Source organism: Roseibium polysiphoniae, from assembly GCF_014842925.1.
Lineage (GTDB): Bacteria > Pseudomonadota > Alphaproteobacteria > Rhizobiales > Stappiaceae > Roseibium > Roseibium polysiphoniae.
Map to the genome: position 1 here is coordinate 627,942 of NZ_JACYXJ010000003.1, position 56,847 is coordinate 684,788.

Annotated in this window: 56 protein-coding genes (2 of these 56 running past the window's edge); 24 read left to right on the forward strand and 32 right to left on the reverse strand. The window is 56.3% G+C overall.

All coding sequences use genetic code 11. From position 1 onward, the window contains the following. The 5 genes from IG617_RS09900 to IG617_RS09920 all read left to right on the forward strand — a co-directional run. Positions 1–624, forward strand: the 3' portion of a protein-coding gene (locus tag IG617_RS09900; RefSeq protein ID WP_192109041.1) for an ABC transporter ATP-binding protein. Its footprint begins 534 nt before the window's first position; 624 of the gene's 1,158 nt are visible here — the last part of the coding sequence; its start codon lies off the left edge, out of view; its stop codon occupies positions 622–624. Continuing rightward, positions 621–1,544, forward strand: coding sequence for a carbohydrate ABC transporter permease (locus IG617_RS09905; RefSeq protein ID WP_254170488.1), 924 nt, complete (start codon positions 621–623; stop codon positions 1,542–1,544). Before IG617_RS09900 ends, IG617_RS09905 begins: the two co-directional genes overlap by 4 nt. Further along, positions 1,541–2,476, forward strand: a complete 936-nt coding sequence (locus IG617_RS09910; protein ID WP_192109042.1) for a carbohydrate ABC transporter permease — start codon at positions 1,541–1,543, stop codon at positions 2,474–2,476. Before IG617_RS09905 ends, IG617_RS09910 begins: the two co-directional genes overlap by 4 nt. A gap of 121 nt (positions 2,477–2,597) precedes the next feature. Then, positions 2,598–3,860 (forward strand): extracellular solute-binding protein, encoded by a 1,263-nt coding sequence (locus IG617_RS09915; RefSeq protein ID WP_192109043.1) that lies wholly within the window; start codon positions 2,598–2,600, stop codon positions 3,858–3,860. A gap of 75 nt (positions 3,861–3,935) precedes the next feature. Further along, positions 3,936–4,760, forward strand: coding sequence for a phosphodiesterase (locus IG617_RS09920; RefSeq protein ID WP_192109044.1), 825 nt, complete (start codon positions 3,936–3,938; stop codon positions 4,758–4,760). A gap of 45 nt (positions 4,761–4,805) precedes the next feature. On the opposite strand, the gene IG617_RS09925 is transcribed toward IG617_RS09920, so the two are convergent. From IG617_RS09925 to IG617_RS09945, 5 genes are all read right to left on the reverse strand, one after another. Then, positions 4,806–5,942: an osmoprotectant NAGGN system M42 family peptidase gene (locus IG617_RS09925; RefSeq protein WP_192109045.1), complete on the reverse strand. Its 1,137-nt coding sequence runs from the start codon at positions 5,940–5,942 to the stop codon at positions 4,806–4,808. Positions 5,943–5,968: 26 nt separating this feature from the next. Then, positions 5,969–7,786, reverse strand: coding sequence for an N-acetylglutaminylglutamine synthetase (ngg, locus tag IG617_RS09930; RefSeq protein WP_192109046.1), 1,818 nt, complete (start codon positions 7,784–7,786; stop codon positions 5,969–5,971). Positions 7,787–7,795: 9 nt separating this feature from the next. Continuing rightward, on the reverse strand, positions 7,796–9,571 hold the full coding sequence (locus IG617_RS09935; RefSeq protein ID WP_192109047.1) for an N-acetylglutaminylglutamine amidotransferase: 1,776 nt from the start codon (positions 9,569–9,571) through the stop codon (positions 7,796–7,798). 81 nt (positions 9,572–9,652) lie between these two features. Continuing rightward, positions 9,653–10,585: a PRC-barrel domain-containing protein gene (locus IG617_RS09940; protein WP_192109048.1), complete on the reverse strand. Its 933-nt coding sequence runs from the start codon at positions 10,583–10,585 to the stop codon at positions 9,653–9,655. A 208-nt stretch (positions 10,586–10,793) separates the two neighbouring features. Beyond that, a complete protein-coding gene (locus tag IG617_RS09945; RefSeq protein ID WP_192109049.1) occupies positions 10,794–10,982 on the reverse strand; it encodes a PLDc N-terminal domain-containing protein in 189 nt (62 codons plus the stop codon). A gap of 243 nt (positions 10,983–11,225) precedes the next feature. On the opposite strand from IG617_RS09945, the gene IG617_RS09950 reads away from it, so the two are divergent. Both IG617_RS09950 and IG617_RS09955 read left to right on the forward strand, forming a co-directional pair. Beyond that, a complete protein-coding gene (locus IG617_RS09950; RefSeq protein WP_192109050.1) occupies positions 11,226–11,435 on the forward strand; it encodes a hypothetical protein in 210 nt (69 codons plus the stop codon). Between the two features lie 84 nt (positions 11,436–11,519). Continuing rightward, entirely contained in the window at positions 11,520–11,687 is a 168-nt protein-coding gene (locus IG617_RS09955; protein ID WP_192109051.1) for a DUF1328 domain-containing protein, read from the forward strand. An 89-nt stretch (positions 11,688–11,776) separates the two neighbouring features. Here IG617_RS09955 and IG617_RS09960 read toward each other — a convergent pair whose 3' ends face one another. Together IG617_RS09960 and IG617_RS09965 are read right to left on the reverse strand one after the other, a co-directional pair. Continuing rightward, on the reverse strand, positions 11,777–13,075 hold the full coding sequence (locus tag IG617_RS09960; protein WP_192109052.1) for a DUF2254 domain-containing protein: 1,299 nt from the start codon (positions 13,073–13,075) through the stop codon (positions 11,777–11,779). Continuing rightward, a complete protein-coding gene (locus IG617_RS09965; protein ID WP_192109053.1) occupies positions 13,075–13,968 on the reverse strand; it encodes a formate/nitrite transporter family protein in 894 nt (297 codons plus the stop codon). Before IG617_RS09965 ends, IG617_RS09960 begins: the two co-directional genes overlap by 1 nt. 109 nt (positions 13,969–14,077) lie before the next feature. Between IG617_RS09965 and IG617_RS09970 the strand changes: the two genes are divergently transcribed. After that, a complete protein-coding gene (locus tag IG617_RS09970) occupies positions 14,078–14,437 on the forward strand; it encodes a hypothetical protein (RefSeq protein WP_192109054.1) in 360 nt (119 codons plus the stop codon). Positions 14,438–14,545: 108 nt separating this feature from the next. Here the strand turns inward: IG617_RS09970 and IG617_RS09975 are convergent, their stop codons facing one another. Together IG617_RS09975 and IG617_RS09980 are read right to left on the reverse strand one after the other, a co-directional pair. Then, positions 14,546–15,100 (reverse strand): sigma-70 family RNA polymerase sigma factor, encoded by a 555-nt coding sequence (locus IG617_RS09975; protein ID WP_192109055.1) that lies wholly within the window; start codon positions 15,098–15,100, stop codon positions 14,546–14,548. Beyond that, the gene (locus IG617_RS09980; RefSeq protein ID WP_192109056.1) at positions 15,097–15,318 is read right to left on the reverse strand and encodes a NepR family anti-sigma factor; all 222 of its coding nucleotides are present in this window, start codon (positions 15,316–15,318) and stop codon (positions 15,097–15,099) included. Before IG617_RS09980 ends, IG617_RS09975 begins: the two co-directional genes overlap by 4 nt. A 211-nt stretch (positions 15,319–15,529) precedes the next feature. Between IG617_RS09980 and IG617_RS09985 the strand changes: the two genes are divergently transcribed. Beyond that, positions 15,530–16,333 (forward strand): response regulator, encoded by an 804-nt coding sequence (locus IG617_RS09985; RefSeq protein ID WP_192109057.1) that lies wholly within the window; start codon positions 15,530–15,532, stop codon positions 16,331–16,333. Between the two features lie 211 nt (positions 16,334–16,544). Next, positions 16,545–17,636, forward strand: coding sequence for an AI-2E family transporter (locus tag IG617_RS09990; protein WP_192109058.1), 1,092 nt, complete (start codon positions 16,545–16,547; stop codon positions 17,634–17,636). Positions 17,637–17,749: 113 nt separating this feature from the next. On the opposite strand, the gene IG617_RS09995 is transcribed toward IG617_RS09990, so the two are convergent. Then, a complete protein-coding gene (locus IG617_RS09995) occupies positions 17,750–17,947 on the reverse strand; it encodes a CsbD family protein (RefSeq protein ID WP_192109059.1) in 198 nt (65 codons plus the stop codon). A 223-nt stretch (positions 17,948–18,170) separates the two neighbouring features. Between IG617_RS09995 and IG617_RS10000 the strand changes: the two genes are divergently transcribed. Beyond that, positions 18,171–20,000 carry a sensor histidine kinase gene (locus IG617_RS10000; RefSeq protein WP_192109060.1) on the forward strand — a complete coding sequence of 610 codons (1,830 nt, stop codon included), beginning with the start codon at positions 18,171–18,173 and terminating at the stop codon, positions 19,998–20,000. A gap of 73 nt (positions 20,001–20,073) precedes the next feature. On the opposite strand, the gene IG617_RS10005 is transcribed toward IG617_RS10000, so the two are convergent. From IG617_RS10005 to IG617_RS10015, 3 genes are all read right to left on the reverse strand, one after another. After that, positions 20,074–20,529, reverse strand: coding sequence for a hypothetical protein (locus IG617_RS10005; protein WP_192109061.1), 456 nt, complete (start codon positions 20,527–20,529; stop codon positions 20,074–20,076). Positions 20,530–20,604: 75 nt separating this feature from the next. Further along, entirely contained in the window at positions 20,605–21,120 is a 516-nt protein-coding gene (locus IG617_RS10010) for a Dps family protein (RefSeq protein WP_192109062.1), read from the reverse strand. Positions 21,121–21,231: 111 nt separating this feature from the next. Next, positions 21,232–21,426: a hypothetical protein gene (locus tag IG617_RS10015; protein ID WP_192109063.1), complete on the reverse strand. Its 195-nt coding sequence runs from the start codon at positions 21,424–21,426 to the stop codon at positions 21,232–21,234. Between the two features lie 258 nt (positions 21,427–21,684). Here IG617_RS10015 and IG617_RS10020 point away from each other — a divergent pair, with 258 nt between their 5' ends. Beyond that, positions 21,685–23,127: an alpha,alpha-trehalose-phosphate synthase (UDP-forming) gene (locus IG617_RS10020; protein WP_192109064.1), complete on the forward strand. Its 1,443-nt coding sequence runs from the start codon at positions 21,685–21,687 to the stop codon at positions 23,125–23,127. A gap of 129 nt (positions 23,128–23,256) precedes the next feature. On the opposite strand, the gene IG617_RS10025 is transcribed toward IG617_RS10020, so the two are convergent. The 12 genes from IG617_RS10025 to IG617_RS10080 form a co-directional block, all read right to left on the reverse strand. Continuing rightward, positions 23,257–23,823 (reverse strand): hypothetical protein, encoded by a 567-nt coding sequence (locus IG617_RS10025; protein ID WP_192109160.1) that lies wholly within the window; start codon positions 23,821–23,823, stop codon positions 23,257–23,259. A gap of 11 nt (positions 23,824–23,834) precedes the next feature. Further along, complete coding sequence (locus IG617_RS10030; protein ID WP_192109065.1) at positions 23,835–24,260, reverse strand: hypothetical protein; 426 nt, start codon at positions 24,258–24,260, stop codon at positions 23,835–23,837. Between the two features lie 167 nt (positions 24,261–24,427). Next, complete coding sequence (locus IG617_RS10035) at positions 24,428–24,733, reverse strand: hypothetical protein (RefSeq protein ID WP_192109066.1); 306 nt, start codon at positions 24,731–24,733, stop codon at positions 24,428–24,430. Further along, on the reverse strand, positions 24,730–25,125 hold the full coding sequence (locus IG617_RS10040; RefSeq protein ID WP_192109067.1) for a phage holin family protein: 396 nt from the start codon (positions 25,123–25,125) through the stop codon (positions 24,730–24,732). The genes IG617_RS10035 and IG617_RS10040 overlap by 4 nt, the downstream gene beginning before the upstream one ends. Positions 25,126–25,276: 151 nt before the next feature. Beyond that, on the reverse strand, positions 25,277–26,089 hold the full coding sequence (locus IG617_RS10045) for a phosphodiesterase (protein ID WP_192109068.1): 813 nt from the start codon (positions 26,087–26,089) through the stop codon (positions 25,277–25,279). Positions 26,090–26,106: 17 nt separating this feature from the next. After that, positions 26,107–27,126 (reverse strand): ABC transporter ATP-binding protein, encoded by a 1,020-nt coding sequence (locus IG617_RS10050; protein ID WP_192109069.1) that lies wholly within the window; start codon positions 27,124–27,126, stop codon positions 26,107–26,109. Next, positions 27,123–27,914 carry an ABC transporter permease gene (locus tag IG617_RS10055; protein ID WP_192109070.1) on the reverse strand — a complete coding sequence of 264 codons (792 nt, stop codon included), beginning with the start codon at positions 27,912–27,914 and terminating at the stop codon, positions 27,123–27,125. The genes IG617_RS10050 and IG617_RS10055 overlap by 4 nt, the downstream gene beginning before the upstream one ends. Position 27,915: 1 nt before the next feature. Continuing rightward, positions 27,916–28,719 carry an ABC transporter permease gene (locus IG617_RS10060; protein WP_192109071.1) on the reverse strand — a complete coding sequence of 268 codons (804 nt, stop codon included), beginning with the start codon at positions 28,717–28,719 and terminating at the stop codon, positions 27,916–27,918. Positions 28,720–28,781: 62 nt separating this feature from the next. After that, positions 28,782–29,777, reverse strand: a complete 996-nt coding sequence (locus tag IG617_RS10065) for an ABC transporter substrate-binding protein (protein ID WP_209008383.1) — start codon at positions 29,775–29,777, stop codon at positions 28,782–28,784. Between the two features lie 39 nt (positions 29,778–29,816). Then, positions 29,817–30,881, reverse strand: coding sequence for a LacI family DNA-binding transcriptional regulator (locus tag IG617_RS10070; protein WP_192109072.1), 1,065 nt, complete (start codon positions 30,879–30,881; stop codon positions 29,817–29,819). A gap of 104 nt (positions 30,882–30,985) precedes the next feature. Next, positions 30,986–32,605: a Na/Pi cotransporter family protein gene (locus tag IG617_RS10075; protein WP_192109073.1), complete on the reverse strand. Its 1,620-nt coding sequence runs from the start codon at positions 32,603–32,605 to the stop codon at positions 30,986–30,988. Positions 32,606–32,676: 71 nt separating this feature from the next. Continuing rightward, positions 32,677–33,414 (reverse strand): GntR family transcriptional regulator, encoded by a 738-nt coding sequence (locus IG617_RS10080; RefSeq protein ID WP_192109074.1) that lies wholly within the window; start codon positions 33,412–33,414, stop codon positions 32,677–32,679. Between the two features lie 256 nt (positions 33,415–33,670). Between IG617_RS10080 and IG617_RS10085 the strand changes: the two genes are divergently transcribed. The 5 genes from IG617_RS10085 (at position 33,671) to IG617_RS10105 (ending at position 38,528) form a co-directional block, all read left to right on the forward strand. Beyond that, the gene (locus IG617_RS10085; protein ID WP_192109075.1) at positions 33,671–34,663 is read left to right on the forward strand and encodes an ABC transporter ATP-binding protein; all 993 of its coding nucleotides are present in this window, start codon (positions 33,671–33,673) and stop codon (positions 34,661–34,663) included. Between the two features lie 65 nt (positions 34,664–34,728). Beyond that, entirely contained in the window at positions 34,729–36,021 is a 1,293-nt protein-coding gene (locus tag IG617_RS10090; protein WP_192109076.1) for an ABC transporter substrate-binding protein, read from the forward strand. Positions 36,022–36,104: 83 nt separating this feature from the next. Then, positions 36,105–36,980, forward strand: coding sequence for an ABC transporter permease (locus tag IG617_RS10095; RefSeq protein WP_192109077.1), 876 nt, complete (start codon positions 36,105–36,107; stop codon positions 36,978–36,980). Between the two features lies 1 nt (position 36,981). Beyond that, positions 36,982–37,821 (forward strand): ABC transporter permease, encoded by an 840-nt coding sequence (locus IG617_RS10100; RefSeq protein WP_153768559.1) that lies wholly within the window; start codon positions 36,982–36,984, stop codon positions 37,819–37,821. 5 nt (positions 37,822–37,826) lie between these two features. Next, positions 37,827–38,528 (forward strand): aspartate/glutamate racemase family protein, encoded by a 702-nt coding sequence (locus IG617_RS10105; protein ID WP_192109078.1) that lies wholly within the window; start codon positions 37,827–37,829, stop codon positions 38,526–38,528. Positions 38,529–38,785: 257 nt separating this feature from the next. Here IG617_RS10105 and IG617_RS10110 read toward each other — a convergent pair whose 3' ends face one another. Next, positions 38,786–39,811, reverse strand: coding sequence for a capsular polysaccharide export protein, LipB/KpsS family (locus tag IG617_RS10110; protein WP_192109079.1), 1,026 nt, complete (start codon positions 39,809–39,811; stop codon positions 38,786–38,788). Positions 39,812–40,150: 339 nt separating this feature from the next. On the opposite strand from IG617_RS10110, the gene IG617_RS10115 reads away from it, so the two are divergent. The 7 genes from IG617_RS10115 (at position 40,151) to IG617_RS10145 (ending at position 49,182) form a co-directional block, all read left to right on the forward strand. Continuing rightward, positions 40,151–42,577, forward strand: coding sequence for a M10 family metallopeptidase C-terminal domain-containing protein (locus tag IG617_RS10115; protein WP_192109080.1), 2,427 nt, complete (start codon positions 40,151–40,153; stop codon positions 42,575–42,577). Positions 42,578–42,825: 248 nt separating this feature from the next. Further along, positions 42,826–43,925, forward strand: a protein-coding gene (locus IG617_RS10120) for an IS3 family transposase (protein ID WP_192109081.1) whose coding sequence is annotated in 2 segments (ribosomal slippage) — positions 42,826–43,087 and positions 43,087–43,925 — 1,101 coding nt in all. Because the reading frame shifts where the segments join, the coding sequence is not laid out codon by codon here. Between the two features lie 495 nt (positions 43,926–44,420). Beyond that, complete coding sequence (gene rfbC / locus IG617_RS10125) at positions 44,421–44,993, forward strand: dTDP-4-dehydrorhamnose 3,5-epimerase (protein ID WP_192109082.1); 573 nt, start codon at positions 44,421–44,423, stop codon at positions 44,991–44,993. Between the two features lie 3 nt (positions 44,994–44,996). Then, positions 44,997–46,085, forward strand: a complete 1,089-nt coding sequence (gene rfbB, locus IG617_RS10130) for a dTDP-glucose 4,6-dehydratase (RefSeq protein WP_192109083.1) — start codon at positions 44,997–44,999, stop codon at positions 46,083–46,085. Positions 46,086–46,087: 2 nt separating this feature from the next. After that, positions 46,088–47,011 (forward strand): dTDP-4-dehydrorhamnose reductase, encoded by a 924-nt coding sequence (gene rfbD / locus IG617_RS10135; RefSeq protein WP_192109084.1) that lies wholly within the window; start codon positions 46,088–46,090, stop codon positions 47,009–47,011. Positions 47,012–47,026: 15 nt separating this feature from the next. Beyond that, on the forward strand, positions 47,027–47,893 hold the full coding sequence (gene rfbA, locus IG617_RS10140; RefSeq protein ID WP_192109085.1) for a glucose-1-phosphate thymidylyltransferase RfbA: 867 nt from the start codon (positions 47,027–47,029) through the stop codon (positions 47,891–47,893). A gap of 83 nt (positions 47,894–47,976) precedes the next feature. Then, positions 47,977–49,182, forward strand: coding sequence for a glycosyltransferase family 4 protein (locus tag IG617_RS10145; protein WP_192109086.1), 1,206 nt, complete (start codon positions 47,977–47,979; stop codon positions 49,180–49,182). A gap of 91 nt (positions 49,183–49,273) precedes the next feature. Here IG617_RS10145 and IG617_RS10150 read toward each other — a convergent pair whose 3' ends face one another. The 6 genes from IG617_RS10150 to IG617_RS10175 form a co-directional block, all read right to left on the reverse strand. Beyond that, positions 49,274–51,709, reverse strand: coding sequence for an HAD family hydrolase (locus IG617_RS10150; RefSeq protein WP_192109087.1), 2,436 nt, complete (start codon positions 51,707–51,709; stop codon positions 49,274–49,276). Beyond that, the gene (locus tag IG617_RS10155; RefSeq protein WP_192109088.1) at positions 51,702–53,051 is read right to left on the reverse strand and encodes a glycosyltransferase; all 1,350 of its coding nucleotides are present in this window, start codon (positions 53,049–53,051) and stop codon (positions 51,702–51,704) included. Before IG617_RS10155 ends, IG617_RS10150 begins: the two co-directional genes overlap by 8 nt. Before the next feature lie 165 nt (positions 53,052–53,216). Next, positions 53,217–54,413 (reverse strand): hypothetical protein, encoded by a 1,197-nt coding sequence (locus IG617_RS10160; protein WP_192109089.1) that lies wholly within the window; start codon positions 54,411–54,413, stop codon positions 53,217–53,219. 158 nt (positions 54,414–54,571) lie between these two features. Continuing rightward, the gene (locus tag IG617_RS10165) at positions 54,572–55,282 is read right to left on the reverse strand and encodes a WbqC family protein (RefSeq protein ID WP_192109090.1); all 711 of its coding nucleotides are present in this window, start codon (positions 55,280–55,282) and stop codon (positions 54,572–54,574) included. Positions 55,283–55,360: 78 nt separating this feature from the next. Continuing rightward, positions 55,361–56,545, reverse strand: a complete 1,185-nt coding sequence (locus IG617_RS10170; RefSeq protein WP_192109091.1) for a DegT/DnrJ/EryC1/StrS family aminotransferase — start codon at positions 56,543–56,545, stop codon at positions 55,361–55,363. Between the two features lie 167 nt (positions 56,546–56,712). Beyond that, positions 56,713–56,847, reverse strand: partial view of a sulfotransferase family protein gene (locus tag IG617_RS10175; RefSeq protein WP_192109092.1) — the end only. It continues 732 nt past the right edge of the window; only the last 135 of its 867 coding nucleotides appear in the window; its start codon lies off the right edge, out of view; its stop codon occupies positions 56,713–56,715.

A 56,847-nucleotide genomic window follows, 5' to 3' on the forward strand; every position in this document is an offset into this window, starting at 1 on the left:
AACCTGGATGCAGCGCTGCGCATTCACATGCGCTCCGAGCTTGCGGAGCTCCACCGGTCACTTCAAGCCACCTTCGTTTATGTGACCCACGATCAGGCGGAGGCGCTGACCATGTCTGACCGCATGGCGGTGATGATGGATGGCAACATCCTGCAGCTCGGCGCACCGGATGAGGTTTACAACGATCCGCAAGACATTCGTGTTGCCGAGTTCGTCGGCGCGCCAAAAATCAATCTGCTCGCAGGCAACCTGGACAGTGATGGCCACGCGCGCTGCGGCGAGGTTGTCCTATCAAGGGTGACCGCGTCGCGAGCCTCCGAAAAGGTAAGCATTGGCTTGCGGCCTGAGCATCTGGCGCTTTGCGCCGCGAGTGAGCCCGGATGCCTGTCAGGCCGGGTCGTTCACAAGGAAAACCTTGGCGCTGATATCTACCTGCACGTGGCCATTGATGACGGGCTTCATCGCATGGTGGTGCGGACCACGCCGCAGGAAGGCGTCTCCGTTTCGCTGGGATCGGATGTCTCTTTCCATCGTCTGCACGGCCAGGCGATGGTCTTCGGCGCGGATGGAAAACGCATTCAGCTGGCCGACGCCATGTCATCCCAGGTGCCGGAGGTCGCATGATGCCCCGCTCCAACGCGCATATGTGGTTCGTCGGACCTGCGCTTATCTTGATGTTCGTCATTCTGCTGCTGCCGATCGGCATGGCCGGGGTCTTGAGCCTGACGGACTATAGTCTCGGCAACGCCGGTGCCTCCTGGGTCGGGCTGGACAACTACGAGAAGATCTTCACGCGCTCGACCTATGCAAAGATGTTCGGCGCGACGTTCCGATATGTCTTTGTTGTGGTGCCTCTCTCGGTTGGTCTGGGGCTTGGTGCTGCTCTGCTCATCCATTCCACCAAGCGCTTCGGTGATCTCTACAAGACGATCTACTTTCTACCGGTCATGGCTGCGTTGATCGCGATGGCGATCGTGTGGGAGTTCGCGCTTCATCCAACCATCGGTCTGGTGAATTCTACGCTTGAGCAGGGCTGCGGCACGTTTCTGGAAAGTTGGGGCTGGTTCGCGCAAGGGTGTGAGCGCGGCTTCCCACTTTGGCTGACGGACCGCAAATATGCGATCTGGGTGGTCTCCTTCATCGGCGTCTGGCAGGGCTTCGGCTTCAATATGGTGCTCTACCTCGCCGGCCTTACGTCGGTGCCACGCGAACTCTATCAAGCGGCCGAAATGGATGGAGCGAAGTCCAGTTGGGACCGGTTCCGCCTTGTCACCTGGCCCATGCTTGGCCCGACGACGGTCTTCGTCGTGACCATTTCCTTCATCCGCTCGTTTCAGGTCTTCGACACAGTCGAGGCCTTCTATCCACAGGGCGGCGGACCGTCGAAGTCGGTCTACGTCATGATGTTCGCCATCTACGAGAAGGCCATCCAGCAGAATCTCATGGGAATCGGTGCCGCCATAACGGTCGTCTTCCTCGCCTTCGTCATGATCCTCACCATCATCCAGAGATGGCTGGTGGAAAGAAAGGTTCACTACACATGACCGATCTTTCAATGGCCCCTTCGGGCTTGGCCGGTCGCTCGACTTTTCGTTTCTCCACGACGGAGACGCTGAAGCACGTCGTGCTGATCCTTGGCGCGATCATCGTGCTGATGCCGTTTTACGTCATGGTCAGCTACAGCTTGAAGAGCCCGGCCGAGATCATGCAGAACACTGGCGGGTTCTTTGGTTTGCAAGAAGCTTTCCGGGATGACTACTGCATCAAGCTCGGCAATGCCGTGGCCGACTGCATGGTGACGCCGGCCATCTACAACTACACGACGGCCTTCGCGAAAGCGCCGCTGCTGCGCTACCTGCTGAACGGGGTCGTGATTACGGCGTCCATCTTCTTTATCCAGGTGCTGGTCGCGCTCCCTTGCGCCTATGCGCTTGCCAAGCTGCGCTTCTGGGGCAGGGAGGCCGTGTTCGGACTGGTGCTGTTCTGCCTGCTGATCCCGGTACATGCCATCGCGCTGCCGCTTTACATCATGCTGGCCAAACTGGGGCTCACGAACAGCTATGCGGCTCTTGTGGTGCCCTGGAGCATTTCCGTTTTCGGCATTTTCCTGATGCGCCAGTTTTTCATGACGGTTCCGGACGATCTGATCGACGCTGCACGGATGGACGGCATGAGCGAGTTTTCGATCATCTGGAATGTCATGCTGCCGACGGCGGTTCCAGCGCTCCTGGCCTTCGCCATCTTCTCGGTGGTGGCCCACTGGAATGACTACTTCTGGCCGCGCATCGTCATCACCGGCAACCGCGATCTGTTCACGCCGCCGCTCGGATTGCGGGAGTTCAAGGGCGACGCAGACGGAGACAACTTCGGTCCGATGATGGCGACGGCGACGATCATCGTCACACCGCTCATTGTTGCCTTCCTGATCGCGCAACGGCGCTTCATCGAAGGCATCACATTGAGCGGGATGAAGTGAGCGAAAGAGAATTCGGGGCCGCCGCGTGGCAGCCCCGCTACCGAAATCCCGAATGGGATCAACCGGGAACGGGCGAGTTTGGCGACCTGACCGCTCCCACGGCAATACCACGGAGAGTTCCATGAAAAAGTGCCTGACTGCAATAGCGTTTCTTCTGGCCGCCGGCACGGCGAACGCAGAAGAAAAGATCACGATCGAATTCGCGTACCCGTACAGCCATCTTTTCGATGTCACCTACGAAAAGATCATGCCGCTTTTCAACGAAAAGTATCCGAACATCGAAGTGAAGATGCGTGCGGCTTATGAGTCCTACGAAGACGCTTCCAACACCATTCTGCGTGAAGCTGTCGCTGGCGAACTGCCGGATGTCACCATGCAGGGTCTGAACCGTCAGGCGATCCTGGTCGAGAAGGGCATTGCCAAGTCTCTCGAGCCTTTCATCGTGCGCGAAGAAGACTTCGCCAAGGACGGCTATCACGACGCGATGCTGAAGCTGGGCACGTTCAACAACGAAGTTCACGGCCTGCCGTTCTCCGTTTCCCTGCCGGTCGGCTATTACAACATGGACGTGATGGCCAAGGCTGGCATCACCTCTGCCGATCAGCTGCCGAAAACCTGGGATGAAGTCGTCGCAACTTGCGGCAAGCTGCGTGAAGCTGGCGTCAAGAACCCGATGTTCTGGGGCTGGAACATCACCGGCAACTGGTTCCTTCAGGCTCTGATGTGGTCGCAGGACAAGCCGACCATGGAAGGCAACGAGTTCCAGCTGGCTTCCGACGAAGGCCTGACAGCTCTGAACACCATGAAGTCCATCTTCCGTGGCTGTGAAATGCAGAACATCGAGTGGAAGGCTGCGCTTGCATCTTTCTCCGCCGGTGAAATCGGCATGATGTTCTGGTCGACGTCCGCTCTGGGTGCCGTTGAGCGTTCAAAGGGTGACTTCGAACTGAAGACCAACGAATTCCCGGGTCTTGAAGCGACTGGTCCTAAGGGTCTGCCGGCTGGCGGCAACTCCGCGATGCTCGTTTCCACATCAGACGACCCCAAGGAACTGGACGCTGCCTGGAAATGGCTGAAGTTCATCACATCCGGTCAGGGTGCTGCTGAAGTTGCCCGCACCACAGGCTACATGCCGCCGAACAAGGCTGCCAACGAAGTGATCCTTGCCGATTTCTACAAGGAAAACCCGAACAAGGAGACAGCTGTTCGTCAGCTGCCGCTTCTGCGCGACTGGCAGGCCTACCCAGGCGACAACGGTCTGGCTGCAACCCAGGTCATCTATGACGGCCTGGAAGGCATCGTTTCAGGTGAATACGACGACATGAGCGAACTTCAGGAGCAGATCTCCGAAGAAGTTCAGGACCTGCTGCCTTCCAGCAACTAAGTCCCTCCGAACTGAGCGCCGTCCGGTTTTCCGGGCGGCGTTTTCTTAAAAAAGACAAATAATAGGACTGGCCTCATGAAGCTCGTTCAAATGACCGACATCCACCTCACAGCGCCCGGAAAGACAATCTCAGGCCGGGAGCCGACCGAGAACTTCAAGAAGGCGCTCGTGCACGCGCTGGACAATCACTCGGATGCCGACGCACTGGTGATCACCGGTGATCTATCCGACTGGGGCGATCTTGAGGACTACCAGCGCCTGAGGGACATCTTGTCCAGCGTGCCGATGCCGGTCCGCCTTTGCATTGGCAACCACGACGAGCGTGAGACGTTCCTTTCGGTGTTTCCTGATCTCGCCGGCGAGAATGGTTTCGTTCAATCAGCCTTTGACTTGCCCCTGGGCGTGGGGATCACGTTGGATACTTGGGGTCCAGGAAGCCACGCAGGTCATTTTTGTGAGAAACGCCTTTCCTGGTTGGATGAAAAACTATCCGCAACCGACGGAAAGATTTGGATTTTCATGCATCACAATCCGGTTCCGATCGGTATTGCTCCAATGGACAAGATCATGTTGCAGGATGCCGAGGCTTTCGCTGCGGTCATCGCCCGGCACGCTGACAAGATCGCGCATATCTTCCATGGTCATTGCCATTTGCCACTGTCCGGATCTTTGCACGGCGTTCCGTTCAGTGCGCCGCGCGGGACCAATCACGCTGGATGGCCTGATTTCAAGGCCGAGCGCTCGCTCAGCAGTTCCGATCTGCCGGAAGCCTATGCGGTGATCCTTGCCAATGAGACCAGCACCATGGTGCATATGGTCGAATATGGCTACGCAGGGGACATCCGCAACGAAGGGTCACCAGACTATGCAGACTGGGACCGGCTGACGATGATCCGATAAGTCTGCCGTGAATGCCGGGGAGCGCCTGAACAACGCTGGGCGCTTCTAGGTGGGCGTCTGCGTTGGCTGGCGTGTGAAGCCGGAGATGTCCGATGTCTCTTCCAGATCCCGTTCGATTTCCACCGGACTGGCGGCAAATGCGCAGATCAGGCGGGCGACGGACTCCAGCGCATCGTAGTGAATGCGCTCATAGCCATGCGAAGCGTCGACGCCGAATGTGATCAGCGCGGTTCGAACATCTGCGCCAGCCTCCAGTGCACTGGCGGAGTCTGATCGGTAGTGACGGAAGACATCCTTCTGATAGTCAATGTCATTTTCGATGCAGAGGTGCTTCAGTTTCTTCGTCAGATGATAGTCGAAAGGGCCCGTCTGATCGGCCATTGAGATGGTGACGCCGAACTCCCTGGAGCTTTGGCCGGGGGCTGTCGTGCCGTTGTCGATGGTCAGCATGGAGGCGACTTCCGGCGTTAGGATCGACGCGGCCCCTACGCCGACCTCCTCGGCGATGGTGAAGAGCCAATGGACTTCGACCGGAGGCTGGATGTCGGATTGTCTGATGGCCTTGAGCGCGGCGAGGGTTGTTGCGACACCTGCATTGTCGTCCAGGTGACGCGATACGATGAAGCCGTTTTCGAGAAACTCGGTCTGGGGATCAATGGCGACGATATCACCGACCTCGATGCCCAATGCGGCTGTTTCATCGAATGACGACGTGATGTCATCAATCCTCAGCTCGACGTGCTCCCAGCCGACAGGTTGGGTGTCGATTTCCTCGTTGAACGCGTGACCTGAGGCTTTCAGCGGCAGGATCGTGCCGCGGGATGGGCCGGCTTCGGAAAAGATCGTTGCTCTGGCGCCTTCTGCAAACCGTGCAGACCAATGGCCGATGGGGGCGAGCGACAGCCGGCCGTTTGCCTTGAGCTGCCGAACCTGGGCGCCGAGCGTGTCGAGATGGGAGACGATCGCCCTGGCACCACGTTCTTCGGGCGCAGGCAGCACAGCCCTGATGGCACCACGCCGCGTCAGTTCGACCGTCAGGCCGAGCTTGCCGAGTTCGGCAGAGACGAACCTGACGATGGTGTCGGTGAACCCTGTGGGACTCGGGATTTCAAGCAGCTTCTCGAGCGTTTCTATCAGATATTGCCGGTCGATTGGAAGGGGCTTGTCCTTAGATGATGTCACTGTCTTGCCACTCTTGTCTTGCGGGCTCAAAGGGAGGGGCGGGCAGACCGTGCCGTGGTGAGCGGAAACAGCAGGTCAATGAACCGCTCTGCGGTCGGGTGCGGCTCATGGTTGGCGAGTCCCGGGCGTTCATTGGCCTCAATGAACCAGTTGTGCGGCTGATCTGGTGCCTTGATCATGAAGTCAATGCCGGCAACAGGGATGTCGATGGCCCTGGTCAGGCGAATGGCATCTTCCACGAGCTTGGGGTGGACGATGTCGGTGACGTCATGAATTGTCCCGCCCGTGTGAAGGTTCGCTGTCCGCCGCACCCTCAAGGCTTCAGCCTGGGGCAGGATGTCATCGAGAGAATAGCCTTGCGAGGCAATGGTGCGTTTGGTTTCTGCATCGAAGGGAATACAGGATTCACCTCCCGTGGCCGAAGCCCGCCTCCGGCTTTGAGACGCGATCAGGTGCCGGATCGTGTCCCTGCCGTTGCCGACCACCTCCGGCGGTTGCCGGACCGCCGCGGCGACCAGCTGGTGGTTTATGATCACGAGGCGCAGGTCGGTGCCGTTGATGCATTCTTCCATGATCACCTGTGAAGAGACCGCACGTGCCTCCTTGGTGGCGCTTGTCACTTCGTCCAGGGAGGTCAGGCCGACGGATACGCCGCGCCCCTGTTCTCCGCTCGTCGGTTTGATCACCACCTTGCCGTGCTCGGCGATGAAACGTTCCAGCTCGGGCGCAGGTGCATCCGCATTCATCTGAGCGGGAACTGAAACGCCCGCAGCCTCGGCGACGCGCCGGGTTGCGCCCTTGTCGTCGCACAGAGACAAGGCAACTGCGCTGGTGAGTTCCGAGAGGCTCTCACGGCATCGGATGCTTCGCGCACCGTGGATCAGAGTGAAATAGCCACGCTCTGGATCGGAAAGCTCGACATGTATGCCTCTGAGGCGCGCTTCCTTAACGATGATTGCGGCATAGGGGTTCAGCTCGTCGTCCGTTGTGGGGCCGACAAAGAGCTTCTCGTTGATGGTGTTCTTGCGCTTCACCGCAAAGAAGGGGACGCGTTCGAAACCGAGTTTCTCATAGAGGGCGATGGCTTCTTCATTGTCATGAAGAACCGAGAGATCCATGTAGGCGCGGCCGCGGGTGGTGAAATATTCTGCCAGGTGGCCAACGAGGCTGCGTCCCACACCTGAATGGCGGGCCTGCGGGTCGACCGCAAGGCACCATAGGGACGAACCGTTTTCCGGGTCATCAACCGCTTTGGCATGATCAATGGCGGTCGCCGTGCCGATGATCTCTCCGGTCTCCTTGTCTTCTGCAACGAAGTAGCTGATCGAGCGTGCATCACGCTGTTCCCAGAAGAACTCGGGCTCGATCTTGACCATGCCGCGCGCTGCATAGAGGCGATTGATGGCGTCCGCGTCATCAATGGACGTCAACCGGCGAATGAAGAACCCCTTCGGCTGATGCCTTGAGGCGCGGAAGGTCGAAAGCTGCAGGCGGTAGGTATGGGAAGGGTCGAGAAAGACTTCTCCCGGTGCCTGGCCAAGCAGCACCTGGGGATCGCGCACGTAGACGGCAATGTCCCGTTGATCGTCGTGTTCCTCCCGCAGGCAATCGAGAAGCTCCGCCGGTGAATTGAACCCTTGTGCAAACAACAGGCGGCCCCAGCCGCAGTCGATCACATTGCGGCTCGTGCCTTCGTCCTGGGCTTCCTCGCCAACCGTGATAGGCGGTTTCAGCCCATTGTCCCGCATCTTGCGCAACCGATGGGCATAGGCGCCGTCACGGTCGCGAGCGTGTTCGCGGTGTCCGCCTTGAGATGTGGTCTTGCTCTTGCGTGTCGTCGACATGATCTTCCCCTAGATGCCCTGCGCCTGAAGCCACATTTCCAGCAACGCGACCTGCCAAAGCTCGGAGCCGCGCAGGGGGGTGATGTGGGCGATCGGATCTGCGAAGAGGCGGTCCAGATACGCCTCTTGAAAGAGCCCGCGTTCCCGGGCCTTCTTACTGGTGAGCGCGCCGCGCACCAGATCCAGGTAAGGACCTTCGATGTACTTGAGCTGCGGAACGGGAAAGTAGCCCTTCTTGCGGTCGATCACCTCGTGGGGAACAACGAGCCGGGCCGCTTCTTTCAGGACGCCTTTGCCGCCCTGGGCCAACTTGTGTTCACCAGGGATCCGGGCTGCCAGTTCCACAAGCTCATGATCCAGAAACGGCACGCGCGCTTCCAGGCCCCAGGCCATGGTCATGTTGTCTACCCGCTTGACCGGGTCGTCGGCGAGCATGATCTGGGTGTCGAGTCTCAGCGCCTTGTCGAGCGGATCCGACGCGCCGGGAATGCCGAAATGGTCGTCGACAAATTGCCGGCTGACATCTTCGCCTGCGATCCAGTCAGGATTGAGCTGGGTCTTGAGGACCTCGTGCGATCTGTCGAAAAAGACGCTGGCGTAGTCGGATGTCAGGTTCTTTGACGCGGTGAGGGGTGGGTACCAGTGATACCCGCCGAAGATCTCGTCTGCCCCCTGGCCTGACTGCACCACATGGAGGTGTTTCGAGACTTCTCTGCTCAACAGGTAAAAGCCGATATTGTCATAGGACACCATGGGTTCCGACATGGCAGCAATGGTATCGGGCAGGGCGCCCATCAGATCGGAAGACGGAACAAAGATCTTCTCGTGATTGCTGTCATACGTCTTGGCGATAAGGTCTGAATAGAAAAACTCATCTCCCTTTTCGCCGTTCGCTTCTTCGAAGCCGATCGAGAAGGTGCTGAGATTTTGCTGACCGCCTTCGGCCAGAAGACCGGTGATGATGCTCGAGTCCACTCCGCCAGAAAGCAGGACGCCGACCGGCACATCCGCCACCATGCGCCGTTTCACTGCGGTTCTCAGACTGGAGAGCACTTCGTCGCGCCAGTCATTGGCGGTCTTTTTCAGATCGTCGGAACTGCGCTGATAGGAGGGCGCCCAGTAACACGTGTCCCTGGTTTCGCCGGTAGGGGAGATCACCCTGACAGTTGCGGCAGGGAGCTTGCGCACGCCGTTCAGGATCGTCCTTGGAGCCGGAACGACTGCGTGGAAGGTCATGTAATGGTGAAGGGCTATCCGGTCGATGGACGTATCGATTCCACCGGAGGACACTAGCGCTGGCAGGGTGGAGGCAAATCGGAACCCGCTGGAAATTTCGGCGACATAGAGCGGTTTGATCCCGAGACGGTCGCGGCCGAGGATGACTTCATTGCTGCGCTGATCGAAAATGGCGAATGCGAACATGCCATTGAGCTTTTCGACGAAGCCCTGTCCCCAGGCGTGGAACGCCTTCAGGATCACTTCCGTGTCGCCGTTGGAGAAAAACCGGTAGCCCTTTGCGGAGAGATCGTCCCGCAATTCCTTGTAGTTGTAGATGCAGCCATTGAAGACGATGGTCAGGCCAAGGTCTGAATCTACCATTGGCTGCGCAGAAAGTTCCGAGGTGTCGATGATTTTCAGGCGCCGGTGCCCAAAGGCAATTCGCCCGCGGGAATGAACCCCGGTTCCATCTGGTCCGCGTGTCTCCAGAGACCTGGTCATTCGAGCGACGGCAACGTCGTCGGCAAAGCTTCCGTCCGTGCGAATTTCGCCGGCTATCCCACACATTTGATCATCTACCTCATTGGTCTTCGAACGAAGAATGGCGGCCCGCTGGAGCGGGCCGCCTGTTCAGTCCTGATGGCCTGATTAGGATCCAAGCAGCATGTTTTCGCGCTGCTGCTTGTAGGTTGCGGCGTCGTAGGTCGCCGCGTTCTCAAGCTCTTCCTTGGTGAACGGTGTGGCGACAAACAGGTCACCGTCATCGTTCTGGTAAATCTTCAGGTCTTCGAAACCCACGGCGACAGGCTTTTCGCCCATGCCCAGGAAGCCGCCGATGTCCAGAACTGCGGCGTCAATCTGGCCGTCCGTCTTGACCAAGGCCTCGCTGACTTCGCCGATTTCTTCATAGCCGGCGTTGTAAACGCTCGCGCCGATCAGGTTGTCCGTGGTCACGGCAGCGTTTTGAACCGGCGTTTTGCCGTCCATCCAGCGCTCTTCCATGGTGATCGTGTCGGCAGCACCATTCATGCTGTCTGCCGCTTCGTTGCGAACGGTGTTGTAGGTGTCCTTCGTGGCTCCGGCGACCTTGTCCATCTCGTCACGGACAGAGCCGGAGTTGGCCCAGCCGGGCACGTGGTTAGGACGCTCATACTGGCTTGCGCCGTCGAGCTCTTCCTTGGTGACGTCAGAGGTCACGCGGATTTCGTCGTCTTCGTTCGCGGACATGCTCAGGCGGTTGAAGTCGATCGCGACGTCTTTTTCGCCGATGCCGAGGAATCCGCCGACACCGACGATGACAGCCTGGGTCTCACCGTTTTCACCGATCACGATGTCATTGATGTCACCCACGGTATCAGCGTCGTCAGCAGACGAGGTGTAGATGTATTTGCCGATGAGGTTGGATGCCAGGTAGCCCTGGGAAGGGCCTTCAGACAAAGTGTCGAAATCGAAAAGATAGACGTTGTCGTCACGCATTTCGCTCTGGACCTGTGTCTCCTTGGGGAGCGGCTTGGTCTCGGCCATTACGTTGGTCGACAGAACCGTTGCGAGGGCTGTGGTTGCAAGAATAGTGCGAAGCATGGTGTGTTCTCCCATTCGTGTTTGAACTTTGATGACACGCTGTCTTGCGTCGTCGGGGAGTAAATGATCTAGCTCGTTCAAGGTTCCGACTTATTTTTTCTAATTTTTATTTGATGAATACACGACGAGAAAAAGCTCCCAGGCGCTGCCTGGGAGCTGATTTGGTCAAAGCTGAGTTTGCGTGTTGCTTTCAAACTCTGTCCGCGTCTTAGGCGACAGAGGTGGAGCCGCCGCGAGGGCCTGCAAACAACCAGACGATGAAGCCGACAACCGGGAAGATCAGAATGCCGAGAACCCAAAGTATTTTAGCACCGGTTGATGCTGAACTTGAGAGAGTCTTGATGACTGCATAAATATCGGCGATCAGGATAATTAGACCAAGAATACCATATTCCATTTTTATTCTCCTGCTCAGGTGTTGTGATGGATCAACGACCTTCGGCAGGAAAGGTTCCTGCCAACGCGGGAGAATTTTTGTTTTCCTCGCCTGGTGGTTTGTTTTCCTGGCAGAACGCCCCAAACCAAACCCGATGCGTCGGTGCGATCGTGTCCTGACGATTTCATTCTCGTTGCGTTGTCACGGAACCCGATTCTTGATCGTGCATTTCCTTTACTCCAACAGAGAAAAGGAGCGGACACCATGAATGATGCCAAGAACAGTGATCGCAAGGGTGAGCGTCAGGCACAGCTCGAGGAACCTTTAACCGTGGCCGAAGATGTTGCTCTCGAAGGCGGCCGATCGGGTGGCAATCTTAACCGGGATATCGGCACACGTGATCATTTGAAGCGAGCCTTTGAACGCCCGGCAGGACATACGCGCGTCAAGAAAAGCTACGAGGTCGATCAATAATTCCTGACATTCAACTGGAACGATCAAGCTGTTCGTTCGTTGTGTGATTGTGATTTTTGAAATCTACAGACAGGAGTTGGTAAAATGTTGAGTTGGGCAATTCTATTCTTGGTCGTTGCCATTGTCGCGGCCGTTCTGGGTTTTGGTGGTATCGCTGGTACTGCCGTTTCGATCGCCAAGCTGATCTTCGTGGTCGCGCTTGTTCTGTTTGCGATCTCCGCGCTTGTTCATCTGCTGCGCGGCCGGGCCTGATCCGAGCCATAATTTGAAAAAAGACCCGCAGCCTGTGCTGCGGGTTTTTTTATGGGCGCGTGTCAGTGGTGGAGGGAGAGGACGCCGGACTAGACCTGTGCGAGCGTCTTGTTTGCCGACGACAATGCCCTGGCGATTTCTTCGCGGTCCGCATGACTGATGAGTTTCTGACGGGCGTCGCTTGCGATGCGGCGGAGGTGCTTTTGAAGGATCGATTTGTGACGGGGCAGGCAGACGAGAGCCATGCGGCCGAGCGCCTGGATCAAACGCTCGCTCACAAGCACATTGCCGCACGAGGCCTGACGCAGTGGATTTAGAGCCGCATCGAGAATGTCCGATACCGACAGGATGCTGAGCCAGACCCTTGGGGTGTCCTGCTTGTCGCGAATGATCGCCGTGGGGGCTCCGCGCTGTACGATACGGCCAAGCGATGCGGAGAGATGATCGATGGCACTGATCGCAGTGTAGGCGTCGTTGATGCCCGGTGACAGTGCGCGCAATGCAATTTCGACGTTGAGATGGATCGAGAACTGAATGTCGCCCTCCGGCGCGCGGGCGTAACGTGTCTGAAACACCGTGCGCAGGGTCTCCGGATCGATCTCACGGCCCCCCTGGTAGAGCCGCAGGATTGCCATGCCTTCGATGACATAACTACCGGGCTGGACCAGAACCTCGATAAAACCATCGTTTTCCTCTGCCAGCTCCATCAAACGCTTGCCGTTGATGGCAGTGACATAGCCGCTGGCGCTGGAGGTGACTTCCGTTCCTGCCGTTTCCGGAATTACCTTTCGGTCGTCCGCATTTTCTTCCGGCTCGGACCGCAGGAGCAGGTCAATCGCGGCTCTAAGCGATTTCTGGGTGCGGCCGATTTCATTGTCGACCATGATCCGCCGGGAGACGTCATTGACGAAATAAACCAGCCAGAAAAAGCTGATCACGGCGAGCGTAATCGCTACTGCCACAGAAATATGCGGGACGGTTTCTTCGCCGACCACATAGAGGACGATCAGTGCGTAGAGAAAAGTCGCTCCCAGCAGACCGATGGTGATCTGATTGACGCGGTTGTTGGCGAAGGTTTCGAGCAGTCGCGGACCGATATTGCCCGCGGCTAGGGTGAAGACAACGAGCGTCAGCGAATAGACCAGACTGATCACCGACATCATTGCACCCGCAATGGTCGACAGAACGGACCTGGCTCCATCCGTACTGATGTCCAGGAACGACGATAGCGCTGACCCAGGTTCAATCACCCCTGACCTGTCTGCCCAGATGGCGATCAACGCCATGATCGCGCCGGAGAGTGCCAGCAAGACCGGAATGAAGAGAAAACCGCGAAAGAGCTTTTGCAGGAACTGGACCGATCCGCTCTCATGATAGCTGGCAGACATCAAATCTCCTCTCGAACCTGGGCATAGGCCAGGATCGCAAACAGGGCGCTGCCGCCGACAATGTTGCCGGCGAGGGTCGGGACGAGAAACCCGAAGACCGCCTGAGACCAGCTGATCGCGCCCTCAAAGGCAAGCATGAAAGCTTCCACGGACCCGGCAATGACATGGGTGAGGTCGCAAAGCGCGATAAGATAGGTCAGGACCACGATCACTCCGACAGGATTGGCCTCCGCGCTGGGCAGGAGCCAGACGAGAGTCGCGATGATCCATCCTGCGATGATGCCGCGCCAGAACATGTCGGGAGACGGTATCTCCATCATGTGATGGGCGATCTCTCGAAAAGCTTCTTGGGCAGCATCAGGGAAGAAGACGCCCGTGGACAGGCCGTACGCGAAGATCAGGGTTCCCGTCATATTGGCAAGGAATACGATGCTCCAAAGCCGGACAGTGCGTTTGAAGGTGAGAAGCTTCGGCGTGCCGACGACCGGTAGAACGGCTGTCAGGGTGTTTTCCGTAAAAAGCTGCTGGCGGGCAAGGATCACGATCAGAAAACCGACGCTGTAGCCGAGATTTTCGATCAGCGGACGCCAGGAAGCATCAGGCAGGTAGCTGTGCAGAAGGCCTTCGGCAACGATGGAAAAGCCGATCGAAAGACCCGCGGCGACGCCTGACCACCAGAGGCGTACCGGATCCCGCGCCAGTTCCTCTTCGCCCTCCTGGCGGATGATCTCATAGACCACGGCAGCGCGGAGGCGGAGCCGGTCCTCGACTTCTGCAAGGTCTTCGCGGGTGAGCCTCGTACCTTTTTCGGCGAGCCGTTCCTCGGTGATCTCGCGGGTATTTGTCGGATCCTTCGGGGTTCCATTTTCCCGATTTGAGTGGGTCTCGGCCATCTGCGCCCCTTTTCTATAGACCCTGTGAAACGGCTGACGAAGGGGAAGGTTCCACGGAACGTGTTCAGCACTCGCGCGTTCTCTAACGAGACAACCCAAGGAGATGACCATGACACCGAGAAATCTGATTGTTGGAGCAGGCGGCCTTCTTGCCGGAACGTTTCTCGCCGTGAGTGCGCAAGCTGCAACCTGTCTGGAAGAGGTTGAACATGCGCGGCAAGCGCTGGCCCACCAAACGTTGACGCAGGACCTGACGGCGTCTTCGGCAACCGTCGAGGTTGAAACGGGCGGCAAGACCGTGGAAGTGCCGGCGGCCGATGCTCAGCCGACTGAAAGCTGGTTTGGTGTTCCGCCTGGAGATGAGAGTGTCAAGCGCTACCTTGAAGCGGCATGGATCGCAGGGAATAAGGGCGATGAGAAAGCCTGCATGGAGCAGCTTGAAAATGCGAAGGCGGCGTTGCCGAAGTAAGGATGCCGGTGGCATGTCGGTTGACGTGGCACCAGCTTTTTCGGTTGCTTGACCGCAGACAACAAAAAGCCGGGGCATTTGCCCCGGCTTTTTTCGAGATTTTCAGAATCAGACCGAAAGTGCCTGCTGCAGCATTTCCGCCGACTGTTTGATCGCATTCTCATCGTGTTTGAAGTCTGAGGACCCGTTCATCAGTTCTTCCAACCGCACACGAGCGCGGGAGACACGGCTTTTGACGGTGCCGACACGGGTTCCTAAAATCTCGGCAGCTTCCTCGTAGGAGAACCCGCTGGCGCCGATCAGGATGAGCGCTTCGCGCTGATCTTCAGGAAGTGACTGAAGAGCGCTCAGAAAGTCGGTCATTTGAAGATGACCCGGCTGCTGAGGCACAGCTGTGAGGCTGGCTGCGTGTATGCCGTCACTGTCGGCGACTTCGCGCTTCCGTTTGCGGCCTTCGGTGTAATACTGGTTGCGGAGGATGGTCACGAGCCATGCCATGAGGTTGGTGCCGGGCGTATAGCTTTCGCGCTTGGCAATCGCCTTGGCCAAGGTTTCCTGGACGAGATCGTCGGCGCGGTCACGGTTGCCGGCGAGCGATCTTGCGAAAGCGCGCAGGGAAGGGATCGAGGCAACGAGATCCTTCTTGAAGGTGGCATCACTCACTGTGTGCTCTCCTCTGAATTGGATTCGGTTGCCGACGCATTGTTGTCGAGCTGGTCGAGCAACGACATCATGTCGTCCGGAATGTCTTCGGTCAGGGCCTCATCATAGATGCGCTTCAATTGGTTGCCGATCCAGTCCTCCTTGGACTTGCCGACCTTGCTTGGAACGATAAGTCCCTCAGTCGGGTTCGGATCGGCTGATGCTTTTTTCTGCGCCATGTCTTCTCCTTGGCCCTGGGTCCACCGTTGAGGGTTGGCAATTTCGGGCTGGTCTATATCTCGCTACTGGGGATTTAACGGCGGCCGAAAAAAAAAGTTCCCTATGTTCGGAACTTTTTTTTCCTACGCAAGTTTACGCATTGGGTTTGGTGCCCATGACGTCCGCAATCGTTGGGATTGGCCGGACAGGACGGAAAAGGAAAAAGAACTCATGCCCGGTAGTCTTTCTCAGGAAATTGCTCCTCATCTTCCTTACCTTCGTCGTTATGCAAGAGCTCTCGCCGGATCGCAGAAGAGCGGGGACGCCTATGTTCGTGCGTGCCTGCAGGCCATGGTCGCAGATGCCTCTGCCTTCGACATGAGCCGGGGAGCCAAGATCGGCCTCTATCGCCTCTTCCATGTGCTTTGGAATGCAACCATGATTGCGCCGGCCTCCCAGGATGGCTCTGCATCTATTTTTGAACAGACCGCGCAACAGCGGCTGGCGAATATGACGCCGGAAAGCCGGCAGACCCTGCTCTTGACCACACTGGAGGGCTTCAAGCTCCATGAAGCTGCTGCCGTGATCGGCAAGAGCGAAGAAGAAGTTTCCGGTCTGATCAAGGACGCAATCAGCGAAATCGACCGGCAGACGGCAACTCAGGTCCTGATCATCGAGGACGAACCGCTCATTTCCATGGACCTTGCAGACATCGTTGAGGGGCAGGGCCATCGCGTCACTACGGTCGCACGTACCGCTGCCGAAGCGGTCAAATCCGCACGTGCCGACAAGCCCGGCCTTGTTCTGGCCGATATTCAGCTTGCCGACGGTTCGTCGGGCATTGACGCTGTGAAAGAAATCCTTGGCGATTTCGATGTTCCCGTCATCTTCATTACATCTTTCCCGGAGCGTCTGCTGACCGGTGAACGCCCGGAACCGACCTTCCTGATCACCAAACCTTTCGACCCCAACACGGTCAAGGCAGGTATCAGTCAGGCGTTGTTCTTCAATTCGACTTCGTCGATAGCAGCTTGATGCCCCCCAGCCCTTGCTATCGACATTAGGGTTCTGACCTGCAAATTAGACCCGCTTGTCGGTCCGAACCCCAACCCCGGCCTTCTGGCCGGGGTTTTTATTTGGTATGGGAACCTCCGGTCATCGTGATGGTTTGCCAAGGTCCTGCGGGCTTTCTGTGCGGGGCTGATTGAGACCCTGAGCGTGTTGCTCGCAAGAGAGTGGTGACGTGATGCCTGGCCAATCGATCGAACAAGACGAGCAAGATGCAGACCCTGGTGAGCACCACAAAGGGGCGGCTGCGCTGATCGCGCCGTATCGCAATGGCGCGGTTCTGGGTATTTTTTTGATCTTGCTGGTCGGCGGCCTGAAGCTTGGCCAGGCGCTTCTCGTTCCCGTTTTTGCAGCCCTCCTGACGGGCCTCCTTTTGGGCAAAGTTCAAGACTGGTTGGAGCGGTTGGGTGTCAGTCCGGCCCTTGGCGCAGGTTCCATCATGGCGGTCTTGCTGGCAGTCGTGCTTGGTTCCGTCCGTCTGCTGTTCATCCCCTTTGAGGAATGGTCGGCTGCCCTGCCTGAAATCTATGCGGCACTGAAGCGGCAGCTGCTGAGCGTTCGTGAGCTGCTGCTAACGATTGAGCAGGCGACTGACGCTGTGCAAGAAACAACCGGGATCGATGCGTCCGGTGAGGCCATGGCCGTATCAGCTCCTGGGATCCTCAGCGGACTTGCCGTTAGTGTGCCGGCAACAATCGGCCAGCTTGTCCTGTTTTCGGGGGTGCTCTTCTTTTACCTGGCATCGCGAAGCCGGTTGTCAAAGCAGCTCGCAGAAGCGGGGCAGTCCTATCCCAGTCTTTCAAATTTCAAGACTATCTCGGAAGCAGCTGAGAATTCCGTTTCGACCTATCTTTCGACGGTGTCGTTGATCAACCTGGGCCTCGCGGTTGCCACGGGTGTTCTGCTGGCGCTGGTCGGGCTGCCTAATGCGTGGTTCTGGGGGACGCTTGCGGGGTTGCTGAACTTCGTTCCCTATGTCGGACCGCTGTTGCTGACGTTCCTGCTCTTGGGGGCTGGGCTTTTGCAGGAGGGGACATTTCTCCAGATCATCTCGCCCGCCCTGGTGTTCTTTGCAGTCAATTTTCTCGAAGCGAACTTTGTCACGCCGACCGTGCTCGGGCGCAGTTTGCTCATCGAACCCCTGTTCGTGTTCCTGTCGCTGGGATTCTGGCTCTGGCTGTGGGGACCGGTTGGTGCCTTGATGGCCGTGCCGCTGCTCCTGGTGATCCAGGCGGTGGTGTCGCATATGCTGTCGAAGGCTGACTTTTAGTTTGGATTTCTGAACACGAAAAAGCCGGGCAAAATGCCCGGCTTTTTTCATGTCTTTTTGAACCAGCGATGCCAGCCGAACGAGGCGGGGGCCTCGTTCGGACTGTCAGCTGATCAGATGTTGGACATCCAGGTATCAATTTCCTTGCGGGCTTCTTCTTCGGTCTTGCCGTATTTCTGTTGAAGCAAGCCTGCAAGCTCTGTCTGGCGGCCTTCGATGCGGTCCAGCTCGTCGTCGGTGAGCTTGCCCCACTGCGACTGAGCCTTGCCCTTGAATTCCTTCCAATTGCCTTCGATCTGGTTCCAGTTCATCATTTGCTCCTGGGTTGAAGTGTCAGACGAAGAGAAAACGCGGCGCCCTCGCGAGAGTTCCTGAAATTTTCTTTGGAACCAACGACATCCAGACACGTTAGAGATACTTCTAGCACTGTGTTTTATCCGGCTCGCTTGAACTGGATTCGCGCACACGCGAGTTCCCTGTCTGTCTCTCGTTCAGAGACGCCCAATAGCCCATGCAATCCGATTTGAGCGCGCAATGAATGAATTACTTGAGCTTTTTGAGGGGAGAGCGGGAACTGGACCGTCCACTCCAGGCCTGGATGCTCCGCGAGAGCTGACCGCGCTTCTCGCTGTTTCAGATGTTCTGATCGGCCTTGCCTTGATCGTGCTTTCGGCGGCTGTCTTTGTGTTCGTCAGCAAGCGGAAGAGTCTCGATGGCGGTGGGCTCAGACTGGCCTATCTCTTCATCGCCTTCATGGTTGCCAACGCGGTCGTGCATTTCGCCGTGGTCGTGACGTTTTTGATGCCGGCAGATGCATCGGCCCATCTCTATGGTGCAATCGGCTTCATAAAGGCGATCACAGCGATTGCTGCCATACTGACTGCGCTGGCCATTTGGCCGCAAATCCCAAAGATTTTGGCCACGCCGTCTGCTGGTGAGCTCGAGGAAGCAAATGCATCGCTCTCGCAAGCCAATAGTGCGCTCGACAAGGCGCTGGCTGGTCGCAAGGCCGAGCTGGATCGTGCCAATGAGAGATTTGAAACTGCGCTGACGGGTTCGAACATCACGGTTTTCACGCAAGACACGGCTCTTCGCTATACGTGGATCCATCACCCAAGGCTCGGCAACACGATCGAGGAGGTGATCGGCAGCACCGATACCCAGCTTCTGCCTGCTGCCGCTGCCGCGGTGACCATTCCCTTGAAGCAGGAGGTTTTGGATACGGGCGAGACCCGCTCGACCTATCTCGCGGTGGAGACGGACGATGAGGGAACGCTCTATCTGGATCTGACCATCAATCCAACGCGCGACGACGACGGCAAGATCGACGGCATCTTGTGTACGGTTCTGGATATGACCGAGCAGAACCTGTTCGAAGTAAGGCTTGCGTCCATGGCGTCGCAGCTAGCTGACGCAAACCGCCGGTTTGAAGCCGCGTTGCAGGGTTCGCTGATTACCGTTTTCGAACAGGATCTCGATCTGAACTATGTTCACATCGTCAACCCGCCGCCTAACACCGTGGCGGAGGACTTCCTGGGAAAAACGGACTTTGATCTCTTCGACGAGGAGGATCAACTCAAGGTCGTTTCGGCCAAGCGTCAGGTGTTCGAGACAGGCGAGGTTCAGGAACTCGAGATTGATGTCACCGTAGATGACAAGCAACGCCACTATGATCTGCAGCTGGAGCCCAAGACCTCCAGCGAGGGCGAGATCGTGGGGGTGATCGGTATTGCGGTGGATCTGACCCACAAGCGCGAGAACGAGAAGCAGATGCACCTGGTGATGCGCGAGCTGACCCATCGCTCAAAGAACCTGCTTGCCGTCATTCAGGCCATGGCCCGCCAGACAGCTGCGCGCACTGCGGACAAGGAACAGTTCGTTTCCAGTTTTTCCGCGCGTTTGCAGGCGATTGCGGCCTCTCATGACCTGCTCGTCTCACACTCCTGGTATGGCGCGGAAATCGGTGAACTTGTACGTGCCCATCTGGCCCAGACCATGGATCCGTCGAGTCCACAGATCCACATGGAGGGTGAACCGCTACAGGTCACGGCAGATGCTGCGCAAAATCTTGGACTTGCCTTGCACGAGTTGACCACCAACGCCTTGAAATATGGCGCGCTATCGGTTCCGAGTGGTAAGGTCGACATTGAATGGAGACGGGCGGAAGGCCAGGTGACGCTTGACTGGAAAGAACAGGACGGTCCGGCTGTCGCAGCGGTTCCCGACAGGCGTGGTTTTGGACGGGTTCTGCTGGAAAGATTGGTGGGAGCGTCCCTCGATGGTGATGTCACCCTGTCTTTTGATCCGGATGGGCTGCGCTGCAAGATCACATTCCCGGAAAGCCAACTGGCGACGCTTCGATAAACAATTGGTCCGCCAATAAAGACAAAAGAAAAACCGGCTATCGTGAGATGACCGGTTTTTTGGTGCTGGGTCGCTATGAGGATTTGGACAAACGCAAGAGCGCCATTTCAATGTTCTGGCGCAGCTCGAGGTTGGCTTTGCTGTACGAGCCCTTCAGGTCGCTGAGCCATGTCCTCAGTATTGTCGCCTTTTCGCTGGTCTTGAGGTCTGAGGCCAGCACGTCCTCAACCGTCGCGAAGTCAGCCGATAGAACAAGATCTCGTGGCGGGACTTCGTTTTCATTGTGGGCGGAATAGAGCCACCGGCCGTAGGCCGTCCGTTCAGGATTTTCGAGCGCGATGAGCGCCTCGTCGATTTCAACGGTGAGCTGTTTCTGACGCTCTTGATTGATTGGCTTAATCCGCGCCATGCGGGCAAGCGCGGCGCGCCAGTGGAGAAGGGCGGTCTGTTTCTGGCGCGTGCTTAGGGAGACGTCCCGCAGGATCGCCTCAGGGGACGCATATCCGGCGAAGGTCTTCGGATTGGGCATTGACCGAGCGCTGCTTCATTTGAGGTGGCAAATAGGAAGGGCAAGGCAGGCGAACCTGCCTTGCCGGGATTGGTTTTATTCCGCGATCAGGGCCCGTAGCATCCATGCTGCCTTTTCGTGGAATGCAATGCGTGCGGTCAGCATGTCTTCGGTCACCACATCGGCGTTGTCGCCCGCATATTCGGCCATATCGCGCATTTCTGCCGCGATACGCTCATGGCTTTTGACGAGATCTTCAACCATGGAGTGGGCATTTGGCATGCCATTCTGCGGCGTGACAATCTTCAGATCCATGCTGATTTCAGCTGCATTCACCGGAGCGCGGTGGCCCAGGGCACGAATACGCTCTGCGATGTCGTCAGCGGCCGCAAACATGTCTTCGTAATGCTCTTCTGTCAGGTCGTGAATCGACTTGAACAGGGGACCGACCACATTCCAGTGGTAGAGGTGCGATTTGATCACGAGCAGATAGGTGTCTGCCAGAATGACCGACAGATGTTTCGCGATCTGCTCGCGCACATCCTTTTCGATGCCGGTGTTGACCTTTTCGGACTTTTTCGTCGTGACATTCAAAACATTCGTGTTGGCCATTGTCGGGTCTCCATTGGTTTGGAAAATTGCGTGGTTTCTCCCTGGACGAAGCCATCGCTGGCCTGGTCCCTGGATAGTCGTGGGGTTAGGTCGATTGGTTTCGGGAAGCCGCTAGTTGGTTGCGGTTTCACTCTGAGGTTCAATCAGGCCGATGGACAGCATGTCGCCATCCGCATTCAGCAGGCCGATTGCCACAAAGGCACAAACGACCAGGGCAATGCTGACCGTCAGGATCGCGAGGATCGGCTTGCCACGTTCCGCCTGCCGGGCTTCGGTGGCGGTCTTTTCGAGCTTTGGCTCGGTCATATCTCAACTCCGTCTTAGCGTTGGTCCAGAAGCCTTCGCAGCGTTCGGTGTCAGAGGGGAAACGAGTGACCCGGCCCAAAGTTCCAGAAAAATTTGACGTCGTGATCAGCGCGCAGGCCGGTCAGCCGAGATTTCACAGCTCATCGGAACCAAACGGCAGTTTCCCGGTTTACAAGGCGGCTCGATGTGTCCGAAGCAGGGGCGCATTGCCTAAGAATTCCACGCGGTCGCTGCCGCTCAGATCTTGGGGAAGTTCCGATGTCGCGATTGGTCGTTGTTTCAAACCGCATGCCGCTTGGCGATAAACCGTCCGGTGGGCTGGTTGTCGCCTTGAAAGATACGATGGAAGAACGCGGTGGCCTCTGGGTAGGCATCACCCGCGAGGACGCGTCGTTCACGGGTGCAGAGATGCCTCGCTCTCAGGGTCTGGAAAACCATCCAGGTGGTCCGTTCGAGCGGAAAAGCTGTTCCATCGAGGCATCGCTCTATGACGACTATTATCTCGGCTATGCCAATTCGGTGCTCTGGCCACTGTGCCACGGCCGAACCGATCTTCTGGATCTGCGCCTGAGTTTCCGGGAGGCCTATCTGGAGGTCAATCGGCAGCTCGCCGATGCTTTGGCGCGGGAGCTTCGCCCTGACGACGTTGTCTGGGTTCATGACTATCATCTGTTTCCCCTGGCGGATGCGTTGCGCCGTAAGGGCGTTTTCAATCCGATCGGGTTTTTCCTGCATATTCCCTTTCCATCGTCCGCCAATGTCGGGGCGCTCTCCAATGCGGGGGAACTGGCCGAATGGCTGTCAAGCTATGACCTCGTCGGCCTGCAGACAAACCGCGACGTAGCGTCCTGCCTCGAGGTGTTCCGCACCTTGAAGGAAAGTGAATTCTTGATGGATGGCTCTGTTCGCTATCGCGACCGGACGGTCGATCTCAAGAGCTTCCCGATCGGGATCGAGGCAAGTGCATTTCAGAAGATCGCACAAAACGCCGAACCTTTGCCCAGAGCAGCGCACGGACCTCAGAAATTGATCATCGGAGCTGAACGTCTCGACTACTCCAAAGGGCTACCGCATCGCTTCAAGGCTTTCGGTCATCTGCTTGAAACGCGAGAGGAATTGCGTGGCGAGGTGTCGTTTGTTCAGATCGCATCGCCGACCCGCGAAGATGTTCAGGCCTATCGCGAGATCCGAGAACAACTGGAGCAGCTATCCGGCTCCGTGAACGGCCGGTTTTCGGACATCAACTACACGCCGATTCAATATATCAATCGCATGATTGACCGAAACCGACTGGCGGGCCTTTATCGCCACGCTCAGGTCGGCTTGGTAACGCCCCTGGCAGACGGGATGAACCTGGTGGCGAAGGAATATGTCGCCGCACAAGATCCTAGCGACCCTGGCGTGCTTGTTTTGTCGAACTTTGCAGGTGCAGCGGAGCAGCTTGGAGATCACGCGCTGACAGCCAATCCTTATGACGCGGCGCAAATGGCAGACTGTATCTCTCAGGCACTCTCCATGGAGCGCGCCGAACGGATCGAGCGACACTCGGCCATGCTCGAAAATGTTCTGAATGAGGATGTTGATTGGTGGGCGTCTTCCTTCCTCAGGCACCTGGAAGACAAGTCGATGGGAACGGACTTTCTGAGCCTCTTGCAGAACCTGCCTGATGACGGGATCGACGCAGAGAAAGCGGACGCCTAGCGCGGCGCGGTGTCCCTCCCAAGAGGGGCGCGCTATCTTGCCGACCATACACTTCAGAGGATCGAACATAAAAAGCCGGCGCATTCCAAATGAATGCGCCGGCTTTTTTCTCGTCTGTTCAAATGAGCGTTAGCTCGCTTTGGAGACGCTTGTTACGGAGATCGGGTCACTGGCCGGGAAGCTGTCTTCAAGACCTTCTTCCAGTGCCTGCTCTTCGTCACTCTGTTTCGTCGCGTCGCCGCCATTCATCTGCTGAACGGTTTTCTCGGCCATGCGCCGGGTTTCCTTGAGCGCCTGGCTGCCGGCTTCCGTCGCCTTGTGAAACAGATCGTCGCGTGTCGCGCCGACGGTGCCGTTCTCCATTTTAGTGCGCGGCAAGAGGGCGCCGAGTGCAAAACCGGCCACGAGACCCATGGCGCCGACCGCGAAGGGATGTTCGCGCGCAAAGTCGGATGTCCGTGTCGCAGTCTGGCGATAAGCCTTTTCAAGGTCATGACGTTTCTCGTCGACGACGCGGCTGGTTGTTTCGGCTGCTTCGTTCAAGGTCTGTGCTGCGCGCTCGCGCGACGACTTGAGCGCGGCCTTTGCCCGTTCCGCGGTGCCAGGTGTCCCGGACGCTTCCGGGTGCGGAGTTGGCGCGATGGTCCGGTTCTCGGGTGTTGTGGAGGGTTCCGGGGTGCGAATGTAATCAGACATTGTGGTCTCCTTTATTGGTCGGTGGAGGAAATGAAACGTGCGGCGAGAAAACCGATGGCCGCTGCCCCGATGGCAAGGGGGACAGGGTGTTTGCGAGCGGTTGCGCCAAGCGTTTCGATGGAAGCGGCTGCATCCGCTTCACGGATCTTGTGGGCCGACGCCGAGATATAATCGGCGGCCGTCACGCTCAGGGCCGCGGGAGCATCATTCTTGCCCGCCTCGCGCTCTCGCAGGGTGTGGGCAATCTCATCCAGAATCGAAGATGATCTGTCTTGCTGGCCCTCGACGAAGCGGAGTGACTCGCGCTTCAAAGTCTGGGCCAAGCCAAGCGCTTCAGAGCGGGCCGTTTCCAGAAGAGGGCCCAGGGGATCCGCGGACGCCTCCTGCGTATTCCAGTTTTCAGAGTGTGGTGATCGATGTGGAGCTGGGTCAGTCATCTCTCTGTCCTCCTGTTGTGCCAGGTAAACGTTGGACGGGGAGAGAAGTTCCTGATTTTCAATTTTAATTTGATGCTTTTATAGTTCTCTGTGTGAAGTAAAAAAGCCCGGGCGTGTTGCCCGGGCTTTTGGTCTTGTTTTACGAAACCTAATGCGTCTTGGTGGTTTTACGATGTGCTGCCTGAAAGTCGATCAGACTTGCGTCCGTTGTGGTCACGCACGCCCAGGTAAATCATTGCGCCGAGAGAGCAAAAGGCGAGGGCGCTGGCGACCGGATGGCTGCCCAAGACACTTTTGGCGTTTCCAACGTAGCGGTCCGCGCGGCGCCGCGTCTCGGCTTTGATCGCTCTGGCGGCCACCGCGCGGGGAGCCAGTTGCTCGGTCGCGATCGAGGCGAGCGCGGCGATTTTACGGCGGGTGTCCTCCAACTCGGATTCAAGGGCGTCTGGTGACAGATCTTGCTTCGTCTTCATTTGACCAACTCCTCAATCAGTGCCCGGTCCTGCTTGAGCTGGTCAAGTGTGCGGGTCGGTGTCAGATGCTCAAGTGAGAGCTTCGTCAGTCCCAGCCAAGCCAAAAGGCCAGAGACAAGCAATCCGGCGGCGCCAACGCTCAGCGCGGAAAGGGCTGGGCTCAGTCCGGCAGCGATCAAGCCGTAAACCCCCGCAAACATCAAAATGAAAAGAGTGGGCAGGGCAAGGACAAGCGCGACTGCGATCAGCGCCAGGCCATTCTTGGCGGTGCCGAGCTTTTCCTGAACTTCCGCCTTTGCCAGGCGGACCTCGCCGCGCAGGAGCTGTAAAACCTCCCGGAACAGGTCCGAGATGAGTGTTTTTTCCGTTTGAAACGGCTCTGATCCAAGCATTTTCCCAGCCTTCGGTTCCAAGCTTTGGCAGGTCGAACGCCGGATGGTACAAAACAAGCATCGGCGGTCGGGCTTGGTCAACTAATGCGCAGGACTGGCCCGGGTTCCATCGATATGTGACCCGGTCAGGCGTCTCTGGCCACGATTTCGGTCAGGAAACCCCGAGAAAAGGGTATGGGCCTTCGAAGTCGCCGACCGGCAGCCAGTGACTCAGGAAGCGATCTTCGCGCCACTCGTGGAGCATGAAAGCGCCGGGTTCCATGGTCAGGCTGTTTTCAGAATTTTCACGTTGATCCAGGGTGACCGCGTGAGAGGTTCCCGGGCAAACTTGGCAAATATGACCGGCGAAAGAGCCGACAATCGAGCGATGGAGGTGACCGCACACGAGGCGGATCTCTCCGTGATAGCCCGAGATTGCCTGGCTGAAAGCTTCGGTCTCGCGAAGGTTCTGCGCGTCCATGGGCGCAATGCCGACTTCGAATGGCGGGTGATGAAACCCAATCAGGACCGGTTGGCCGTTCAAGTGATCAAGGTGGGTGGAGACGAAGGAAATGGTCTCGTCTGTCAGAGCGCCGTGAGCCTTGTCTTCAACAAGACTATCGAGGCCAAGAACCGAGAATTGTTCCAGGTCCAGGTGCCAGTTCAGGTCACCCGCTCGTGGCATCCAGTCGGCGTCTGCGAAAGCTGCACGCATGGCGTTCCGCTTGTCGTGGTTTCCCGGCACAGCCTGATAGGGAATCTTGAGCGGGTCCATGAGCTGTCGAAACAGTTCGTATTCCTCGGCGTTGCCGTGCTCGGTCAAATCACCGGTGACCAAAACGAGGTCGATCGGTCCGAGCTGATCCACGATCCGGTTGATGGTCGCAACGGTCTTCGCCAATGCCGTCGAGGTATCGACCTGCTGATAGGCGAGCTGGCCCTTGGGGACGATATGGGTGTCCGTGATCTGAAGAATTTTAGTCATGCGATTGGCAACAGCTCTTAAACAAGAATGAGGTGAGATGGATCTATCGACAGGCGTACCTGTTGGCCGCGCTTTGGCGTTGTGCGGCTTCGCAGATGGGCATGAACAAGCGCACCATCGGCGACGACGCCACGTATTCCGAGCCTATAGTGGCCGCCAGAAAAGGTGATGGTTTCGACGGTTCCTGTCAGCGGGCCTGTGTCATCGACCTTTATGTTTTCTGCGCGGACGTAGATCTGCTTGTCGTTCGCAACGTCTGACACGTCGAGCTTGCCTCCGGGCAAGAGGAGGTCATTGCCAACGCGCTGGCCATTCAGCGGCATGGCGTTTCCAATGAAGCGGGCAACGAAGTCGGAGGTGGGGGCGTGATACAGCTCTTCCGGCGTTCCGATCTGCTGCAAGGTTCCCTCTGACATGACCGCGATGCGATCGGCGATGGCCATGGCTTCGCCCTGGTCGTGCGTGACGAAAACCGCCGAGATTCTGAACTCGCGCAGCATGGCAGCAAGCTCATCACGAAGCTGATCACGCAGTGCTGCGTCCAACGCGGACAAAGGTTCGTCGAGCAACAGGATGCGCGGACGGGGCGCCATGGCCCGGGCGAGCGCCACGCGCTGTCTTTGGCCACCGGAAAGGGCGGTCACGGGCCGCGTCGCTTGTTCAGTCAGGCGGCAGAGCTCGAGCAATTCATCCACACGTTTGCCGCGTTCCAATTTGGGAACCTGCCGCACCTTCAGTCCGTAGCCGATGTTCGCGCGAACCGACATGTTCGGAAAGAGTGCGTAGGATTGGAAAACCATGCCGACGTTGCGACGCTCTACTGCCATCTCCGTGACATCCGCGTCCCCGAACACGAGGCGGGTGCCGGCGTCAGGTTGTTCCAGCCCGGCGATGATCCGCAGCAATGTCGTCTTGCCGCAGCCAGATGGGCCGAGCAAGGAGAGGATCTCGCCTTGCTCCACGGTCAGACTGGTGGGTTTCAGTGCGCGGGTCCCGTCGGCAAAGGTCTTCGCCGCGTTTTCGATCCGGGTGGTCATTGGGCGATCCTTTGCGCTCGGGCAGAGGCCCATTGCATGGCCATGAGCAGAGGGACGATCATCACGAAGAAAATGAGCGTGTAGGCGGAGGCAATCTCGAGACGCATGGAGGCATAGCTGTCGGCCAGGCCGACCGGCAGGGTTTTCAGATAGGGGGTATGCAGCATCCAGGTGAGGTTGAATTCGCCAATGGAGAGCGTCACCACGGTTAGGGCCCCCGCCAGAATGCCCGGCATGGCGTTGGGAACAACGATCGTGCGGAACCGGGTGAAGGGCGTCGCGCCGAGGGTGGCGGCGCTTTCCTCAAGGGTTTTGAAGTCCATTGCCGCGAGCACGGCCAGGACTGAACGCACCATGAAAGGCAGGGTGTAGAGCACATGACCGACCAGGATGAAGGCCCATGAAGTTCTAAAGCCCTTCATGGTGCCATAGAGCTGCAGCAAGGCCAGGGCGAGTGCGAGACCGGGAACGGCCAGGGGCAGGGAGATGAACTCCTCGAGAGCGCGCGAGATGCGGCCAGGATTTCGGGCCAGCGCATAGGCTGCGGGTACACCGATCACGAGCGTTGCGATCAAACAGGTGAATGCCAGCCAGAGCGATAGGAAGATGCTGTCCGCATAGAGTTCCCAAACCTGGCCAAGCCATTTCAAGGTGAGGCCGGACGACAATCCCCTGAAGTAGTTGACTGTCAGGCCCGCAAGGATGGACTGGATCGCGGGGACGATGAGGAAGGCAGCGGTCAGCAAAGTGACCCAGAGCTGCAAATGCCAGGTGAGGCGACGCTGCATTTTATCCTCCTGCCGGCACGGTCGTGCCTGCAAGGCTGCGGGCGATGAGCAACAGGCTCCAGGTCACCAGTCCCAGAAGAATTGAAAGCGCTGATGCCATGGCGATGTTCGCTGAAAGCGTGAACTCGGTGTAGATGACCATGGGCAACACATCGATGTTGGTCGCCAGTGTGAAGGCCGTGCCGAATGCGCCCATCGCGGTGGCAAAGGCGATAGCGCCAGCGGCAACAAGGGATGGCGCTAGGCCGGGCAAGAGCACGTCGATGACAATGCGCATTGGCGACGCCCCAAGGGTCCGGGCTGCCTCTTCCAGCGCAGGGTCAAGTTTTTCAACGGCTGCCATGACGGTCAGAAGAACCCGCGGGATTGAGAAATAGAGATATCCGAGAAAGAGGCCGAGGAGCGAATAGGCGAAAACCACATGCCCGGGCAGCAGTTGGTTCACCAGTCCTTGCCGGCCGCCCAACAGGATGATCAGGAAACCGATGACGACGCCTGGAAATGCAAGCGGAAGTGTCAGCACCGACAGGAGCAGACCCCTGCCGAAGAACTGGTTTCGCGCGAGAAACAGACCGGCAGTCGTGGATATGATCAAGGCCAGCAAGCTGACTGCGAGCGAGACCAGCACGGTGTTCAGCAGGGTTTCCAGATAGCGCGGCGTTTGCAGGATCTGAAGATAGATCTGCCAGCCAGCGGGGGATTCCGCAGAGGCCTGAACCAGGCGGATCAACGGCAGCGCAAGAAACGCGAGCGTGAAGATCGCCAGGGGAACGAGGCAAGCGGCCACAAAGAGACGAAGGGACATGTTTGGACTATCCGGAGATGGCCAGCCGGCGCGAGTATGCGCCGGCTGGCCAGGTCACGAAGTTACTTGACTTCGTTCAGGTAACGCTCGCCAAAGCCAGCTTGGGCGCGTTCCATATGGGCGTAATCGACCGCAACTGCGCGGGCATAATCGCTGGCCGGGAGGAACTTCTCGGCGACTGCGGCCGGCAGTTCAACCGGACGGGACGGCTGAAGGTAGGCGTTGGTCCAGATGGCCTGGCCTTCGTCGGACAGGATGAAGTCCAGAACCTTCTTGCCGGTTTCCTCATGCGGCGCGCCCTTGACCAGGCTCATCACGTAAGGAACGCGAACGGAGCCTTCGCACGGCAGAACGAATTCGAAATTGCCGTCTTCTTCGTACTTGCCGCGGTAAGCGTTGAAGTCATAGTCGAAGAGGATCGGAATTTCGCCGGACACGACGCGGGCGTAGGATGTCTGCTTGGGAACGATCGGGTCGTTCTTGGCCAGGTCCTTGAAGTAGGTGATCGCCGGGTCGAAGTTTTCCAGATCGCCGCCGAATGCAAGGTTGGCGGCAACTGCGCCAGCATAGCCCACGAATGCGGAAGACGGATCGAGATAGCCAACCATGCCGCGGTATTCAGGCTTTTTCAGATCTGCAAAGCACTGGGGAACCGGGGCGCCGGCGAGGGCGTCGACGTTTACGAAGAAGCCGAGCGTGCCGTAGTGAACGGCAAACCACTTGCCTTCAGGGTCCTTCAGGCCAGCAGGAATTTCATCGAAACCGGTTGGCTTGTAGGCGGTCACGATGCCTTCGTTGCCAGCCTTGATGCCAGTCGTGACACCGTAGTAAGCGACGTCTGCAACCGGTGCTTCCTTTTCGGCAAGAAGCTGGCTCATGGTCTGGCCGGAGTTCTTGTTGTCATGGGGCAGCTTGATACCAAGCTTGTCGTCGATGGCTTCCAGCATGGACGCCCAATCAGCCCACTGTGGAGGGCAGTTGTAGCAAACTGCATCTTCAGCCTGTGCCGGAAGCACGGCGGCCATTGTCATCGCCATAACGAAAAGTGTACGTTTCATGTCAGTGTTCTCCTGAAGCAACTCAGCAAGTTCTCGGGGTTACGCTGTAGATGACAGAGAAGTTGCCGCTTCTCTGTCATCCATTCTTCCAGCTGGGGGCGGCCCGAGAGTGCCGCCTGGCCGGAAACGGAAAGTCTGGGCCGGATCTGGTTGTGCCGGCTTTTCATCGCCTGAAATTTCAGCCAACACTGTCTGAACGGCACCGCGCCCCATAGCGCGGGGGTCGGTCTCGATGGTCGCGAGATTGGGATCGACGATCAGGCCGGTGGAAATGCCGTCGAAGCCAATCAGCGACAGGTCGTCTGGGATACGAAGGCCCAGGTCACGAGCAGCCTTCATGGCGGCAAGTGCCAGGAAATCATTTGAAGCGAAAATTCCGGTCAGGAACCTGTGCTCGCTCAAAAGGGCGCCAAGCAACTCCAGCAGATTGCCGTCCTGTTCCTCGATTTCCAAGAGGACAGGTGGTGCCATTCCCGAGTCTCGGCAGGCTTTTGCATAGCCTTGATGTCGCTCGCGAGACCGGTCTGACCGATTGAACCGAAGAGCCAGGAAGCCGGTGTTGCGATGGCCTTCGCAGGCGAAGGCTTGTGCGACGCGCGCAGCGGCCGCGCCGTTATCCACTGCCCAGGTCGGCAGGCCCATGACTTTACGATTGTAGACGAGGCTGCATGGCAGGCCGTTTGACCTCAGCAGACCAAGGCCCAGGCTGTTTTCTGCGCTGTTGACGGTCGCAATCAGTCCGTCGACCCGCTTTGCAAGCAAGGTTCTAATGGCGCTGGTTTCCAACTCGTCATCATATTCAGAGCAGGCCAGGATCAGCTGGTAGCCGGCAGCGTTGGCTTCCTGTTGGGCTGCCTGAACAACATCCGCGAACACGGGGTTCGCGAGCGATGGCACGACGCAGCCGATGGTCTTGGTCGAGCTCGACTGCAGGGAGCGGCCAAGGGCGTTGAATTCGAAGCCAAGGTCATTTGCCGCCGCCAGGACCTTTTCCCGCGTGTCCGCGCTGGCCGGACCTTTCTGGTTCAGCACACGGCTGACCGTTGCAATGCCGCATCCGGCCCGGTCGGCAACGTCCTTGATTGTGGGCAGGCGAGGTTTCAAGACAGGCAGCTTTCAAAGGTCTCTGGAAACGTTTCCAGTCACACCTACACTGGCCGAATGTCACTTTGATGAAAGTGGGCGCCGGAACCGGCAATCTGCTGCCGTCAGTCGAAAGCACTTTTGAGCTTCGCGTCTTCCTTAGGGGAAGTGACGGGCTTTGAGTCCTCTTCAAATGCATTCAAGTGCAGCCGGATACGCCACAGATGGTAGGCGACCCTTTGCAGCCAGCGGAGCGCGTCAAGCCGGATGAGAGCATCCTCGTCCGAAATTGCGCCCGTGACGGCGTCGGACACAATCTTGTCGCGGCGCACTTTTCGCTGACGGCGCATCAACCTGCGGAGCCGGTCGAGCAGGGTTTCGCAGGCTTCAGGGTTCTCAGGTCGGGCATGCTGCAAAGCCGTGCTGGCAAGAAGGCGCTTGAGGCGCAACAGCTGCCTGTCTTCCTCAAGCGCTGCGATCCGCTCAGCCTGGTTCGAGCGGTAGAGCAAGCGCTCCAGATGATCGAGCGCATGGAACATGCCTTTGCTCTTTTCTGAAAGCTCCTTGCTATCTGCGGGTATCTTGATCTGGTCGAGAAAGTCGCGGGTTTGGCTCAGCGCCTTTTCGAGTTCCTGACTGTCGTAGGTTTCCTCCGCGATTGGCGGCGATGTTCCGATCTCGGCACAAAGGTGATCAGTGACCGCTCTGGACAGTTGGTCGACGGCGGTGATGGCCAGTTCGACTGCCGCTTTCGGGTCGCGCAGCACCACGGGATCCAGAGACTTTGTAAGCGCGTGGCCTTTTTCTGGCACCAAGGCTTCCACCAAGCGGGCGAAGGGTTTTGTGAAAGGAAGCACAAGGATGACGCTGAGGAAATTGAACAGACTGTGGAAAGCGACCAGCGCGACCTGTTGGTTTCCGGCGCCGAGGGTCGGGGAGACGAGCGCGGTGAAGGGCCCGACGAGGAGGAACGCCATCAGGCCCGTGAGCACGTTGTAGATCACATGCGCGAAGCCTGTGCGCTTGGCCATGGTGCCGCCGCCGACTGTTGCGAGGACCGCCGTGAACGTGGTGCCGACATCCATGCCGATCACGAGAGCTGCAGCCTGGGGGAAGTTGATGGCACCTGCTCCCAAAGCGGCAAGGGCCGTCGCGACACCGGCGCTGGAGGATTGTGTGACGAGGGTAATCAGAACGCCGATCGCAACCATCTGCAGGCGGCCGAAGAGCGTATCTGCGGGAAAGTCTGTCGGCGTCACCACGCCCTGGAAGGCGGTCATGCCATCCTTCATGTAATCAATGCCGATGAAGAGAAGACAGAAACCGGCGAGGGCCTGTCCCAACATCGCGACCCTGCCGCGAGCGGCCAGTCGGAGCAGGGCGCCGACAAAAACCAGCGGCAGCACAAGTTCACCCAGATCAAGCTGAAAGCCGAGGATCGCAACGAGCCAGCCGGTGAGTGTGGTGCCGATGTTGGCGCCGAAAATGATGCCAAGTGCCTGAGGGAAGGTGAGAAGTCCGGAGGCTACGAAACCGACTGCAGTGACCGTCGTGGCGCTGGAGGATTGGATGGCGGCTGTTGTCAGCGCGCCTGTCGTTGCGCCTGACAGCGGTGTTGCGGTGAACCTTGCCAGAACCTCGCGCATTCTCGTGCCAGCCAGGGTCTTTAAACCCTCGGTCAGCATCAACATGCCGAGAAGGAAAAGGCCAACACCTCCCAGTGCCGACAGGAAACTGAATATCATTTTGTAATCATGCGCCTTTTCCGGCAGATGCTGCAATAGAACAGGCTGGAAAATCGACGCTGTAAGAAGTTCTACGTGTCCGCGAGGATGTCCTTGAGGGACCCGTCATGATGCGGCCGCTCTGTCAGGTTGAGACCTGAATGAAGGTCGATGATGTGGCTTTTCTGAATCTCTTCGGCGGCGGTGGCATCGCGTTCGGCAAAAGCCTTCATCAGCGCGTGGTGCGAGTGACTTTCGCAGGCCGTATCCGGCCGCTTCCAGTAAAGGGCGATAATCAGGGACGATCTTGAAATCAGGGAGCGAACCATGTTGGCCAAGACCTGATGGTCTGAAATATCGGCGATGGCGGTGTGGAACAGGCCTGAAAGTGAAAGGGCCTTGCCCATGTCGCCTGCGGCAATGGCTTCATGCTCTGCATCGATATGCGCCTGGAGGCCTCGTAGATCGGCTTCGCTCGCGGTGGTGGCCGCCATGCGGGCAATGCGCGGTTCGATCAAAGCGCGGGCCTCGAACACTTCATGCGCTTCACGAATGGACGGCCTGGCGACGAATGCGCCGCGGTTCTTCTCGATGGTGACCATTCCGGAATGGGCCAGGGCCTGAAGGGCCGCGCGGACGACGGTTCGGCTTGCACCATAGATCTCGCCAACCTCGTCTTCAGACAGTTTCACGCCAGGCGCCAGCCGATGTTCGAGGATCGCTGTGTGAAGCTTCAGGCAAATGTCCAGCGTTCGTCCTGCGGGGAGCGGGAAGATGCCGTGCAGCCCTCCGGCTGTGACGTGGTTGGGATCGCGAAGTGGTTGGGTCATGGGGCGTGTTTGCGCAAAGTGTTGATCATGGAACTCAGCATAATCCGATCAAACATGCACGCAATGATTATCGTATACAATTATTGTCTAATTCGTATTCGATAAGACTAATAATTGTGCACTTGGAACCCCGGCGGAGTTCCCGTACATCCCTGGATGGGCCTTGAAATGGCTGGTTTCAGCCAAACAGTGGAGTTGGCATAGCGGTTGCAATCTAGCGGGTCGTTGACTGTCCGGCACCCGAGAGCCCCACATTATGCCAAAGAACCTAAGCCTTGAACTTGTAGCCACCACAAAGCGATACGGCGAAACGACCGCGGTCGACGCCATCAATCACAAGTTCCAGGCGGGAACCTACTCCTGTCTTCTGGGTCCCTCCGGCTGCGGAAAGTCCTCGACCTTGCGGATGATTGCTGGCCATGAACATGTCAGCGAGGGCGACATTCTTCTGGGTGATGCCAATATCACCGATCTGCCGCCCGCCGGACGCGGCACTGCCATGATGTTCCAGAACTATGCCCTGTTTCCGCACATCAGTGTCGCCGACAATGTGGCCTTCTCCCAGAAAATGAAGGGCGTCGAGCGGTCGGTCCGCTTGACGCGGGCGATGGAGCTGCTCGATCTGGTCGACATGACGGCCTATGCCGACCGGCTGCCTGATCAGTTGTCAGGGGGGCAGCAGCAGCGTGTTGCCCTCGCGCGCGCCTTGATCACGGAACCGTCCGTCCTGCTGCTCGATGAGCCGCTTTCAGCGCTCGATCCCTTTTTGCGGATCAAGATGCGACTGGAGCTGAAGCGCCTTCAACGCGAGCTCGGCATCTCGTTCATCCATGTGACCCACTCCCAGGACGAAGCGCTGGCCCTTGCCGACGACATCATTGTCATGAACGGCGGCCAGATCGAGCAGGCCGGATCGCCGCGCGATGTGTTCAACGCGCCTCGGACCGAATTCGTCGCGAAGTTCATTGGTGGACACAATGTTCTGCAGGTTGGTGGGTCTCCGGTCGCAGTGCGAGCCGACAAGCTCAACGTGGCCCGAACCGCAGGGGAGGGCGATGCCATTCTCAGCGCTGCGGTCAAGGACGTCGAATACCTCGGTTCGACCGTCAATCTCGCTCTGGACGCGGGCAGTGCTGGCGATCTGACGGCATCGCTGCCGGACGCAGCCTTTTTTGCAGACCCGATTGAAATCGGCACCACCGTCTTCCTCGGTTGGAAGCGGGAGGATGCGCATGCTTTGGCAGCGTGAGCTGCCGGAAACGCCGGCTTGGGACGCCGGCACAAAAACCTAACAGGGGAATTGGAGAAGACGTTATGACTAAGCAGATCGAAAACAAGGGCCTCAGCCGCCGCAGCATCTTGAAGGGCGGCGCCGCAGCCGCGGGCGCAGCCATCGGTTCGGGCGCTGTGACCGGCTTCCCGACCATCTGGGCTCAAAACATCAAGGATGTCACCCTGCGCCAGTTCGGCACCGGCGTGTCCAACATCAATGAGGTCGCTCAGAAAGTTAAGGAAGATCTTGGTTTTACCCTCGAGATGACCGCACTCGACAGTGACAGCGTCACACAGCGCGCTGCCACTCAGCCAAAGTCCTTCGACATCGCCGATATCGAATACTGGATCTGTAAGAAGGTCTGGGGCGCCGGCAATCTGCAGGCGATGGACACCTCCAAGATCAAGAACTACGACAAGATTGTCGGCACGTTCAAGAGCGGCAAGCTGACACCGGAAAGCGTCATCGCCCAGGGCACCGCGCCCCATACGGTTGGCTTCACCTCCGGCCCGGACGGCAAGGATTTCGTCCAGGAAGAATCCGGCTGGATGACTCTGATCCCGACGATCTACAACGCTGATACCCTGGGTATTCGCCCTGACCTCATCGGCCGTCCGATCGACACCTGGGCCGAGCTGCTGAACCCGGAGTTCAAGGGCAAGGCATCGATCCTGGACATCTCTTCCATCGGCATCATGGATATGGCCATGGTTGTCGAGGCGATGGGAGAGTACACCTATCCCGACAAGGGCAACATGACCAAGGAAGAGATCGACATGACGCTTGGCATCTTCACGGAAGCCAAGAAGAACGGTCAGTTCCGCGCGTTCTGGAAGTCTTTCGATGAGAGCGTCAACCTGATGGCTTCCGGCGAAGTCGTCATCCAGTCCATGTGGTCACCGGCAATCACCGCTGTTCGCTCGAAGGGCATTCCGTGTGTCTATCAGCCGCTGAAGGAAGGCTACCGCTCCTGGGGCGGCGGACTTGGTCTGTCGAAGAACCTCTCCGGCCTCGAACTTGAGGCAGCCTACGAGTACATCAACTGGTATCTCGACGGTTGGGTCGGCGGCTTCCTGATGCGCCAAGGCTATTACTCCGCTGTGCCGGAAACCTCCAAGAACTTCATGAGCGAAGACGAGTGGGGCTTCTGGTTCGAGGGAAAACCTGCAGAAGGCGATATCAAGAACCCATTTGGCGACGTCATGGAAAAAGCCGGCGCAGTGCGCGATGGCGGATCCTTCTACGACCGCATGGGCTCTGTTGCCTGCTGGAACGCCGTCATGGACGAGAACCAGTACATGGTTCGCAAGTGGAACGAGTTCATCGCGGCTTAAGGCCCTCCGAACGTACAACTCTCCCTGTCCGGCACATTGCCGGGCAGGGACCCTCACTTTCATTCAGGCCGACATTGTAGCCCATGACCAAGACAAAGACCGACCCGTCCAAGCGCGCAGAGCGCATCAGCTGGCTGCTGGTGACGCCGCTGACCTGCGTTCTCGGGTTCTTTCTGCTGCTGCCGATCCTCACCATCGTGACGGTCAGCTTCTGGAACTACAATGAGTGGTCGTTTTTCCCCGACTTCGTTCTCGACAATTACGCCTTTCACCTGACCTCGGCTGTCACCTGGGCGACCTACCTGAAAACCCTTAAATTCATGGTGCTGACCTGGATATTTTGCGCGGGGATCGGCTTTACGGTGGCCTATTTCCTGGCGTTCCACGTTCAGTCCTTGCCGGCGCAGGTCGCCCTTTTTCTGGTGTGCACCATTCCGTTCTGGACCTCGAACATCATTCGCATGATCTCCTGGATCCCGTTCCTTGGTCGCAATGGAATTGCAAATTCCAGCCTTATTCACCTCGGCATCATCGATGAGCCGCTGGAATGGCTTCTCTACTCTGACTTCGCGGTCGTCCTTGCCTTCGTTCATCTATATGCGTTGTTCATGGTTGTACCGATCTTCAACACGATGATGCGGATCGACAAGTCTCTGATTGAAGCGGCGCGCGATGCAGGTGCCAGCGGCTTTCAGATCCTGACAAATGTCATCATTCCGCTGGCCAAGCCGGGGATCATGATCGGTTCGATCTTTGTCGTTACCCTGGTGATGGGGGATTTCATCACCGTACGCCACATGTCCGGGGGGCAGAGCGCTTCGGTCGGCCGGATCATTTCCAACGAAATATCGCTCTTGCAGTATCCAGCAGCAGCTGCCTCGTCCGTGGTGCTTCTGTGCACGGTTCTCCTGATGATCGGCGTCATGATGCGCTTTGTCGACATTCGCAAGGAGCTCTGAGATGGAGCCGCGTTCCCGCTCTTTTTATCTTCTTGCAGCGTTTTTCACGTTGTTCGTGATCTTCCTCTACGGCCCGGTCATCACCATCGGAATTCTGTCGTTCCAGGGACCAAGGGGCGGGCTGACCTTTCCGATGAACGGGGTTTCGCTGCACTGGTTCTTCGACCTCTTCGAGCAGCAGGCGGTTGGCGACATCTGGGGATCCTTCCGTCGATCCTTCGCGCTCGGCCTCATGGTCATGAGCGTCACCGTGGTCCTGTCGGTCATGGGCGGGCTGGCTTTCCGCCGGAGGTTTCGTGGTTCCACGGTGCTGTTTTATCTGATCATCGCCAGCCTGATCATCCCATCCATCCTAGTGTCGCTGGGGGTCGGCCTGATCTTCAACATTCTGGATCTCGAGGTGCACTGGGCCACATCCGGTTTCGGTTCCCAGCTGACATGGACGCTGCCGTTTGGTCTTCTGATCATGTTTGCCGTGTTCAATCGCTTCGACAAATCCTATGAGGAAGCGGCGCGAGATCTGGGGGCGTCGCCGTGGCAGACCGTGCGCCATGTGGTCCTGCCGATCATCGCTCCGATGCTGATCGGGGTGGCGCTCTTCGGCTTCACGCTTTCCTATGACGAATTTGCGCGCACGCTGCTGACAGCCGGGTCCTATAACACTTTGCCGCTGGAAATTTTCGGCATGACGACCAATGTCACATCGCCGGTCCTCTATGCGCTGGGCACGCTCACAACCGTCTTTTCCTTCGCGATCATCGGCACCTTTCTGCTGGTGGTCGTCATCCTGCGGCGCCGGAGGACAAAAAGCGGATCCGACGCCGGTTCGGGACTGGTGTGAGCTCCATGCAGCAGGGCGCACGTCATTTCCTGGTGATCAATCCGAACACGACCGCATCGATGACGCGAAAGATTGGCGAGGCGGCGCGCGCGGTCGCAGGGGTCGAGACCCGTATCACGGCGATCAATCCAACCCATGGTCCGGCGGCTATTCAGGGTGCGGCCGACGGAGACGCTGCGCTTCCCGGGCTTCTGGCTCTGGTCGATGCGACGCTTTCGGGCGATCCGGGGATCGACGCGGTGATCATCGCCTGTTTCGATGACACCGGGGTTTGGCAGCTGAAAAGCCGGTGCAGCGTGCCAGTGATCGGCATCGGCGAAGCGGCCTGCCACATGGCTTCCCTCCTCGTCGAACGCTTTTCGATCGTGACCACACTTTCGGTTTCCATTCCCGTTCTTGAAGACAATCTTGCGCGAAACGGGCTCGCCCGTCGCTGCGCGAAAGTCCGTGCGTCAGATGTTCCCGTTCTGGATCTTGAAGATGCCGGAAGTGATGCGCGCAGCAGGATCACGGCGGAAATGTCCAGCGCTCTGGCTGCAGACGACATTGGCGCCATCGTGCTTGGCTGCGCCGGCATGGCCGACCTCGCCAATGAGCTCTCCGACCAGTTTCAGGTGCCCGTCATCGACGGCGTCGCCGCCGCCATAGGTCTGGCAGAAGCCCTACCTGCAACCGCCCGACTTGGACGCTGTTCAGCGGCACATTGATCTATTATTTTTACAAAAGTGGTGCCGGCAGCAGGCGTCGATTTTTAATAAAACACCAATTAAAACAATGAGATAAAAATTCAATCCTGAAAATTGTGGGACAGTTTGAGGGACAATTTGTGGGACAGTCAGACTTCGGGACCATGAGGAGTTTTTTAGACGCGCCGGTTTACAGCGTCGGCAGGCGATAGCCTCGGCGCATTCGGGGAGCGGGGACGGTTCCCTTTAATGTCGCGGGTTGAAAAGGGCAGGGGCCTTTAGGAGTCAGCATTCCGAATGCGCGCTTCCAGATGGTCGACAGCTTCCGCGAAGGAGATTTCTCGAACCGGGTCATGCTCAAGATAATGGCTGTAGTCGAAGTAAACCGCTGCGAACAAGGCCTCGAGAGAGGCCGGCTCGCGCCGGTTCACTTTCTTGGTGTTGCGTTCCTGAGTAAGGCCCCAGCCGGCATAGAAGGGCACGCCGAACGTATGAACCTCACAACCGGCCAATAAGGCTTCAAAGCCCAGCTGGCTGGAGACGCAATAGACCTTGGAACAGCCTTCCAGCAGGGCCCAGGGATTGATGGGTTCAGGCGTAAGCCGCAGCCGGTTTTCTTTAAGGGCTCGGGCGCAGACCGGGTCGGTCTGCTCGATTGAGTGCAAGGTTTCAGGCGTGAAGTGTCCGGCCTTCCGACCGATCATCGTTTCCGGGTGGACCTTGATGAGGATCTCGGCCTCCGGGTTCTCACGAATGGCTGTCTGGAGCATCAAGAGGAATGTTTGCTCTTCTGCAAAGGCACCCGGGATCGACGCGTCACCTACCGTCTGGTCGACGACAACAACGCGGTCCTGCCGGTCCGCCGACCGCAGTTGGAGATCAGATATGTCTGAGACCGTGAAGCTGTTGTATTTTGAAAGGTGCTTGGACCTGAGCAGATTGATCGCTTCGTGAACTCTGTTATGCGACGTCGGCTTCGCGATCTGCTGATGAATGTGACGTTCCAGATCACTTGGCTGGCGTGCATCGTAATAGATTCCGCTTTTGTCCAGAACCAGAGAGAGTGGCTTCTCGTCATTGCCCGGGCGAACAGACCGCAGGAACCCATCCTCAAATGCCAGATAAGGCAGACCGCGTTTGGCAGCGATCTTGCGCGCCCTTGCGGCGGTCGGTTTGTGGCCCCAGCCCGCAATCGCATCCAGGGACCAGCCGAAAAGACCCGGACGCCCTGCCTCATATCCCGAAATTAGTTCAATGGCCTCTTTGAGCTGCCAAAGTCCTGAGGTTGCCAGTCCGATCTTCATAAAAGCGTCAATCCAGATTTCTTTTGCTACATTCGATCACTTCAGCCGCGGACGGAGCGAGCCGCCAGGCGCTCCCCGCCACATGTGTCTGAGCGTGCTTCTCTGTGACATCTTCCGCCCGCTACCGCAACGTGACGAGGCTTTAGAGTCTTCCGTTTCCTGGTTCAGAAACCGATGCGCTGCCAAGCGTTGCCGATGAGCCCATCATGATACGAGGAAGTGAACTGGTCTTTCTGTCACATCACTCAGGTGAAATCCTCAAATCCATTAATCGCCGTTAACCTTTGGGCAATGCCGTTAGGGCATGTTTCGTCTGTCGGTGAAATGGAATGAAGAACGATGTGTCAGCTTTGCCAAGCGCTCGGGATCGAGCCCAAAACGTCTACGGTTGCAGGCTTCGTTTGCGAGGAAAGCAAGTCACCATCAGACGGTAACTTCATCCTGAAGGCGGCGCTTGTCGAAAGTGGTGATGCGGCCGCCAGCGTCGCGACCTCCTACTCGATGAATGTTGGCGACGCCTTTGCCGGATCCCTGTCCGCCGGTGACCGCGATTGGGTTGCAGTCACTCTTGTTGGCGGGCAAAGCTACAGCATTGAACTGACCGGAACAGGTGCCTCGCCTTTGGCTGACGCCTATTTGCGGCTGTACGATTCTTCCGGAAATCAGATCGCCTCTGACGATGATGGCGGCACGGGATACAACTCGGCCCTTCGGTTTACAGCAAGTACGAGCGGCACTTATTTTCTCGGGGCAGCCTCCTTTGGGGACACCTATGCTGGAAACTACACTCTCGATCTAAATCCATATACGCCGTCCGTTTTTTCAAACGACCAGATTGCCGATCAACTCACAGACGGCTTTGGGCAGTACAACGGTGGTGCCCAGCGTGCCTTTAACGTTGCGGTTGGCGGGACGATTTCGGTCAATATCACGAGTTTGCGGGCAGCAGACCAGCAGCTGGCCCAAAACGCCCTGGCGCTCTGGTCGGATGCGACGGGCCTGAATTTTTCCTTCACGAGTGGCAGCGCCCAAATGGAGTTCGGCGATGGTGATGCCGACAGCGCCTACAGCTGGTCGTCTGTCAGCGGCTCGAACATCACCTATTCCTATGTGAATGTCGGGACGGGCTGGGTCGACTACTACGGTACAGGGCTCAACACTTATTCGTTCCAGACCTATATCCATGAAATTGGCCACGCGCTGGGTCTCGGCCACGGCGGCAACTACAATGGCTCCGCGACATATGGTGTCGACAATCACTATGTGAATGACTCCTGGCAGGCGTCGATCATGTCGTACTTCAGCCAGAGCGAAAACACATACATCAATGCGAGTCTGGCCTATGCGATCACGCCGCAGATCGCGGATATCATCGCGATCCGCAATCTCTACGGCACCGCGGGCAACACTCGGACGGGTAACACCACCTATGGCGATAACGCCAATTCCGACGACCTCATGGCGCAGATCAGTGGCTTGAATACCTACATCACCTACACAATTGTCGATGACGGTGGCAAGGATACGCTCGACTTCAGCAACTCATCCGCCAACCAGACCATCGACCTGCGCGAAGAAGCTATCTCCAGCGTTAGAGGCTACACCGGGAATTTGATGATCTCCCGTGGATCTGCGATAGAAAATGCGATCGGGTGGAGTGGGGACGATACGCTGGTGGGGAATGGATTGAATAATATGCTTACCGGCAATGCCGGTGCGGATACGCTCAATGGCGGCGGCGGGTTTGACTGGGCCGTTTATAACAACTCAAATGCTGCAGTCACGGTAAACCTTGGTGACGGCCTCGCCGAAACCGGTGGCCATGCCCAAGGCGACGTGCTCTTAAGCATCGAGCGTGTTCTCGGCTCGCAGTACAACGACACACTTACAGGCGACACCGCCAACAATTACCTCAGCGGACACAATGGCGACGACACGCTCAATGGCGGCAGCGGCCACGATATCCTCCGCGGCGAGGCCGGTGCCGATACCCTCATTGGAGGCGCCGGGAATGACTGGGCGTTTTACAACAACTCCAATGCCGCTGTGACCGTTAATCTCGGCGATGGCCTGGCCGAGAGTGGTGGCCATGCCCAAGGTGACACGCTCTCCGGTATCGAGCGTGTTCTCGGCTCACAGCACAGGGACACCATCACTGGCGATAGTGGCAATAACTTTCTCAGTGGACACAATGGCGACGACACGCTCAATGGCGGTAGCGGACATGACATCCTCCGCGGCGATGCTGGGGCCGATACACTCGTTGGCGGGTTAGGAAACGACTGGGCTTATTATGACAATTCGAATACCGCAGTGACGGTGAACCTCGACGACGGCTTGACGGAAACCGGTGGCCATGCGGAAGGTGATACGCTCTCTGGCATCGAACAGGTTTTCGGCTCCAAATATGACGACATCATCATCGGCAGCTGGGTCAGGAACTACCTTAGTGGTCACACAGGTAACGATACCCTAGATGGCGGTGACGGTGACGACGTTATCAGAGGCGACCAAGGAAACGACACTCTTACCGGCGGCAGTGGTAGCGATACGTTTTTGTTTCTGACCGCTGGTGAAGCAGATACCATTACAGATTTCGAAGACGGGTTTGATATAATTCGTATCGGTCTGGGCTTAACATCCTTCGTTGATCTTGCCGTTTCCGACAGTGGTGCTGACGCGATTTTGACCTTTGCGAGCAACTCCATACTGATTCAGAATTTCGACTACAATCTCCTTTCGTCAGACGATTTCGCTTTCGTTTAGGTTTCTCGATAGCGACTTCAAACGCTGATAGATGTAACTTCGCGTTTTAGGCGATAACTGACGCTCAGCTGCTTCTGCATTTTTGGCGAATAGCGATTGGAGATCGACGCGACTTGACGACGGACAATCAAGCAAACGAGATTCGTTGGCGAGCATATCATCGGCATTTTGAGCCTGCCCCGAATGCTGGACCATTTTGAGCTGGAATTTTCCATTTATGATCCCGAGTGCGGGAGAAGGAGAGTTCCATGAAGAAGAGCAAGTTCACAGATGCGCAGATAGCGTTTGTGCTAAAGCAGGTTGAAGATGGCACGAGTATCGCCGAAGTATGCCGGAAGGCCGGGATCGCTGAGGCGACGTTCTACAACTGGCGCAAAAAGTACGCTGGTTTGATGCCTTCTGAGATGAAGCGTCTGAAGATGCTCGATGAAGAGAATGCCAGGCTAAAGCGGCTGGTGGCTGATCTCTCGTTGGACAAGGCGATGTTGCAGGACGTTCTCAAACGAAAGCTCTAAGGCCTGCTCGTCGCCGGGAACTGGTTGATGATCTGCGAACGATCTGGGGTATCAGCATTCGTCGTGCTTGCGGCGTTCTGGTAGCCCAGAGATCGAGCTACCATTATCGACCTTGTGGCGATGACCAGGCCGAACTCAAGAGGCGTATCAAAGAGATCGCACAGACGCGAGTACGGTATGGTTACAGGCGTATTCATGTCCTGTTGCGCCGGGAAGGCTGGCCAGTAAATGTCAAGCGTGTGTACCGGCTCTACAATGAGATGGGTCTTCAATTGCGGAACAAAACGCCCAAACGTCGTGTAAAAGCCAAACTGCGGGAGGATCGCATGGAGGCGACGCACAGCAATGAAACATGGGCAATGGACTTCGTGCATGATCAATTGGTGACGGGCCGCAAGATCAGGATCCTGACCATCGTGGACACGTTCTCGCGGTTCTCACCGGCAACCGACCCTCGCTTCAGCTACCGCGGAGAAGACGTGGTTCAGACACTTGAACAGGTATGTCGGAAAATCGGCTACCCCAAGTCGATCCGTGTCGATCAAGGGTCGGAATTCATCTCGCGCGATCTGGATTTGTGGGCGTATCAAAAGGACGTTATCCTTGACTTCTCTCGACCTGGAAAACCAACGGATAACGCCTTTATTGAGAGCTTCAATGGCAAGTTCCGAGCTGAATGTTTGAACACGCACTGGTTCATGAGCCTTGACGACGCCCGGTCCAAAATGGAGGAATGGCGTAGGGACTACAACGAAGTTCGTCCCCATAGCGCAATCGGAAACAAGTCACCGATATCGCTGATAAACGGCCCAAAGGCGGCTTTTCCGCCCTGAGCCTTAACACCCGGAAAATTGCCGGCCGGGTGGTCCAAACAAGGGGAGCAGGTCATCCTCCATTTTCCTAACTATAGGGGTGGACCAATTCAAAGGGGGAGGATCAAGGTAAGCTTGCCTATGCCCGGGCAGAAACTTGGGAAGTTGACCGCAGCAATGTGCATTAGAATTGGTTCCGCGACCAAAAAGCGGCCGATTGCGTATCTCAGCAAGCCGAAGCCTTCAAGCTACAGGGTGGATTCCGTTCATGTTCCTTGGTATCGCTAGCACCTTATTGTTCCGATGCTGGGGTCTCTACGCTGGTAATAGGGAGCAAGAAATAAGCCTTTTTGTTTGAAATTGTTAATACGAAAATGGTGGGAGTCAGTTTACTTTGGTGCATGCGAATTGGTTTTGGAAAATAGTTTGAGCTTTTTCGTAACCTCTGTGAATCTCAGCGTCTAAAAAGACTGTACGACCCTTGGCGCTAATGCCTAGTTAGACTGAAAGAAATGAATGGTTGCTGTAAAAGAATTATCTATACCCGCTGTCAAAATTATAGTGCTTAGCAAACATAATGATGAGCGAGGGTTCTTTTCGGAAGCCTACAATAAGCGCTGCTTTTCAAATGCTGGCATAGACATAGACTTTGTTCAGGATAACCATGCTTTTTCGGCAAAGAAAGGAACGGTGCGCGGTTTGCATTTTCAAATTCCCCCGTTTGCTCAGGACAAGCTCATTCGCGTTGTTAGCGGCTCGATTCTTGATGTTGTCGTGGATCTCAGAACAGGGTCTTCGACCTATGGTCAACATGTTTCCACGCTGTTGTGTGCTCGTGGCGGGAACCAGATTCTCGTGCCGGTCGGATTCGCTCACGGGATGGTGACCTTGGAGCCAGACACGGAAATTTTGTACAAGGTATCCAATTATTACTCACCGTCGCATGACAGAGGGGTTTTGTGGAACGATCCGGAACTCGCCATCGATTGGGGGGTGTCTGGTGCAGACGCTCATTTGTCAAAAAAGGACAAAAACCAACCTAGGCTTTCGGAACTGCCTGCCTATTTCACACGTTCAGGGGAAGAGTAGGCTATGAAGGTCGTTGTCACAGGCGGAGCGGGATTTATCGGATCGGCGGTCGTCCGAAAGCTCGTTCTTCAGGAAAATGTCGATGTGATCACAGTCGACAGCCTCACCTATGCTGGAAACCTGAACTCCCTATCGCTAGTTGAAAATAAGCCCAATCACAAGTTCATCCGTGCCGATATCCGCGACGGTGAAGCGATGGCCGATCTTCTAGCCCGGGAACAACCCAAGGCCATCATGCATCTTGCCGCCGAAAGCCACGTCGACCGTTCTATCGACGGGCCCGCTGCATTCATCGACACAAATATCATTGGAACCTACCGCCTGTTGGAAGCGGTGCGCGATTACTGGGAAAATCTGTCGGCCGCGCGCCAGAACGCGTTCCGATTCCATCATATTTCAACGGACGAGGTTTACGGTTCGCTAGGGCCAGTCGGCGCATTTAGGGAATCCTCGCCTTATGCGCCCAATTCGCCGTATTCGGCGTCGAAAGCGGCATCGGACCATTTGGTACGTGCCTGGCACCACACGTACGGCCTGCCGGTCGTAACGACCAACTGTTCAAACAATTACGGCCCTTATCATTTTCCCGAAAAGCTCATTCCTTTGATGATCCTTAATGGCCTAGAGGGCAAGGCGTTGCCGGTCTATGGAACGGGCGAGAATATAAGGGACTGGCTGTTCGTCGAAGACCATGCTGATGCTCTGTGGCAGGTTGTCATCAACGGTACGCCGGGCGAGGTTTATAATATCGGCGGTGAAGCTGAACGGACAAATATTGCCGTCGTTCAAATGATTTGTGATTTGCTCGATGAATTTGTTCCGGCTGAACAGCCGAGGCGTGAACTGATTACTTATGTCGCCGACCGACCGGGTCACGACGCGCGCTATGCTATGGAAATTTCGAAGATAACAAGGGAACTCGGTTGGCGGCCGAAGCATACGTTTGAAAGTGGATTGCGGCAAACCGTTGTCTGGTATCTGGAAAACCGATCCTGGTGGGAAGCGACCCGGAGTGGTCAATATGCTAGAGACAGGCTAGGCCTCGGGTCGAACTCCCATAGCGCGCCGCTAGTTCCCTTAAGGAGCCACTAGTCGTGGAAGTCCTTGTAACAGGCGCTGAAGGACAGCTCGGCTTCGAGGTTGCAGGCCTTTGTCGCGAGCGTGGTTTGACTGTTGCTGCATTGGCTCATCGAGATCTTGATATCACCGACCGTAAATCGATCGACGCCGCCATATCCCGGTACAGGCCGAAGGTGATCGTCAACGCAGCTGCTTTTACTGCGGTGGATAAGGCGGAGGCCGACAGAAATATGGCTTTCGCCGTCAATCGAGACGGCGCGGGCGATTTAGCGATCAAAGCGGCGGAAGTCGACGCATCGATCATTCACATATCGACCGATTATGTTTTTGACGGCAGCAAAAAGAGCCCGTATTCCGAGGACGATCCAGTGGCACCTTTAGGTATTTACGGTCATAGCAAAGCGGCGGGCGAAAATGCCGTGCGCACCTCGAACGGTCAGCATGTTATTCTCCGAACTGCTTGGGTCTATGGCATGCGCGGCAAGAATTTTGTGAAAACGATGCTGCGGCTCGGGGCCGATCAGAAAGAAATTTCTGTGGTCAATGACCAATGGGGGTGCCCGACCTACGCTAGGGATTTGGCCGAGGTGATTGCACAGTTAAGCGCGCGCCTGCTGTCGGGTAGCTTCAATCCCACCGGCTATGGAACGTTTCATTGTGCCGGCGGCGGTGGCGTCAGCTGGTATGGATTTGCAGAAGAAATTTTTAGGCTCGCAGCCGAACGAGTCCGGGAGGACTTGCTTGTCAAGGCAGTCTCATCATCAGGCTTTCCGGCGATCGTCCGGCGGCCCGCCAACTCGATTCTCGATTGCGGCCATCTGGAACGGATCCATGGTCTAAAATTAAGGCCTTGGGACGTGGCTTTAGCTGATATGCTTGGCCGGTTCCAATTACATGATCGCCCCGGGCTCCATTTCGAGCCGGGCTCAATTGTCTAAAGTGGAGCGGGTGCGATGAAGGGCATTATACTTGCTGGAGGAAGCGGGACACGCCTCTTTCCGATAACACGCAGTATCTCCAAACAGCTACTGCCAGTCTATGACAAGCCAATGATCTATTATCCGATCAGCGTCCTGATGCTTGCTGGTATCCGGGATATTCTTGTCATCACGACTCCGCACGACAGCTCGGCTTTTCAAATGTTGTTGGAGGACGGATCGCACTGGGGGATCAACATAAGCTATGCGGTTCAGCCAAGTCCTGATGGGCTTGCACAGGCATTTCTGATTGGAGAAGACTTCATAAGCGGTGACAGTTGTTGTCTTGTCCTTGGTGACAACATCTTTTTTGGACATGGTTTGACGGATAAGCTCGCTCACGCTGTTCAAAGACCCTCAGGAGCAACGATTTTCGGTTACGAGGTAACCGATCCCGAGCGCTATGGGGTTGTGACGTTCGACGCGAACGGTCTTGCGACATCGATCGTGGAGAAACCGAAGGCTGCAAAATCTCCTTGGGCAGTCACGGGTCTCTATTTTTATGATAAGGATGTCGTTTCCATTGCTAAGGAGGTTCGGCCAAGTTCCCGGGGCGAGCTGGAGATCACCGATGTCAACACTCGCTACTTGGAACGCGGGGACCTGAATGTTGAACAGTTGGGCAGAGGATATGCTTGGTTCGACACAGGCACTCATGACAGCCTAGTTGAGTCCGCGGTTTTTGTTCAAACGATTGAAAAACGTCAGGGCCACCGGATCGCAGTTCCAGAGGAGATAGCCTTTTTGAAAGGCTGGATCGGCAAGAGCGATTTGGAGCGAATGGGACAAGAGCTGTCGAAGAACGGATACGGTAGGTACCTTCTGAAGGTCGCACACGAATGAGACCGGTATTGTGAGCCGTAAAATCGCCGGTGCGCAATAAAAAGCGCTTCAGGCTATCAATCGCGAGATATTAGATGCGGGGCTTGAAAGAACTGGTCCGTCGCTTCGGTTTGAGGGGGAATTTGAACCGTCGCGCGCTACGTACCGACATAGAAAAAAAACTTGGCGTCTATCGCAATCTCCTGGACGTTCAGTCTCAACCTGACCGCGTTCCTGCGCGGCCTGTAGATTACGGTCGTCTGCAAATAACCTGGATTATCCCTGATTTTTCACCCGGCGCCGGCGGACATATGACAATCTTCCGTATCGCGCGCTTGTTGGAAGAATTCGGTCACGAGATTAGGTTCCTCATTCACAACCCGGTCCGCCATCGCAGCGGGGCGTCAGCTCGGCACACAATCAATCGGCACTTCCAGCCGTTTCAGGGGCACGTGGCGATTTTGGACCACGATTTGCCTGAATTGGAAGGTGACGCCTTGATCGCCACAAATTGGTCTACCTGCTATCCAGCGAATGCGATGGGTGGCTTTTTTCGGAAGTTCTACTTTGTGCAGGACTATGAGGCCATGTTCTATCCTGCGGGGTCCGACGCTCTGCTGACAGACGTCACTTACCGGTTCGATTTCGATTGCTTATGTGCCGGCGAGTGGCTCAGGCGAATTATGATGGAAAAATTCGGCCGGTGGGCGGCGTCATTTCCACTTGCCGTAGATCATGCCGTTTATAGCATTGACGAAGACTTTGAGCGCAAAGCCGATCTAATTGCAGTCTATGCCCGGTCAGGAACGCCGCGCCGCGCTGTGGAACTCGCAATTTTGGGCCTAGAGGCATTACATCGGCGCGGAGTGGAATTCGAGGTCGGCTTTTTTGGCGGTCGCAAGGGAAGTTTCGAAGTACCTTTTCCCTATAGGAATTACGGGACCGTCAAAAATGAGAGCCTAGCGAATATTTATCGTCAGGCATCAATCGGTCTTGTGTTTTCGGCAACCAATCACTCGCTGGTGAACCAGGAAATGATGGCGTGCGGCTTACCTGTGGTAGACCTCGATATTGATACCGTTCGAAGCATTTTCGCGGAAGGCGTTCTGGAGTTCGCAGCGCCGACACCTGCTGGAATAGCGGATGCTCTTCAAATACTGCTGGAAAACCCGGCAAGACGCGACGAGCTCCGACGGAAAGCCCTTCAACGAATAGGCCGTGTTAGTTGGCCGGAAAGCGCGCGGGTTGTCGAAACGGCAATCAAGGAACGCGTCACAAAGGCCGTCGAAGCAAGCCAAATCTCAAAATAGCCTAGCCACCGCCACGTCCTAGATTCCTATTCGTGCTCTGGAACAGCCGGTTGTGGCTAGAATGGACAAAGAGCTGGACGGCAGGGCTCCTTTATCGTGATGCAAAGCGCCGCCAAAGAACCAGTGGCAGCGTTTCGGCTTGCACAGCGTGCCTATGCAAGCGCATAAGGCGCAATTTCACGAGAGATAAGGCGAGCCGAGCCCATTTCACTTCTTTGTATCCCAAGGGCTGGGTGCTGGCTTCCAGATCGACATAGTCGAAAGGGGAGGCGTATGAATTCGAAAGCATTCGGATGCGTGTGCCAATTTGGTCCTCGAGCCGCGAAAGTGCCTCTTGTTCGCCAGTCATCGATTTCGGATCGACCTTGCAGCGAGTTTTGACCTCCACGTTTTCATACTGGTGGCTAACAATCCCCGAATTGAGGGGCCGATTGCGGCGCGGGATCCGTTTGACCTCGCTAAACAGCAAAAAATAGATCTGGGGGATGATCCTGCCGAATCGCGATGCGGTGCCGTATTTCCAGAAGCTTTTTCCGATTTCCCGGCGAGCTGTTTTATAGTTCGTAAGCCAATGACCGCTCTTCTTATTGCCCAATGAAATCATTTCAGACGACCCCAAGTCCGATACATTACGCAATTGAAGGAAAATTTCTGCTTCGTCTTTACTGGGAAAGCGGACCAGACGGTTCAAGGCTTCGAGTGCATAGGAACGAGTGTCATCTGCCCGAATTCCGGCGAGTGCTGCGGTCGTGGCATAGTGGTCAGCATATTCGAAGAGCGCCATTTGAATATGGCACAGGAACGGATCATCTTCGGCCTCAAATATCCGGCTTTCTAAGGAATCTGATTTGAAGACAGGCTCTACAGTGCCGTCTTCCGCTTGTTCGTAGCCGAGAACGGTGCCGTGCGGAGAACGCACAACGGCTTCGAACAGTTGAGGAAATAGTAGGCAAGCTTGGGCGTACCAATCCAATTGGCATTCATCGGCGAGCACAGGCTCGATCCAGTTTCGAGATGTCTTGCGCCAATGCGCTGGCAAACGGGTACCCATGTAGAAGCCGAAGATTTGCGGGGCATCGGATCTATGCTTGATCGCTTCGTGGAGGAATTCCTGTATCCGTCCCGACCAACCGACATCTATAAGTGCAACTCGGCTATGGTTGAAAAATCCAAGCCCGTCCAAATATCGTCCCAGAAGCGCATTGGAGGCAGAGTGCTTCGCCTGAATGGCTTTCGAGATCCGCGGGTCCTCGAGCAATCTTTGAAAAGGCGGCCAGTCGCGGAAAAATGGTGGCAATGGTGATCTCACATCCTCAATCCCATGGCTTGCCGAAATCTTCGACAATTCATCGGCCGACAATTGCAGGAACGACAACAGGTTGACAATCGTCGGCGGCCCGTTTGCTGCGGTTGCCGAAAGTTCGCGCAAGCCAAAGTGTCTAGCAGATGCAGTCAATGCCGATAGGCGTGAAATTGGTAGGTAGTCGGCGGTCGGTTTGGGACCATCATTGAAAACAAGCGGCGCAAGACGATTGAAAAGTTCCTTTAGAACATAGCCTTCTCGCGCGCAGAAATATATTTTTTCGATTCCGTGGTCCCGACATCGCTCCGCAACCTTATGGATGAAATAGCTAAATATTGGGCCTAGCAGGCGCAGTGTTACGGCGTGTTCTCGGGTTCCGATTTCACCGGCCATTGCTTGAGCGGAAAGTGCAGCCAGATACCCGCCCCAATCTCGATGTTTTTTTACTGCCGAAAATGCCAAGTCCATGCGCGAACGTCGCTGCAAAAAGCCCTTGTCCTCGATCACAATGGCGTTCAGCCCAGATTTTTTCGCCATTTCGCCATCGGCATGCTTATTGTCGCCAATGTGCAAAATGCGGCCCAGTTCAGCACATTCCAGCCTAGCGACTTTCTTGAATAGGTTGCCTGTTCGTTTCAATAGGCCATGGTCGCCGGAAACATAGCCAGCATCGAAGAAATGCAGTAAACCACAAGCGGCCAGTATCCGTGAGACGCACCGGTCGCCGATATACATGTCGGAAATGTATATGATACGGCACTGTCTTTGTTTGAGATCTTCTAGCAATTCTAGCACATGCGGCGCAGCATAGGTTGTTCGGATTTCAATTTGCTCGAAATAGGCCTCGATCGCCTTGCTGAGCTGGTCGCGCAGCCGTTGGTTGGCATGGTCTTCGAGCACCTCGTCGATCCACAAGGCATATAGTTCTGATGTGTTCGCCTCTTGATCCAGCCCCTGGCGCGTATTGCTCTCGCAGCTGGTGCGATAGGCCTTGGTGAAAGACGATAAGGCCTGTTGCTTCTGCTGGAGGCCGCGTGACTCGATATGTTGGTCAAGCCATCGTGCAGCGCCCGCCAACACAAGGTCCGGACTGACACGGCGCTGCAGGAGCGTATCGAATACGTCGAATGAAACAGTTGGTACTTTGCCTGAAGAAATTTCCTCGTCTACGAACTGCAAAATATGATGGAACGCGTCCCGGTAATCGGTATGTATCTTAAGCATTGGAAGGTCCGATGGGCCTTTTACGATCCTTAGTGGCATTCTCAGCGACGAGCCGACGATAAAGCCACAAATGCTCGCGGAGCATTTTGGCTTGAGCGAAGCGGGCGACGGCAGCGTCCCGAGCCTGAGCGGACCAGTTGTCAAAATCGCCATTTTCCCAGGCCTGGGCTATCGCGGCAGCCAACTGTTCGATATCGCCTTGGGGAGCCAGATATCCAGTCTTGCCCTGGGATACCTGTTCCGGGATCCCGCCGGTCGCAAATCCAACAACACTGGTTCCCGATGCGAGCGCTTCGATAACGGACAGCGGCTGATTGTCCGCGGTCGAACAAAACAGGAAAACATCGGCCACGCTATAAAACCGGTTAAGCTGCGACCGATCTGAAATATAGCCCACCGCGAGGTAGTCGAAGCCCGAAAGCTTTTCGAAAAATGCATCATCGGCGTTACCCATGACAACTAGGAATGGGTCGATATGCCTTAATCTTTCAATAGTCTCGAGTGCAAACCGAACGCCTTTGCGTGGATCTACGATATTGCCGGCGGAAAGTAGGAACACCGGCCGTCCATTTTGTATCCCCATCTCGGCACGAAGTTTGGTCTTGTTCAGTGGTCGGTAAAAATCGGTATCAATCGAGTTGCTGATAACAAGCGGCCGCTTCTTGAAGATCATGCTACTCATAGCCATGTCGGCCATCCATTCCGATGGCGTAATGGCGGTTACATTGCCCTCCTGCACGTAGCTTTTAATCCTGCGCATGAGCTGTGTGTTGTCGCGCTTGGTGTCGATTGGCCACTGGCCGATTTGCGGACAGTCGCCGCACCCGCGGGCGCGTGCAAAATGCCCACACCCCATTGGATAGATACAGCCTCCGGTGAAGGGAGAGCAATCGTGTAGTGTCCAAACCACAGGCTTATGCCTGGCCAAGTACGCCAAGGTTAACGGCGAGATCGCCGATGACAGGTCGTGAAAGTGAAAGAGATCATAATTTTTTAGCAGCCCCATTTGAAGCATCGGCCACAATTCGAAAGGGACTAATTCGGGAAAACCCGCTTTCTTTTGGCGATGGTGAAGTTTGCGCAGCAATCCCCCGTGCTTGCCATAAAGCGGGCGTCTGGTTCCCTTGAAACCTTTCCCAGCCCAAGAACAAAAATGATGGGCATGATGACCGGAATGATTGATGAGCTGAGTAAGCTCTTCAGCGACGCGGCTTGCACCGCCGCCATGACTATCGGCCTTCGAAATGACGGCGACACGAAGCCTTCGCCGGCGTTCGGGGTGTATTACTCCATCAATGGAATAATCGGAAAGTATGAGAGGTTCTAGAGCATCAATAGGCATGGGAACTCGGTTGTCTCGCGGCACAACGACGCCATTGAACGGATCGCCAAATCTGGCTCGGCACGATAGCAAACGGTGTATCGGTTGCAACATACATAGATTTGGTGGCGGTGGGGGGGCCAAAATAATCATCAGCCCCATTTTTATACCCGTTTGAATCGTAAATTAAGGACGAAAGATGCTCTTCCACCATGCCAGAAACGGATTCCATTTCAACATTCTTACAAGTCTTTCGAGATCCCGAATTCGGTCTCTCCGCTTGTTGAGTTCCGTTAACCGCTGTTCGGCGGTGGCATAAAGCTCGTTGCGTTCCTTGCGGGCCTGTTTACGATCTTGCACGACAAGCCTGACGAGTCTCACCAAAGCGTCCTGGTCCAAGTCGCCGACCACAGGCCAGACGGACTGCCCATCGAAGGCCTTATCCAAGCGTTTAAAGTCGTTCAGCCCGTAGGCTTCCGCGAGAGCGCAATTGCTTTCGTGCACGTCGGACAAAATCTCGCGACACTGCGCAAGGCTCAAGAAGCGTTGCTTGGGGACTGGTTCGAATGCTTCGGTGACCTCGTCTAATCGTGGCAGGTCTAGAGGACTCTTCTCTGGATTCTTCTTGTGCCCCAGATTTAAGCGGCGGATCAGTTCTACTCCAGCTAATGGCGGGCTCTTGTTGATATACACTTCCTTCGCGCTAACCGTGCTCTCAGGCTGAAAATCCGCAAGCCCGGCATCGTTTAAAAAGGCGTTAATAATCCCCCTTTTTTTCTTTTCAGCGTCGTAGGATCGCACGATCAGGTTTTCTTTCCCGAATGCTTTCTCCCACGGGGCCAACTGCCGAGTATAATCCAGCTTTTCACGATTTTGGAAAAGCTCGAAGCGGGCAATTGACTCGCTGGCAAGCGTATGCGGACCTTTAACAGCTTCAACGTAACAAGATTCTAGCCATTGATCCTGGCGGCGAAGATAGATGGTAACCTTCGCGTCGAATGCCGAAAACATCTTGCGCGTAGCGTCTGCCACATTGAGCCCTTTGTGCGGTTTGAAAAGAACTTCCGAGGACAGGCAGAAAAAGACCTCGGAGCTAATCACAACCGTGTGGGCGCCTGTCTGCTCGACCTCCCTGGTCAGCCTTTGCAGGATTTCTTCTTCGGTCGTGAGTTCTGTTTTTGGTCCGATGGACCAAATGCCGTCATGCGGCCCGGCTTCGCAAAAAGGACGTGCGAAAATATGGTGGAGGCACGCCTGTTGCATTCCCAAACGCGGATACAGTACACCTCGATCCAAGAGCCGATTACAAGATCGTTCGAGAACCGATTGGAGCGAAGTCGTACCAGTTTTCGGCGCGCCAATATGCAGGAATAAGCGGGTCATCCGGCTTCACTTAGTTTTGAAAGCCAATTGAAAACTATTTCTTCAAACATGTTAAGAACGCCTTCAGATACCCTTCATCGTAGCCGCTTCGGGCTTGGTGTCGAAACGTTTGGTGAACGTGTAGTTGTTGTCCCCAGTATCACCTGAGGGGCGCGAGACTATAACGTGACGGTTGAACGGCGCCATTCACCAAGAGCGATACGCCCCATCCACATGAGGGGATCGATTACCGAAAGGCCCTCCACCGGAACGAATCCGGGCGTTGAATATTCGAGTGGAATGGGCTCATAAAATTCCAGCTCAACGCCATTTTCAGAATAATAGGTCGGATCAAACAGGTCCCGGCCGCCAGGCGCATTGGAGTAGATATTAGCGCCGACTTCCTTGGAAATTAAACAGGCCCACTCGCCAGGTCCGGCGGTTTCCGGAAGACGAATGTCCAATTCCGATAGCCTGTGCAATTCGGTTTCAATGCCGAGGTGCTGGCAGGTTTCTTGGATGATAGCAGTGTTGAGATCGGCTATCGTTCGCGTTGGCTCGTTAAGGCAAACCTCGATGAGACCCATGGTTTCATCAAAAAACGGCGCCGCTTTTTCATAGACGCGAAGCTTATCTTTTAGTTCGTTGCGCCAGTCGTTTTGCAGTATTTCGGCCTCACAAATCGCGTCGTTGCTGGCACCCTTGACGACCGGAACCGCAACATAGCCCCACTCGGTATCTCTGTTCAGAATTCGGTTTCGGCTCACCCACGATTTGCGCGAAAATTTTGGTGTATCAAAAATGATCCAGTGATCGCACTGTCCAATATGCCGGAATTGTTGAGCATAGGGAAAGAAATAGGGTTGCATTATGCCTAAGCGATAGGTCACTTGATGTCCTGCATTGTCCAGAAACTTTGTTTCGGGGTGTATTGGAGCAAAATCAATATGGATCTAAGTTTTTAGTGTTCATGAGCAAAATATTTCTGTATTTTTCGATGCGGTTCCCGATTTTTCAAGTATTTGTAATAGAATATCTTCGATTTGATTGTCAGAAAGCCGTTTCATGCCCGGGTGACTTGGCACATTGACAATCCGGTCAAATATATCTGAAGCGACCGTAAGATCGGCGATCGGCCGATAGTATTTTCCAATAACGAAGAGGTCGTTGGACAGGCATTCACTTTGAACGCAATGCGGCGCGACGAGCGGGAAGCCCATCGTGACTAAATCGCTTTCCAGGAGTGGAGCATATCCGAGCTTCTTCCCGATGTCCCGAATTCTGCGATTTTGTTCTTGGTAAAGGGGCAGCCAGCGGGGGGAATCTTCAAGGCGCATCAAGAGCGCCGCGCATGCGACTTCGGACAGTTTTCCATTATTCACCCAGAATCGTGCCTCGTGCTCGGAGAGCGGTTGATACTCGATCAGGCGCAGAAAGTGTTCGTAATCTTCAGCCGGCACCACGGCAAGGCCGCCTTCGCCAAAACCATATGGTTTTGTATGGTGCAAACTGAAGGATTGATAGGGGAGGTCGGGGATATCTGTATGAATACCGGCAGCGTTATCAATCAGAAGGGGTTTTCCGGTCGCCGCACGCCAATCCACAAAAGGCTGAAAATCATCCAGGAGGCCGAACGGATTGGTTACCACCAGGCCATCGAAACTGTTCGGATCCAGACGGGCCAAGGATTCTATGGACAGCACGCCACGATGATCACAGTCGACTTTAATTGAATCAGCGAAGAGGCCTCTATTGGTGTTGGCAAATCCGAATGCGCTTACGCACCATTTCAAGGGCCGACCCGCGCGAACGTTGTGAATTCCAGCCAGCGCCTCAAGTGCAATGCCGCCATTCGCACAGGGAATGACTCTTTTGTCAATCAGCCCTTGAAACAGATCTTCATACGATTGTGTCAAAGCATACCAAGCCGGACCACGGTTGGACCAGCGGTTAAAACGCTGAGCCCCCTCAAGAAACCGAGCCAGATCGGAGGCGTCGAAGGCCTTTTTCTCTGCAAAGGAAATAACGCCCGCAGCCTCGATGAGTTCGTTTGCCGGGAAATGCCTGAGAGCATTTCTCATGGCCATATCGACACATGCAAGCTTCTCAGCTCCTTTTGCTTGATATTTGTAGAGCGACGGTCCAACGACCATAAAAAATCCTCCGATTACGACTTCGTTACCGAACCGTCGCCAAATCAATTGGTTCCGGCGCGCTCAATATTCGAGCGAAATAAGCTCTACTGGCGTTGATCATAGGTCAAAATATCGCCCAAAGCGCGTAACGCACAATTCGGAATGAACCGATCTGGCCGATATCCTCAGATTTTCGGATAATCAAATAGCTCAAAATCTTCTGCATATATAGCTTCGATTATGTGCCTTTCTTGCGTGGTGTAATAGTCGCCGACCCTCTGCGACGAAGAGGTTTTATGTGGTGAGTTCTCCTCAATTAC

Coding starts and splice junctions, on each gene's coding strand:
- IG617_RS09905 (WP_254170488.1), top strand. CDS start 621: ATGATGCCCCGCTCCAACGCGCATATGTGGTTCGTCGGACCTGCGCTT.
- IG617_RS09910 (WP_192109042.1), top strand. CDS start 1,541: ATGACCGATCTTTCAATGGCCCCTTCGGGCTTGGCCGGTCGCTCGACT.
- IG617_RS09915 (WP_192109043.1), top strand. CDS start 2,598: ATGAAAAAGTGCCTGACTGCAATAGCGTTTCTTCTGGCCGCCGGCACG.
- IG617_RS09920 (WP_192109044.1), top strand. CDS start 3,936: ATGAAGCTCGTTCAAATGACCGACATCCACCTCACAGCGCCCGGAAAG.
- ngg (WP_192109046.1), bottom strand. CDS start 7,786: ATGTCGACGACACGCAAGAGCAAGACCACATCTCAAGGCGGACACCGC.
- IG617_RS09935 (WP_192109047.1), bottom strand. CDS start 9,571: ATGTGTGGGATAGCCGGCGAAATTCGCACGGACGGAAGCTTTGCCGAC.
- IG617_RS09940 (WP_192109048.1), bottom strand. CDS start 10,585: ATGCTTCGCACTATTCTTGCAACCACAGCCCTCGCAACGGTTCTGTCG.
- IG617_RS09945 (WP_192109049.1), bottom strand. CDS start 10,982: ATGGAATATGGTATTCTTGGTCTAATTATCCTGATCGCCGATATTTAT.
- IG617_RS09950 (WP_192109050.1), top strand. CDS start 11,226: ATGAATGATGCCAAGAACAGTGATCGCAAGGGTGAGCGTCAGGCACAG.
- IG617_RS09955 (WP_192109051.1), top strand. CDS start 11,520: ATGTTGAGTTGGGCAATTCTATTCTTGGTCGTTGCCATTGTCGCGGCC.
- IG617_RS09960 (WP_192109052.1), bottom strand. CDS start 13,075: ATGTCTGCCAGCTATCATGAGAGCGGATCGGTCCAGTTCCTGCAAAAG.
- IG617_RS09965 (WP_192109053.1), bottom strand. CDS start 13,968: ATGGCCGAGACCCACTCAAATCGGGAAAATGGAACCCCGAAGGATCCG.
- IG617_RS09970 (WP_192109054.1), top strand. CDS start 14,078: ATGACACCGAGAAATCTGATTGTTGGAGCAGGCGGCCTTCTTGCCGGA.
- IG617_RS09980 (WP_192109056.1), bottom strand. CDS start 15,318: ATGGCGCAGAAAAAAGCATCAGCCGATCCGAACCCGACTGAGGGACTT.
- IG617_RS09985 (WP_192109057.1), top strand. CDS start 15,530: ATGCCCGGTAGTCTTTCTCAGGAAATTGCTCCTCATCTTCCTTACCTT.
- IG617_RS09990 (WP_192109058.1), top strand. CDS start 16,545: ATGCCTGGCCAATCGATCGAACAAGACGAGCAAGATGCAGACCCTGGT.
- IG617_RS09995 (WP_192109059.1), bottom strand. CDS start 17,947: ATGAACTGGAACCAGATCGAAGGCAATTGGAAGGAATTCAAGGGCAAG.
- IG617_RS10000 (WP_192109060.1), top strand. CDS start 18,171: ATGAATGAATTACTTGAGCTTTTTGAGGGGAGAGCGGGAACTGGACCG.
- IG617_RS10005 (WP_192109061.1), bottom strand. CDS start 20,529: ATGCCCAATCCGAAGACCTTCGCCGGATATGCGTCCCCTGAGGCGATC.
- IG617_RS10010 (WP_192109062.1), bottom strand. CDS start 21,120: ATGGCCAACACGAATGTTTTGAATGTCACGACGAAAAAGTCCGAAAAG.
- IG617_RS10015 (WP_192109063.1), bottom strand. CDS start 21,426: ATGACCGAGCCAAAGCTCGAAAAGACCGCCACCGAAGCCCGGCAGGCG.
- IG617_RS10020 (WP_192109064.1), top strand. CDS start 21,685: ATGTCGCGATTGGTCGTTGTTTCAAACCGCATGCCGCTTGGCGATAAA.
- IG617_RS10025 (WP_192109160.1), bottom strand. CDS start 23,823: ATGTCTGATTACATTCGCACCCCGGAACCCTCCACAACACCCGAGAAC.
- IG617_RS10030 (WP_192109065.1), bottom strand. CDS start 24,260: ATGACTGACCCAGCTCCACATCGATCACCACACTCTGAAAACTGGAAT.
- IG617_RS10035 (WP_192109066.1), bottom strand. CDS start 24,733: ATGAAGACGAAGCAAGATCTGTCACCAGACGCCCTTGAATCCGAGTTG.
- IG617_RS10040 (WP_192109067.1), bottom strand. CDS start 25,125: ATGCTTGGATCAGAGCCGTTTCAAACGGAAAAAACACTCATCTCGGAC.
- IG617_RS10045 (WP_192109068.1), bottom strand. CDS start 26,089: ATGACTAAAATTCTTCAGATCACGGACACCCATATCGTCCCCAAGGGC.
- IG617_RS10050 (WP_192109069.1), bottom strand. CDS start 27,126: ATGACCACCCGGATCGAAAACGCGGCGAAGACCTTTGCCGACGGGACC.
- IG617_RS10055 (WP_192109070.1), bottom strand. CDS start 27,914: ATGCAGCGTCGCCTCACCTGGCATTTGCAGCTCTGGGTCACTTTGCTG.
- IG617_RS10060 (WP_192109071.1), bottom strand. CDS start 28,719: ATGTCCCTTCGTCTCTTTGTGGCCGCTTGCCTCGTTCCCCTGGCGATC.
- IG617_RS10065 (WP_209008383.1), bottom strand. CDS start 29,777: ATGAAACGTACACTTTTCGTTATGGCGATGACAATGGCCGCCGTGCTT.
- IG617_RS10075 (WP_192109073.1), bottom strand. CDS start 32,605: ATGATATTCAGTTTCCTGTCGGCACTGGGAGGTGTTGGCCTTTTCCTT.
- IG617_RS10080 (WP_192109074.1), bottom strand. CDS start 33,414: ATGACCCAACCACTTCGCGATCCCAACCACGTCACAGCCGGAGGGCTG.
- IG617_RS10085 (WP_192109075.1), top strand. CDS start 33,671: ATGCCAAAGAACCTAAGCCTTGAACTTGTAGCCACCACAAAGCGATAC.
- IG617_RS10090 (WP_192109076.1), top strand. CDS start 34,729: ATGACTAAGCAGATCGAAAACAAGGGCCTCAGCCGCCGCAGCATCTTG.
- IG617_RS10095 (WP_192109077.1), top strand. CDS start 36,105: ATGACCAAGACAAAGACCGACCCGTCCAAGCGCGCAGAGCGCATCAGC.
- IG617_RS10100 (WP_153768559.1), top strand. CDS start 36,982: ATGGAGCCGCGTTCCCGCTCTTTTTATCTTCTTGCAGCGTTTTTCACG.
- IG617_RS10105 (WP_192109078.1), top strand. CDS start 37,827: ATGCAGCAGGGCGCACGTCATTTCCTGGTGATCAATCCGAACACGACC.
- IG617_RS10110 (WP_192109079.1), bottom strand. CDS start 39,811: ATGAAGATCGGACTGGCAACCTCAGGACTTTGGCAGCTCAAAGAGGCC.
- IG617_RS10115 (WP_192109080.1), top strand. CDS start 40,151: ATGTGTCAGCTTTGCCAAGCGCTCGGGATCGAGCCCAAAACGTCTACG.
- rfbC (WP_192109082.1), top strand. CDS start 44,421: ATGGTTGCTGTAAAAGAATTATCTATACCCGCTGTCAAAATTATAGTG.
- rfbB (WP_192109083.1), top strand. CDS start 44,997: ATGAAGGTCGTTGTCACAGGCGGAGCGGGATTTATCGGATCGGCGGTC.
- rfbA (WP_192109085.1), top strand. CDS start 47,027: ATGAAGGGCATTATACTTGCTGGAGGAAGCGGGACACGCCTCTTTCCG.
- IG617_RS10150 (WP_192109087.1), bottom strand. CDS start 51,709: ATGCTTAAGATACATACCGATTACCGGGACGCGTTCCATCATATTTTG.
- IG617_RS10155 (WP_192109088.1), bottom strand. CDS start 53,051: ATGCCTATTGATGCTCTAGAACCTCTCATACTTTCCGATTATTCCATT.
- IG617_RS10160 (WP_192109089.1), bottom strand. CDS start 54,413: ATGACCCGCTTATTCCTGCATATTGGCGCGCCGAAAACTGGTACGACT.
- IG617_RS10170 (WP_192109091.1), bottom strand. CDS start 56,545: ATGGTCGTTGGACCGTCGCTCTACAAATATCAAGCAAAAGGAGCTGAG.